Raw genomic sequence first — 57,671 nt, 5'->3', positions numbered from 1 at the left:
CATGGCGATCACCGGGGCGGCCGGTCTGCTGGCCACCTGGGAGGCGGGGCTCGTCGAGGCGTCCACCGGGCGTGCCCTGCTGCTGCACCGCACGGCGCGCCCGGACCTCGACGCCGCCGCGCTGCCGGCGGTGCCGGTGGGCGAGCGCGAGTCCGACCTGTTCGCCCTGCGCCGCGCCCTGTTCGGGGAGCGGATGCAGGTGCGGCTGGAGTGCCGCGCATGCGGCGCGGACATGGAGTTCGAGCTGGACGCCAAGGAGTTCGCCCGGTCCGTCGCCGGACCAGAGGAGAGGATCGTACGGCTGACGGAGGGCGGCTGGGACATCACGTTCCGGCTGCCCGCCGCCGTCGATCTGACGAGCGCGGCCCGGGCCGCAGACCCGCGCGCCGCGCTGCTCGCCCGCTGTCTGGTCTCCGCCGTGCACGACGGCACTCCCGGGACCGCCGACGCCCTTCCGGAACCGGTGCAGCGGCGGATCGCCGAGGCCGTCGAGGCCGCCGACCCGGGCGCCGACGTGACACTCAACGTCGGCTGTCCCGAGTGCGGTACGGCCACCCGCGCCGAACTCGACATCGCTTCCTACCTGTGGACCGAACTGGATGCCTGGGCCAGGGACCTGCTCCTCGACGTCCACCTGCTCGCCACCGCCTACGGCTGGAGCGAGCCGGAGATCCTGGCGCTCAGCCCGCTGCGGCGCCGCTACTACCTGGAGCTGTGTGCGGATGTCTGACTCCTCCTCCCGGGCGCCCGAGGCGGAGCCCGACTTCCTCGACCGGCTGATAGCCCGGCACGGCGCCGCGAGAGCGGACGGCGTCCGGGTACAGCCGCGGCTGCCCGGCCCGTTCGAACGCGTCGAGGCGGTACGCGCCCGCACCCCGGACCCGGACGCCGCCGACTCCGTGCTCCTGCCCTCCGCCACACCCTCGCCCGTCCCGGACCTGGACGTCCCGCGGCCGGCCGCCGAGGTCCGGCGGCACACGGAACGGGAGCGGACCGTCGTGCACACGGAACGCACCCCCGCAGAACTCGAGGCGCGCCCCGCCCCGACCGCCCCGCCCCGAGCACCGCTGCTGCGCCCCGCCGCGCCCCTGGCGCCCAGGCCGCTCCCGGTGCCCCAGACCGGTTCGCGCACCTCCGGGCGGGGAGGCCCGGAACCGGGCGCGGACCGTGCCGCGGCGTCCGTGCCCACCCCCCCGGGCGCGGACGCCGCTTCCCTCACCGTCGTGTCCGCCGCAATGCGCCCCAGCGCCGCGGACACGACGGCGGCCCGCGAGGCCGTACGGCAGGCCGCCGCACGCCGGCCGGGGAAGGCGCCCGAGCAGGTGGTGCAGGTGCAGATCGGCCGGCTCGAGGTGACGGCCGGACAGCCGCCGTCGAGGAACGGAACACGACAGCCGGCCCGGCCCGCCGAGCGGCCGGGGGCGACGCTCAGCCTGGCGGACTACCTGGCACGGGGGCGCGAGTGAGCCGCACGGCAGCGAGAGCGGCGGGAGAGGCAACACGAGAGGAACCGAGGAACTGACGCCATGAGCAACGCACTCGCCATCGCCCATGTCAGCCAGGCCCTCGCCCTGCTGATCGAGTCCCATCTGCAGCCGGAGATCGACATGGCCGTCAAGGTGGAGCCGCGCAAGCCGCCCACCGAGCCGCCGACGGACCCCACCATCTCCGTCTTCCTCTACCAGGTGACCCCCAACACCTCGCAGCGCAACAACGACCTGCCCACGCGCGCGCCCGACGGCACGCTGGTGCGCCGGGCCGCCGCCGCACTCGACCTGCAGTACGTGATCACCGCGTACGGCGACGAGACCGAGCTGGTCGGGCAGCGGCTCATCGGGTCGGTGGTGCGCACGCTGCACGAGACCCCGATCCTGCCCCGGGACATCATCGAACTCGCCGGTGAGAAGCCCTACTTGGCGGAGAGCAACCTCGCGGAAGCGGCCCAGCGGGTCCGGTTCACACCGACGGTCATGGACGTCGACGAGACGTCGAAGCTGTGGGGGATGCTCTACCAGACCCCGTACGCACTGTCGGTGGTCTACCAGGCCTCCCTTGTCTTCATCGACGGCCGCGAGACACCGGTACCGGCGAAGCCGGTCGAACGGCCCGAGGTGCGGGTGCTGCCGTTCGGGGCGCCGGGGGCACCGGTCCCGCCGGGAGGCGAGCCTCCATCCGATGACGCATCGACGGAGGTTCCTCCAAAGGAGGTTGAGGCCGCGAGTGAGGAGCCCACCCCGAAGAAGGCAGCCAAGGCCGTCGCGAAGCCCGTCGGCAGGACCGCGGCCAAGGCTCCGGCACGGACCCGCAGGAGCACGTCCCGCACCGCCAAGTCCGGGCAGCCCGCCGCCCGGAAGACGGACGGCCGGGACGGCGGAGAGAGCACGGAGAACTGAGCAGGCATGGGCGATCCGAGGGGGCAGGTGAACACATGAGTACGTACGAGCCGGGCGCTGCGGGCGCGGGCGACGACGGCGCTGCGCCGACCGCCGGGATCCGGCGCGTCCTGGCCCTCGTCGACGCCCACGCGGAACGCGCCACCGGGCACACCGGCGCCACCGGGCACGCCGGCGCCACCGGGCACACGACCGGCGCCACCGAGCAGCGGGCGGACGCCACCGACTCCGAAGACTCCACGGACACCGCCGTCGTGCCCGTACCCGAGACCACCACTCCCCTCGACGCGCTCGTCGCCTGCTTCGGTCTCACCCCCTTCGAACGCGACCTCGTCCTGCTCACCGCGGCCGACGAACTCGAGCCCACGACGGCCGCCCGGTGCGCGGCGGCCGCCGGCGACCCGCAGCGGGCCCACCCCACCTTCTCGCTCGCACTGGCCGCCCTGGACGGGCCGCACTGGAGCGCGCTCACCCCCGTGGCACCGCTCAGGCGCTGGCGGATCGTGGAGCTGGAGGACGAGACACGGCTGACCGTCTCCCGGCTCCGCCTCGACGAGCGGATCCTGCACTTCCTGCTGGGCTCGCCCTACCTGGACGCCCGTCTGCACGGCCGGCTTCGCCGCACCCCGGCACCGGACGCGCTGCCACCGTCGTACGACCTGGCCGCGAGCCGGCTCGCGGAGGGCTGGACGGAGGACGGCCGCAGCCCCGACGCGCCGCTGCTGGTCGAGGTGACCGGCGGCGATCTGCGCAGCCGGGCGGACATCGCCGCCGCCGCGGCCGCCCGCTGCGGACTCGGGCTGTACGCCATGAGCGCCGAGGACATGCCGACCGACCCCGTCGAACGCGACCGGCTGGCCCGGCTGTGGCAGCGCGAGGCGATCCTGCTGCCCGCCGCGCTGCTGGTCGAGGTCGGCGACCTGGACCGCGACCAGCGGGCGGCGACCGAGGCGTTCCTGGCCGGAGCCGCCGTACCCGTCGTCGTGTCCAGCGAGGACCCGCTGCGCACCGAGCGCCCGCACGGACTGCGGGTGCCCGTGCCACGCATGGACGACGACGAGCAGCACGCGCTCTGGTCCGAGGCGTTCGAGGAGGTCGCCGACCTGACCGACGGCGAACTCGGCTCCCTGGTGGCGCAGTTCCAGCTGCCGCCGCACGTCGTACGGTCCGTGGCCGCCGCGGTACGCCGCCGCCTGCCCCACGAGGACGAGGCGGACGCCGCCGAACTCGCCTGGCTGGCCGGGCTGGACGAGGCGCGGATCGGCATGGACGAACTCGGCCGCCGGATCGAGCCGGAGGCCGGCTGGGGCGACCTCGTGCTGCACGACCGGCAGACGGCCGTGCTGCGCGAGATCGTCGCGCACGTGCGGCAGCGGCCGACCGTCCACCAGGAGTGGGGCTTCGCCGCGACCCTGCGCCGCGGCCTCGGCGTCACCGCCCTGTTCGCGGGCGGCTCCGGCACCGGCAAGACGCTCGCCGCCGAGGTCATGGCGAAGGAGCTGGGCCTCGACCTGTTCGTCGTGGACCTCTCCCAGGTGGTCAGCAAGTACATCGGCGAGACCGAGAAGAATCTCCGCCGGGTCTTCGACGCCGCCGAACGCGGTGGCGCGCTGCTGCTGTTCGACGAGGCCGACGCCCTCTTCGGCAAGCGCAGCGAGGTCAAGGACAGCCACGACCGGTACGCCAACCTGGAGGTCAGCTACCTCCTCATGCGGATGGAGGCCTACCGGGGCCTCGCCATCCTCACCACCAACATGAAACAGGCCCTCGACACCGCCTTCCTGCGGCGCATCCGCTTCGTGGTCGACTTCCCCTTCCCGGCCGAGCACGAACGCGCCGAGATCTGGCGCCGGGTGCTGCCGTCGCAGGCCCCCGTCAAGGACATCGACCCCGCCCTCCTGGCCCGGCTCACCGTCGCCGGCGGCTCGATCCGCAACATCGCCCTGTCCGGGGCGTTCCTCGCCGCCGAGGAGGGCGACCGGCTGCAGATGCGGCACATGCTCGCGGCCGCCCGCACCGAGTACCTCAAGCTGGAGCGCTCGCTGACTCCGACGGAGGTCCGTGGATGGGTGTGAGCGGACGGCCCGCGGCGATCCGCGTGGAGATCGGCGAACTCGTACTCGACGGCTTCCGGGCCGACCCGGCCCGCGTCTCGGCGGCGTTCGAACGCGAACTGACCCGGCTGGTACGGCTGCACGGCGTGCCCGTGGCCGCGCACGGCGCCCTGACCGTCGATGCCCTGAGCGGCCTCGCGCCCCTGCCCGCAGGCGTGTCCGCGCGCCGGCTCGGCCAGGAGCTGGCCCGCGCGGTCCACGAGGGGCTCAGCGGTCATGGGGAGGTGACGCCGTGAGCTCCCAGGCAGAGCAGGCGAGTTCGGAGCAGAGCGCCGAACAGCGCCGGCGCAGGCGCAAGGAGCGGGCCGCCAAGTCCCGCGCCCCCGAACCGAAGAACGTCGTCAGCGGCGCCGGACAGCCCCTGGACCCCGGCGTCCGGCGCGAACTGGAGGAGCAGCTCGGCCACGACCTGAGCCGGGTACGCCTGCACACCGGCCGCGACGCCGGGCACCTCACGCAGCTGCTCGGCGCGGACGCCGTCGCCGTCGGCCAGGACATCCTCTTCCGCGAGGGCGCCTTCAAGCCCGGCACGGACGAGGGCCGCCGGCTCCTGGCCCACGAACTCCTGCACACCGTCCAGAACCCGCACGGCCTCGGTGCCCTGCGGGCCGGGCGGGAGATGGGCGCGGTGAGTCTGCCGCAGCAGTCGATCGAGCGGGAGGCCGAGTCGGCGGCCCAGAGTCTCGTACGACAGGACCAGGAGCAGTCCGCCCCCGAGGTGCAGGAGGGGCAGGCGACACCCGGCTGGCTGCGCTACGCCACCGTGGACGCGGATCGCAGGCGCGCGGAGGCGATGGACCCGGCGACCCTTGTCGACCGCCTCGCGAACTCCGTCGTCCGCTCCCTGCGCGGCGACCCCCAGGACCTGTCCCGGCGCACCCGCAAGCAACTCTCCGAACTGCCAGAGGAGTTGCTCGACCACGTCCTCGTCCGACTGGAGAACCGGCTGCTCGCCCCGGAGCACGACCGGGTGCTCGACCTTGTCGACGAGATCGACGCCTACGACGACCACGCCGAGGACCTGGAGCGCAACGCGCACGACGCCCCGGAGATCGAGCCGGACGCGGCGGACGAGTTGCGCACCGGGCGCGAGAATGCCCTGCGGACGGCCGAGGAACGGCGCACGGCGGAGGAGCGGCCGGGCCTGGCGCCCGGGCCGGAGAAGGAGCAGGCCGGAGAAGAGGGCGCGGCCGGCAGCACGCCGCAGAACGGCGGGACGCCTGAACGCGGGCCCACTTTGCAGGACGGGGGTGCGCCACGTGGGGCGGACCAGCAGCCGCTCGGGGCGCGGGGATCCGGCTCTCCGCAGGGCTCGGGGCAGGGATCGGCGTCGGGTGCGACGGCCTCCCGGTCCCGGCGGGAGCAGTCCTCGGCGTCCTCCGGCGGTGCGTCGGGCGGCGGGCAGCAGGGCCGGCGGACGTCCGCGGACTCCGCGGGCCAGGAAAAGGGCGCCGAGAAGGGCGAAGAGAAGGACAAACAGGCGGACAAGGGCGGTCAGGAGAAGACCGAGCGCGAGGAGACGCCTGCGTCGAGCAAGGAAGAGTCCGCGGCGAAGAACCGCCCGGGCGCGGCAGAGGCTGCCGTGGCCGGACGGCAGTTGAAGCAGCAGGACAAGCGGGGGCAGCAGCGGCCCACCGGCTCGACGACCGCCGCCGGCAAGGACACCCCGCTTCCGGGCGCGCTCAGCACCCTCGACGGCAAGCGCAACCAGGACCTCGACGGTCCGCAGGAGGAATCCGACGAGGATCCCTTCGGGTCCGGCAGCGAGTCGGAGGTCGACGTCCAAGGAGCGGAGCCGAGCGCCTGGGACGTCAAGCTCCAGCCGGACGACTTCGTCCCGCAGCAGGACCTCGACGTGTCCGCCGTAGCGACAGCGGACAAGCTCGACCCCTCGTCCGCCTCCAGCGCCGGGTCCGCCCCGTCCTTCCCGGCCCCTCCGCCCACCAGGGCGGAGCAGGTGCAGGCCGAGCGCGAGGCGGAGGACGCCGACGACGCGGCGACGGAGCCCGAGGAGGAAGCGGCCGAGCCCGACACGGAGCCGGGGCCGTCGGCGCAGGAGACCGAGGGCGGGTCGGCCGACGGCGCCGGGCCCGGCGGTCTCGCGGTGGAGCAGGCGGCCGCGGCGCCGAGCGGGGCGGGCACCCGGGACCCCAAGAGCGGCGACGACGCCAAGGCCGGTCCGGTCGTCGCGCAGACCACGGTGCAGGAGGCGCCGGGCAAGTCCGAGGGCGGCAGCGAAACCAAGGAGACGGCCGCCAAGGAGGAGAAGGGCACCGCGGCCGCGGGCGACAAGGGGGCCGGCGGCCAGGAGAAGGAGTCCCCGAAAGCGACGGGCGGTCGGGCGGCGCAGGCGGACGCCGGGGCGAAGGAATCGGGCGGGAGCGGCGCGGGTGCCGGGTCCGGGAATTCCGTGCAGGACGCGTCCACGGGCGGGGCCACGGCTCCGGGCACGTCGCCCGGCGCGACGGGAGCCGCTTCCGGAACGCCGGGCGCGTCGAGTGACGCGGGGACGAGTGAGGCACCGGCACCGGAGCCTCGTACGGAACCACATGCTCGGACAGAGTCACCGGCGCCTGCTCCCAGGTCCGTGCCCGCTGCCACGAAGTCGGAACAGGCGGCGCCGAAGGCAGCCCCGGAACCCGAGGCCGAGCCGGAGACGGCACCGGCGCCGAAGGCCGCGGCCGGCAGACCTTCGCGAGGCGGTGGCGGTGCTGCGGGGGGCGGCGGGGCCGGCGCTCCTGCTCGCCCCAAGGGCAAGAAGGACTCCGGCCCGGTGCCCAACCTCTCCGGGGTCTCCCCGGAAGCCGGCCTGGCGACGGCCTCGAAGCTCAAGCCGCACAAGGCGCTGCAGGCCATGGGTGGCGTCGGCGGCGCGGTGGACCGTTCCGTCGGCGACGAGCACAAGGCGCTGGCGTCCGCGCCACCCTCGATGCAGCGCCCCGCGGGCGCGCCGCAGACGCTGGAGGGCAAGCCGAAGACTGATGCCCCGGCGCAGTACTCGCAGGACACGCCGGCGGAAGCCCAGGCACCCGAGCAGGAGAACGCCGAGGTCGAGGGCGCCAAGCAGCCCGAGGGGCAGATCGAGGCGGAGCAGGCCGAGGAGCCGGGCGGCTGGGACACCTTCAAGATGGCCCTGGGCTTCATCGGCGGCAAGATCGTGAACGGGGTCGCGAGCCTCTTCGGCGCAGACAAGCCGGTGGTGGATCCGCAGGCGCTGGCCGCCAAGTTCGCGGGGCTGCCGACGAAGGACGAGGCCCTCAAGCAGGCCCAGGCGGGCAACGCGCCAGGTGTCGAGATGAAGGGCGCGGCGGAGCAGACGGCCGGTGAACAGGACGGCCATGTCGACGCCAAGGGCCAGGAGACCGTCCAGACGGCCCGTGACGACTCCGGCCGGGGAATGGGCGAGGACCAGGTCTACCCCGACGCCCCCAAGGAGGAGCTGGCTGCCCGGGTGCCGGGTGCCGGCGGCGGTGGCGAGGCGGTCCAGAGCGGCGGGGCGACCGGCGCGGTGCCGCCCGAGGCTGCCTCCGAGGTGGCGGAGCACGAGCAAGGTCCGCAGTTCCAGGCGGCGTTCAGTGACGGCCAGAAGGGCATGTCCGAAGGCCGGCAGGCCAAGGACCGTGACTTCCGTTCCTCGCAGGCCGAGCACAAGCAGAAGGTCGACGCCGAGATCGCGGCGAACACCAAGACGCAGGCCGGCGAGCGCGACAAGGCGATGGGCGAGGTCACCGCCCAGCGCGAGGGCTGGCGCAAGGACCAGGACGAGGAACTCAAGTCCCTCGGCGACAAGAAGACCGAGCGGCACGACAAGGTCCGCAAGGACGTCGCGGACGAGGAGAAGAAGACCGACGACAACGTCGACCAGGAGAAGCAGGGCAGCGACAAGAAGATCCAGGACGAGAGCGACAAGGCCGAACGCGACGCGGACAAGCAGCGCGACGGCGCTGTCCAGGACTCGGGCAACTGGGTCAGCAAGGCCTTCGACTGGCTCAAGCAGAAGGTCATCGAGATCAAGAACGCGATCGTCCGGGTCATCCGGGCGGCGCGCGACGCGGTCGTCGGCTTCATCAAGAACTTCAAGGAGACGGTCGAGCGCTGGATCAACGACGCCCGCAAGAACATCGTCGAGGCGATCAAGAACCTCATCAAGGATCTGATCGAGTTCGCGGTGGCGATGGTGCGGGCGGTGATCGAACTCGCGGCGAGGATCCGCACGTTCATCACGAACCTGATCGCGGCGGCGATCGCCCTCGTGAACCGTCTCGCCCAGGCGCTCAAACAGGCCGTCACGGATCTGCTCAATGCCATCGGCAAGCTCCTGAGCAGCATCCTGGACATGCTGAAGAAGGCGCTCCTCGCGACCATCAAGGCGATCGTCGACGCGGTGAAGGCGATTCTGGAGTTCGCCTCGAAACTCCTGGGCGCCCTGGGCGCCTGGATGATGATCGCGGTCGACTTCCTCTCCGACCCGGGCGGCTGGCTGAGCGGCGCGAAGAACTCGGCGGTGGACGGGGCGAAGAACCACCTGTTCCGCGAGGTCTCGTCGGCCGTCAAGGCCTGGTTCCAGGAGAAGATCCAGGAGATCATCGGCGTCCCGAAGGCGATCATCGACAAGCTCATCAAGGGCGGCTTCAGCCTGGACCAGATCGTCAAGGAGGCCTGGGACGCGGTGGTCCCGCAACTCCCGCTCATCATCGGCGAGTTGGTTCTCACGAAGGTCGTCGCGAAGCTGATTCCCGGCGCGGGCTGGGTCATGGCCGTCATCGACGCCCTCCGCACGGCGTGGGGCGCCCTGAGCGCGATCCTCCGCTCCCTGGGCGCGGTCCTGTCGTGGCTCAAGGCGGTCCGCATGGGCGGCGCCGGCATCCTCTTCGCCAAGGCGGTCGCGGCGGGTGTCGTCGCGCTGTTGGAGGTGCTGTACCAGGCCCTGCTCAATGGGATCGGCAAGTACGTCGCGAAGGTGGGACGGCGCCTGCGGGGTGTGGCGGCGAAGCTGGGCAAGGGCAAGGGTGGCAAGCCGGGCGGGGGCAAGGGGACCGGGGCCGAGGGCTCGGACGACAGGGGCGGAGCAGGCAAGACCCGGACCCACCCCGCGGAAAGGCCGGGCGCGGACGGCAGGACCCAGACGGCTACGACGCCGAAGCCGGGCCAGGGCAAGGAGGGCACCCCCGGGCAGCCCGGGACGCAGGGCGACGCCAGGACGCCTGCGAAGTCCAAGTCACCGGCCGGCAAGGACAAGAACGGCAGGCCGAAGGACGAGGACGAGGGGCCGGACACGCGGCCGACGCCGGCTGCGAAGCCCAAGCCCAAGCCCAAGCCGGAGCCTCGGCCGAAGACGGAGCCGGACGCGGGAACCAAGCCGAAGAGCACCGACGGCAAGGCTCCGGGCAAACCCAAGGATTCCGACGGCAGGTCACCGGACAAGCCGAAGGATCACGACCCGAGGAAGCCCGGGTCCGAGGACAAGGACACGCCGGGCAGGCGCAAGCCGGACGCGGATCAGGACAGGGGCAGGGACAAGACCAAGGAAAGGACCAAGGACAAGGACGGCGACGAGCCCGGCAGGCCGAAGAAGAAGGACGGGGACGGCAGGCGGCCGAAGGACAAGCACGAGTCCAAGGACCGGAAGAAGCCGAAGCGCGACAAGCACGAGAGCGGACGGCCGAAGGACAAGCACCCCGAGAAGGAGAAGCAGAACAAGAAGGACCAGCGCAAGAAGGACGAGGACTCGAAAGAGTCGAAGGACGAGCGTTTGCGCAAGATCGTCGCGAGGATCAGGCCGAAGGTGAGCGGCATGCTCGGCCGAGGCGCGCCCCGCCCCGCCCTGCGGGGGGCACTCGCGGCCATGCGTCTGTGGTATCGCCTCAGCAGTCTTGCCGCAGGGGGAGGGGACCGCTTCGAGATCGAGGCCGTCCTCAATCCGAAGGAGACCGTCCTCGAAGCGCTCGGGATCACGATTCCGCGCCGCGAACTTCTGGAATTCCTCCAGGACCTGGCGGCGCGGCTGGAGAACGACCTCAACATGGTGGGGCTCAGCGCGAACGTCCAGCTGGAACCGAAACAGCCGGGTGTCGTTCCGCGCCACACGGTGAACGCTCCCACGCCGACCCCGGCGATCACGCGCATCACACGCAACATGACGCCGTTGTCGCAGCAGGAGCAGGAGGTCATGAACGTCTTCGACGAAGGGCTCCCGCAGATCCCCGAGTCCTCGTCTCCCGAGATCGAGCCACCGGCCGTACGCCGCCAACAGACGGGGCAGAAGGCTGCCCACAAGATTGTCACCGGTGAGGGGATCACACAGGAGGAGCAGTCCGCGCACTCCTACCGGACGGCCACCAAGCGCGACCGGAAGACCGGGGAGCGGAAGAAGGTCCTGGGTATCGCCGACGAGTTCACCGCCAACGGGGAGTGGGACGAGGCGATCGAGTACCTCGACAACCACTTCCGGGGCAAGCCGCAGTCCAGCGACCTGGACAAGAGGCAGCGCGTTAATCTGCTCAAGGACGCCTGGATCGTCGGCGTCCAGGAATCGGAGCGCGATCCCATGGCGCTCGTGTCGAACGCATTGGTCGTGCAGCGCTTGACCGCGGCGCGACGGGGCGGCGCCACGCCCAAGCAACTCACCAAGATACTCCTGGAGACCCCGGCAGCCTTCAAGGGATCGGAAAGAGCGGGTGAGCTGCTCAACGAGGATGTCGCCGGGCAGCGTTCACTCGACGCTGATCGGGCGGCCATTGCACATACCGTTCCCGGGGAGTCGGCCGACGATGCCAGGCGGCGTAGAAACCGGGAGCGAAGGCCCCTGAACGCCGCGAACGCGCTCGCCAACCGGCATGTGGAAGCGGTGTCGCAGTGGATCAAGGAGTTCGATATCGAGAAGGAGGTGGAGGCATCAGTCAACGCGGCTGATCTGGTGGGCACGGAGGAGCGCGAAAGGGCCATCAAACAGCACCTGTTCAATCAGATTGAGGACGCACTTCGCGAGATGTACGGTGCCACAGCGCGGCAGGTTCCCTATCGCGGGCGAGGAGACAGATGATGATTGAACCCAAATATCGCACCCGTCGGTATGTGCTGCACCCCGACAAGCACTGGGGTGACGTGGCGAATCTTGCCGAAGGATTCGGCTGGCCGTTGGCGTATCAGCAGCAGAGGGAGCAGGGCCAGGGAATCGACGGTCAGATGATCTGGCAGTCCGAATCCGGGGTTTCCCTCCATTATGTTGTGGATGCCACAGCAGGCATCGGCTACATCACCCTGGCAGGTCCGGACGCGGAGACCGTGTCTCCCTTCGTCGCCCGGTCCGTCGCCGCTCTTTCTCCGTGGAAACTGGAGGAGCTTTATCAGGAGTTCGACGGGGAGAGCAACCCGGTCGAGCGGGGGCGACTGACTCTTCGAATCGGCCTGGCAGCGCCCACCGAGCCGGAAGACGGATGTGTTCGGCGGATCGCGGAATCTCTCGCCGATGAGGATCCGCGAATCCGCCTCGCTGGGCTCTGGGCAGTTACTTACACCGGATATGAAGTATTTGTGGATGCGGTTCAGCGTATGTCTCAGGAGGACATCGAGCCCTGGATCCGGGCACGGGCCGAGAGCATTGTCACTGCCTTTTCAGCGGCGGGAGAAGAAGAATGACCCGCTACCCCGACATCCCCAAACCCATCCGCTCCGGAATAGTGGTCGTCAGCCCAGACACCGGCACCCCCCAACGCATCATCGTCCTCCAGTTCAACCCCGACACCCTGGAGCGCAGCATCGCGCCCCAGTCCGCCGGTGACGGCGGCGACGCGGGCGGGGGCGGGACCGGTAGCGGCGACCGCAATGAGGCGCTGCGGCTCAAGGGACCCGCCCAGGAGAGCTGGAAGTTCACCGCAGAGATCGACGCCACCGACCAGCTGGAGATCGCCGCGCCCGACGGGATCCACCCGCAGCTCGCCACCCTCGAGATGCTCGTGCAGCCGACCACCGCGCAGCTGCGGGCCGCGAGCAAGCTGACCCAGAAGGGGAGCATCGAGATCAGTCCGATCGAGATGCCGTTGACGCTGTTCACCTGGGGCAGCAAGCGGGTCATGCCCGTCCGCCTCACCGAACTCTCCGTCAACGAGTCCGCCTTCGACGTCGACCTCAACCCGATCCGTGCCTCGCTGAGCATCGGGATGAAGATCCTGACGGTGAGCGACCTGCCCGCCGGGCATCGCGGCGCCGACCTGTACATGGCGCACCTGGCGCAGAAGGAACGGCTCGCGGCCGGGGCGCGCGGCGCCGGCCTGGGCGCCCTCGGGCTGGGCGGCGTCGGACTCGTGACCGGAAGGGGATGAGGAAAGAGACATGGCCGGCACCGAGCCCTACGAGAGCGCACTCGACTCCATACCCGGGGCGCACCCCTACCCGCGCACCAGCCGCTATCACGACGCCGAGATCGGCGTGCACCGGCGGGCCGACGGCACCGAAGTCCGCTACACCAAGCGGCGGTTGCTGCCTCCGCTGGAGGAGGAGACCGAGCCGCACACCGTCGGCGCCGGCGAGCGGCCCGACCTGCTCGGGCAGCGCTTCCTCGGCGACCCGGGACAGTGGTGGCGGATCGCCGACGCCAACCCGGTCCTCGATCCACGGGAGCTGACCGACGAGGCGGGGCACGTGATCGGCATTCCGCTCGCCGGCGGGTTCCCGCGCGGAGAGCGGCGTGTCTGAACAGCCCATGGGGCAGGGCCCCGTCCACCTCCAGCTCCTCATGGGACCCACGCTGGCCCGCCCGGTCCCGGCCGAGGTCGCCGAGGCGCTGCTGTCCGCCCAGATCACCGCCACCGCGGGGGAGCGCAGCGGCTTCCAGCTGGCCTTCGACCTCACCAAGAGCGGGCTGATCAACCAGCGGCTGCTGCCGGAGGGGTTCTTCGACCCGAAGACCCGGGTCATCGTCACCGTCAGCGTCCGCGGCACACCCGAGGTGCTGTTCGACGGGCTGGTCGTCCGGCAGGAGGTCGGCGCCAGCAACATTCCTGGCCACTCCACCCTGACCGTCACCGGCGAGGACCTGACGCTGCTGATGGACCTGGAGGAGCGCACCGCCCGGTACCCGAACCTCCCGCCCTCCGAGCGCGTCCTCGCCATTCTCCGCCGCTACTCCGACTACGGCATCCAGCCGGACGTCTACACGGAGAAGGTGTCCCAGCCTCCGCACCAGGACCTGCGGGTGCACTACCAGACCGGCACCGACCTCCAGTACGTCACCGAGCTGGCCCGTGCCAACGGCTACACCTTCTATCTGGAGCCGGGACCCAACCCCGGGCGCTCGTCCGCCCGTTGGGGACCGGAGGTCCGGCTCGGCCTGCGCCAGCACGCCCTCAACGTCAACATGGACGCCAACACCACGGTGGACCAGCTGACGTTCGCGTACGACGGCACGGCACGGGAGGAGCCGCAGGCCCGCTGGCAGGATCCGGGCACGCGCCAGGCCACCCTCCTGCCCCAACCGCCGATCAGCCCCCTGCGCCCGCCCCTCGGCAGGCGGCCCACCCCGGCCCTCAAACGCAAGACCCTGTCCGGCACCGCCAAGCAGCAGCGGGAACAGGCGGAGGCCGAACTCCTCGCCCGCGCCGCCGTCTCCGCCGACGTCGTCTCCGGCTCCGGCTCGCTCGACGTCAACCGCCACGGCTACATCCTCCAGCCCCGCCAGCTCGTCGGCGTACGCGGCTCGGGGCGGGCCTACGACGGCGACTACTACGTCAAGTCCGTCACCCACAGCCTGCGCCCGGGCTCCTTCCAGCAGAACTTCACCCTCTCCCGGGAGGGTCTGGAGGCGCGCAGCGACCGCGTCCGGCCATGAGGGCGGCACCCACCGCAGCAACAACCCATCGACCAGGAGCAGTTCAGCATGGCGGCACCCAGTAATCGCTACCTCGGCAAATTCCGCGGCCGGGTGGTGGACAACAACGACCCGCTGCACATCGGCCGGATCACGGCCGAGGTCCCGGACGTCCTCGGCGACGAGCCGTCGACCTGGGCGCTGCCCTGTCTGCCGTTCACCGGACCGGAGTCGGGCCAGTTCGTGGTGCCGCCGCCCGGCGCGGGCGTGTGGGTGGAGTTCGAGCAGGGGGATCCCAGCTTCCCGGTGTGGACCGGGTGCTGGTACGGCGACGCGGGCGAACTGCCGCCCGACGCGCGCCGCGAGCTCCAGGCGAACGCGGCGAACAAACCGGTCGTCGTGCAGACCCCGCAGGCCCACAAGATCGTGCTCAACGACACTCCCGGCGCCGAACAGGGGATCCTCCTCCAGGCCCAGGGCGGCGCCTTTGTCCGCATTACGAAGGAAGCCGTGGTCATCGCCACCGGCGCCGGCGCCGAGATCGTCCTGCGCGGTCGCGAAGTCACCATCAACGAGGGCCAGTTGACCGTCCTCTCCAAGCGATAGACAACGGGGGAAGAAGTTGTCCGGAAGTCTGTTGGACGCGGGCGCCGTCATCGGCTGCCCGCACGGCGGCCGTGTCACACCCGCCACCACGCCCTCCGGCGGTCTGCGGATCGCGGGTGCCGTCGTCGCCACGGGGGCCCATGCCTACGTCGTCACCGGGTGCCCGCACAGCGTCGCCGGCGTGCCGTCGCCGTGTGTCACGGTCCGCTGGACCGCCGACGGCAGCGGGGTCACGGCCGACGGCTCGCCCGTGCTGCTCGACACCTCCGCCGCCGAGTGCTTCAGCGCGGCCCTCGTCCCGCAGGGGCCGCCCGTCGTCCAGGCCGCGCAGCGAAAGGTCACCGTCCGATGAGGCCGACGAGTCAACGCACCCGCACCGACATCGCGTTCCCCTTCCACGCCGACCGCCGGGGACGCACCGCGCACGCCCGCCCCACCGAGCATGTCCACGACCTCATCGAGCAGCTGCTGTTCACCAGCCCCGGCGAGCGCGTGATGCGGCCCGACTTCGGCTGCGGACTGCTCGACCTGGTCTTCGCCCCGAGCAGCCCCGAACTGGTCAGCACCCTCGAACTCTCCGTCCAGGCAGCGCTGCAGCGCTGGCTCGGCGACCTGGTCGAGGTCGTGGCCCTCGACATCGAGAGCGGCGACGACGTCGTACGCGTGCACCTGTCGTACGTCGTACGCGCCACCGGCGCGGTCCGTGAGGACGTCTTCGAGGGGAGGACGGCATGAGCGCGGGAACCACCCGGCGGGCCAAGGTGCGCGCCGCGCAGCTCAACGGCGTCGACGCCGTCGAGGTGAGCGACGACGGGCTGCTGCTCACCGTCACCTTCCTCGGCAAGGCCCCGCACGGCCTCGGCCCCGAGAACGTCCGCATCGACGGCGGGCGGCGCGTCACCGGCATCATTGCCGTCGACGTCAGCGTCGAACGCGAGGAGGACCCCGAGCTGGACGACCGGCTCTACGTCACCCTCGACCGGGCCGGCGACACCTCCCGCTACCGGCTGTCGCTGGTGGAGGCAGACCCGTACGGACGGCCGGGCACCGAGCCGTACCGCGGCTTCGACCAGCGCTATCACAGCGCGTCCTTCGGCTTCCGGCCCGACTGCCCCACCCCCTTCGACTGCAAGGACGAAGCCGAGGAGCCCCCCGCCTTCCCGGCCGCCCCGGTCGTCGACTACACGGCCCGCGACTACGACACCATCCGCAGACTGCTGCTCGACCGGCTGGCGCTGACCACCCCCGACTGGGTGGAACGCAACCCGGCCGACCTCGGCACGACCCTCGTGGAACTGCTCGCGTACACCGGCGACCAGATCAGCTATCAGCAGGACGCGGTCGCCACCGAGGCCTACCTCGACACCGCCCGCCGCCGGGTCTCGGTACGCCGGCACGTCCGGCTCATCGACTACGCGATGCACGACGGCTGCAACGCCCGCGCGTACGTGACCGTGGCGACCGCCGCCGACCACACCCTGGCACCGGGCACGTATCGCTTCGCCTCCGTCGACGTCCGCACCCTCGACCCGCACGACCGGCCCGAGCCCGGCACCGTCATCGACGAGAACGACCTCGGCGACCTCGACGAACGCGGCTCCGTGGAGGTCTTCGAACCGGTCGTCACCGCCGACCCGCTGCGGCTGCGGGTCGCGCACAACGCGATCCGGCTGTGGACCTGGGGCGGCGAGGTGTGCGCCCTGCCCGCGGGGGCCACCGCTGCCACCCTGCGCGACGCATGGGCGGACCCCGAGACCTGCAGGGAACGCCGGCTGGACCTGAATCCGGGCGACGTCCTGGTCCTGGAGGAGGTCAAGGGCCCGCGCACCGGCACCCCGGGCGACGCCGACCCCGCCCACCGCCAGGCCGTACGCCTGACCTCCGTCACCCCAGGCCTGGACCGCATCGAGGACCAGCCCGTCCTGGAGGTCACCTGGGCCGCCGAGGACGCCCTGCGCTTCCCGCTCTGCCTCACCACCCGCGGCGGACGCGACTGCCTGCCCGTCGAGGACGTCACCCTCGCCCGCGGCAACGCCGTCCTCGTCGACCACGGCCGCTCCGGACTCCACGAGACGGTGACCGTGCCGCCGGTGCCGGCGGTCGTGGCGCCCTGCGACCCTCCCCCAGCCTCCGGCCGGGGGTACCCCCATCTCGCTCCGCCCGGCTTCGGCTGCTACGACCGTACGGAGGGCAACGCACCCGCCCGGCTCGTCGACTCCCTCACGGACAAGGCCGAGAGCGGCCAGGTCCTCACCCCCGACGACGTCCGCGAACTGTTCGAGGTCGTGGGCGAGCGGGCCACCGTACGCGCCGGCCTCGGCCTGGAACTCGTCGGGCAGCGGCACACGGGAGGCCGGGGGAGAGTGGTACCCGGCACGGCATACGCACAGGCCGCCGCCCTGCGGACCCTGCTCGCGCAGTCCGTCTACCCGGGCATCCGGCCCCGCTTCCGTCCCGTTCTCGGCCGGGCGCCGGTCACCCAGGCGGTGCCGTTCCCCGACCCGGGCACGGTCGCCGCAGGGCAGGCCGAGCGCATCGCCGCCATCCCGGGCCGGGTCCGGCAGCGGCTCGTGGAGCTGTGGCGCAGTGCCCGTGACCGCGACGGGCTCGGCGAGGAGGAGATCACCGAACTCGCCGTGATCCACGGCCTGAAGCTGCTGGAGCGACTGGAACTGCGCCGCCACCCGGTCCGCGCCCTGCGGGAACTGCTGCACCGCAGCGACGAGCTGCTCCACGCCAAGCTGCGCCGCATCGAGATCCTCACCGCGCGGGCCCGCGCCGGGACGGTCCTCGACGGCCACATCGCCTGGGAGATCGCGCACAGTTGGGGCCCGGCGTACGCGGCCGGACTCCACCCCGACGAGCCGGTCCTGCGAGGCCCGGCGACCGGGGCTCTCGCCCAGGACCCGCGCCGCGCCCTGCCCGCCGTACGGCTCCACGGCACCGACACGGAGTGGGAGCCGCGCCGCGACCTGCTCGACAGCGACCTGCGCGACCGGCACTTCGTCGGCGAGCCGGAGGACGACGGGCGCCTCGCCCTGCGCTTCGGCGACGGACGGCACGGTGCCCGGCCGACGCCCGGTGCACGCCTGACCGTGCGCTACCGGCTGGGCGGCGGCCGCGCGGGCAACGTCGGTGCGGAGGCCATCAACCACCTCGTCGTCGAGACGGGAGGGGAGGCACCGGCCGCCACGGTCCGCAACCCGCTGCCCGCCCGGGGCGGAACCGAGCCCGAACCCCTGGAACAGGTACGCCAGTTGGCCCCGCTCGACCTGCGCCGTACCCGGCTGCGCGCGGTCACCGCCGAGGACTACGCGGCACTCGCTTCCGCCCTGCCGGGCGTGCAGCGGGCCGCCGCCGACATCCGCTGGACCGGCAGCGTCCAGGAGGCGCACATCGCGATCGACGCGGTCGGCACCGGCAGCCCGTCGGACCAACTGCTCGCCTCGGCGGCCCAGGCCCTGGAGGCGTACCGGCGCATCGGGCACGACCTGGTGGTCGGCCCCGCCCGTCCGGTGCCGCTGGACATCGCGCTCCGCGTGTGCGCCCTGCCCGGCCACCAGCACGGACAGATCCTGGCCGGGCTGTACCGCGTGCTCGGCAGCGGCCGGCTGCCCGGCGGCCGGCTCGGCTTCTTCCACCCCGACGCGCTGACCTTCGGCGAGCCGGTCCGGCTCAGCCGCCTGGTCGCCGCCGCGGCGGCCGTCGCCGGGGTGGAGAGCGTCGAGGTCACCCGGCTGCGGCGGCTGTCCGAACAGGACCGGGGAGAGAGGCAGGACGGCGTGCTGCAGCTCGGCCCGCTGGAGATCGCCACCTGCGACAACGACCCGGACCGGCCCGAACAGGGCCGCCTGGCGATATCCATGGGAGGCACCCGATGAGCCAGGACTGCTCCTGCGGCGGCGCGTGCGGCGGCCACGACGAGCGCCTCGCCCCCGCCCCGCTCCACAACCCGCCCGGCCGCACCGCCCTCGACTACCGGGTCGGCGAGTACGGCTCCTTCCTCGCCGCCCTGCTGGACCGGCTCGCCTCGCCCGCGTACCCGGCCCTGGCCGGGCTGACCGTGCGCACCCCGGACGACCCGGCCATCGGTCTGCTCGACGCCACCGCCGTCCTCGGTGACCTCCTCACCTTCCACTCCGAGCGGATCGCCGACGAGGCCTACCTCCGCACCGCCGACGACCACCGCTCACTGGTGCTGCTCGGGCGGCTCGTCGGGCACCGGCCGCGCCCCGGAGTGGCGGCCGGCACGCACCTGGCGTACACCCTCGAACGCGATCCGCGCGCCGAGGCCCTGCCGGTGCTCATCCCGCGCGGGGCGCGCAGCCACAGCGTGCCCGCCTCCGCCGACGAGCAGTCGCTGACCTTCGAGACCTCCCGGGACCTGAGCGCCCGCTGGGACTGGAACGAGCTGAAGGTGCGGCGCCGCCGTCCCTCCCTCGTCACCCCCGAGGACCTCGACCGGCGCTCCGAACTGTTCGTGGAAGGCACCGCGAACTCCCTCCAGACCGGCGACCAGCTCCTCTTCGTATTCGGCGAACAGGCGGGCGGGGAACGGAAGCTGCTTCCCGTCGCCGGCGTCCGGATCGACCGCGAGGACGAGATCACCGCCGTCTCGCTGCCCAAGTCGGCACCGCCCACCCTCAAGGAGCTGGTGGACGAGGTACGGCGCTGGACCGCGGAGCCGGCCGCCCCCGGCGAACCCGGCGACGAACCCCCCACGCCCGAGGTGCCCGACCCGCGCCCGGTCAGCCGTCTGATCGAGGACTTCGACGACCAGGTCCTCGCCCCGCTGCGGACGGACCTGGACGGCATCAGGACTCCGGAACGCCTGGCGGCCCGCCTCGGGGAGCCCATCGCCCGGCTGCGCGAGGCCGAGGTGCTGGCCGAGCCGTACGAGGACGTGGCGGCGTGGTTCGAACAGCTGGCGGCGATCCTGGCGGAACTGGCCCAGCGGGCACTGGAGTTGGCCCCGGCGCAGCCGGCGGAGCCCGTCGCCGCCCAGCAGGCCGCCGTCCCCGACCCGCGCCGGGCCGCGCTCGAAGCGCTGAGCACCGTCCTCCCGGCCCTGCGTACCGCCGCGCCCACCCCCGGGGAAGGGACCCGCCCCCGGCGGCCCGGCACCGACACCGCCCGCCTCCTGTCCGCCCTCGACCCCGGACTCGGCAGCCTCTACCCGGCCTGGCGCACGGCCGCCGCACCCGGCACCACGCACCTTCTGCGCGAACTGCTCGCGATGCGCGTCACGGCGGCCCCCTTCGGTGCCACCGCCCCGCTCAAGCCCGTACAGGACGAGCGCGGCCGGGTCATCCGCACCGCCGACTGGCCGCTGACCGGTGCGGTGCTGGCGAGCCTGCGCGTAGTGCTCGACCCGGCGGGCAAGGTGCCGGTCCGGGCGGAGCTCCAGTACGTCGAGGGCAGCGGCAGCGACCAGCGCGCCGAGAACCTGCCCGTCGCCCAGCCGGTCACCTTCACCCTGGGCCCGGGCCAGGTCGACCTGTCGACCCGCGCCCCCGAGGACCGCGAGCTGAGCTGGCTCAACCGCCGCCCCGCCGCCGCCGAGGAACCGGGCGTCACCGCCCGCCTCCACTCCGGCCTGCCCGAACGCACCCTGTTCGTGTCCCGCCCGGACGACGACGGTGTGGTCCACGTCGGCATCCACAACGGCACGGCCCACGAGGTGCCGCTGCGGCCGGGCGCCGGCACGCAGTTCACCCACGGCGAGTACGAGGTGACCCTGAAGTACACGGTGGGCAGCACCGAGCCCAACGTCGAGATCGTCATCGCCAGCAAGCCGGAGCCCGTCAACCGCCGCGTGCTCCAGCTGGACAGCGTGCACGACAGCATCACCGTCGGCAGCTGGGTGGCCGTCCAGCGACCCGCGAAGGGCGCCGCGGTACCCGGCGACGCCCGGCTCGCATTCGTCACCACCCAGGTCGTGGCGGCCCGTACGGCGGCGTACTCCAACTACGGCATCACCGGCCGCGGCACCGAACTGACCCTCGCGGACCCCTGGCTGGACGAGTTCGACGTCCTGCTCTCCCACATCCGCGACACCACCGTGCACGCGGCCGGCGAGCCGCTGCGCCCGGCCGACGAACCGCTCGGCGAGGACGTCCACGGCAACGAGATCGAACTCGCCGAGCTGTACGACGGGTTGCGCCCGGGCCGCACCCTCATCGTGAGCGGCGAACGCACCGACGTCCCGGGCACGACCGGCGTCAGCGCCACCGAGGTGGTGGTCATCGCCGCCGCCGACGCGGCCGTCGACCCCCGCCTGCCCGGCGACCACGTCCACACCCGGCTCACGCTCACCACCGACCTGGTCCACCGCTACCACCGGGCGAGCGTCCGCATCCTCGGCAACGTCGTCGAGGCCACCCACGGCGAGAGTCGCGAGGAGGCCATCGGCAGCGGCGACTCCGACCGCGTCGACCAGACCTTCGCCCTCTGGCAGTCCCCGTTGACCTGGCTCGCCGCCGACAACCCCCTCGGCGCCACACCCGTGCTGGAGATCCGCGTCGACGGAGTGCTCTGGCACGAGGTCGACAGCCTCGCCGGGCGCGGCCCCACCGAGCGCGTGTACATCACCGGCACCGCCTCCGACGGCCGCACCACCGTGACCTTCGGCGACGGCATCCACGGCGCCCGCCTGCCCCGCGGCCACGAGAACGTCCGCGCCCGTTACCGCTTCGGCACCGGCAAGGCCGCCAACGTCCCCGCCGACCGGATCACCCAGCCCCTCACCCGCCCGCTCGGCGTCACCGCGGTCACCAACCCGCGCCCGGCGAGCGGCGGCGCGGACGCGGACGGGCCCGGCCTCACCCGCCGTACCGTCCCGCTCTCGGTCTCCGCCCTGGACCGGCTGGTCTCCCCGGCCGACTACGAGGACTTCGCCCGCTCCCGCGCCGGAATCGGCCGGGCGACGGCCCGCGAACTCTTCGACGGGCGGCGACGCGTGCTGCACGTGACGGTCGCCGGCACCGACGACGTGCCGCTCACCGAGGACAGCCTCCGGCCCCTGCGTGGCGCGCTGAGCGAGTACGGCGACCCGAACCTGCCGGTCCGGGTGGACGCGCGCGAACTCGTCCTGCTGCTGATCGCCGCCAAGGTGAAGCTCGCCCCGGACCACGCCTGGGAGATCGTCGAGCCCAGACTGCGCCAGGCCCTGCTGCTCCGGCTCGGCTACGAGGGACGGGAGCCGGCCCGGCCGGCCCGCCTCTCCGAGGTCCTCGCCACCGCGCACTCCGTGCCCGGCGTCGACTACGTGGACATCGACGTCTTCACCGGCGTGCCCGCCTCCGCCACCCCGGAACAGCTGACCGCACTGCTCGCGGGCCCCGGCACACCCAGGGCGTCCGTCCCCGCGCACCCGGCGGCGTACGAGGAGACGACCCACACGGTCCGCGACGCGAACGGCGAGACCCTGTCGTCCGTCTGCGCCCGCCACGGCGTCCCGCTCGCCGAACTCTTGCGCCTCAACCCCGACATCACCGACACCCGGCGCCTGGCGAAGGGCCGGACGGTGTTCGTCTTCCGCGGCATCCGCCCGGCCCAGCTCACCATGCTGTCGGCGCGGGCCGCGGACACCCTGATTCTGACGGAGGTCAAGTGATGTCCGCGAAGCCGACGGATGTCGAGTCGCAGACGCCTGCCCCGGTGCTGCCCCGGGAGCCCGACGGGCTCGCCGAGCTGCTGCCCCGCTGGCACCGGCTGCGCGACGCCGAGGAGGGCGAACCGCTGCGGGCCCTGCTCGCGGTGATCGCCGAGCAGCTCGACCGCGTCCGCGACGGTGTCCAGCAGGGCTACGAGGACCTGTTCGTGGAGACCGCCGCGCCCTGGGTGCTGCCGTACCTCGGCGACCTGGTCGGCTACCGCACCCTGCCGGGCTACGAGCGGGTCCTCACCACCGGCCTGCACACCGGCGGCCGGGACGCACTGGCCGAGGCCATCGCCCCCCGCCGCGACGTGGCCGCCACGGTCGCCAACCGGCGCCGCAAGGGCACCCTCCACCTCCTGGAGGAACTGGCCGAGCAGGTGGCCGACTGGCCCGCCCGCGCCGTCGAGCTGTCCCGGCAGGTGGCCCACACTCAGCCGGTCAGGCTGTACGGCACGGGCCGCCGCGGGGACCGCGGACGCCTGCTCGACCTGCGGGACGGCTCTGCGCTCGCCCTCGCGGGCGGCCCGTTCGAGGAGACGGCCCGCACGGTCGACGTGCGCCGCGCCGACTCCGCCCGAAAGCAGGGCGGTCGGACTCCGGCCGGAGTCGGCCTCTTCGTCTGGCGGCTGAAGGCGTACTCCGTGACCTCGTCCCCGGCCTACTGCATCGACCGCGCCCGCAACCTGTACACCTTCTCCATCCTGGGCAACGACACCCCCCTGGTCACCAAACCGGTCCCGGAGCCCTCGCCCGCGCACATCGCCGCCGTCGACAACGTCCCGGCGTTCATCACCCGCCGGCTGCTGCACGACCGGCTCGCCGACTACTACGGTCCCGGCAAGAGCCTCGTCATCCGGCGCGACGGCGAGGACCGGCCCGTACCGCCCGCCGACATCGTCGTCGCCGACCTGTCGGACTGGCGCTACCGGCCCCGGCGCGGGCAGGTCGCCGTCGACCCGGAGCTGGGCCGGATCGCGTTCGGCTCCCGCTCGGCGCCCCGGCAGGGCGTGTGGGTGGACTACCACCACGCGTCCGGTGCCGACATGGGCGGCGGCGAGTACCAGCGCCCCGACCGCGAGCCCCGCCCCGACGCCGACTTCTACCGCGTCGGCCCGGGACAGACCTACCAGCGGATCATGGACGCCTACCGGGCCTGGCAGGACGAGCGCAGCCCGGAGCGCACCGGCATCATCGAGATCACCCACAGCGGCGCCTACCAGGAACAGCTGGACTTCGACCTCGACCCCGGCGACCGCCTCGAACTGCGGGCCGCCGAGGGAGCCCGGCCGGTGATCCGGCTGCTCGACTGGTACAGCAACCGCCCCGACGCCCTCAACATCCGTGCGGTGCACGCCGACTGCGCCCCGCACGAGCGCCCGCGGATCGTCCTCGACGGACTCCTCGTCGCCGGACGCGGCATCAACGTCACCGGCCCCATGGGCGCCGTCGTCGTCCGCCACTCGACGCTGGTGCCCGGCTGGTCGCTGGAGCCCGAGTGCGAGCCCCACTCGCCGGAGGAGCCCAGTATCGTCCTGGACCGCACGACCGCCTGCCTCCAGATCGAGCACAGCGTCCTCGGCACCATCGAGGTCATCGGCGACGAAGTCTCGGAGGACCCCCTCGACATCCATCTGCGCGACAGTGTCCTGGACGCCACCGGCCACGACCGCGCGGCCCTCTCCGCCCCGGACTGCCGCCACGCCCACGCCCTCCTGCACCTGCACCGCACGACCGTCATCGGCGAGGTCCACACGCACGCCGTCCGGATCGCCGAGAACTCGGTCTTCACCGGGAAGCTCCACGTGGCCCGGCGCGGCATCGGCTGTCTGCGGTACTCCTACGTCCCGCCGGGCTCCCGTACCCCGCGCCGCCATCGCTGCCAACCCGACCTCGTCGGCCCCGAACAGGCGGGGCGGGTGCGGCCGTTGTTCGCCTCGGAGCGTTACGGGACGCCGTGGTACGGCCAGTTGGCGGACCGGTGTGCCGAGGAGATCCGGCGCGGCGCGGACGACGGAGCCGAACTCGGCGCCTTCCACGACCTGTACCGGCCGCAGCGGGAGGACGGCCTCAGGGCGCGCCTGGCGGAATACACGCCCGCGGGCGCGGACGCCGGGATCTTCTTCGTGACGTGAGCCGTGCCGCCGTACGACCCACCCGCAGACTTCCGAACCAGGGGGACACCCTTCATGCACGCTGATCTCTCGCGCTCCACCTTCCGCCCGGAGCGGCACTACTCCGCGGTCGTCGCCCAGCAGGGCCGTGTCCAGCTGGACGCGGACCTCAACGAGCAGGCCGCGATCCAGCTCCACCAGGCCCGCACGCTCGCCGCCGACCTGATCGGACGACACGGCGGGCCCAGCGGCGCCACCGGCTTCGGTATCCAGTACATCGGCGGCAAGCACGACATCGACACCCTCTACATCCACGGCGGCCGCTACTACGTCGACGGCATCCTGTGCAACGCGGACCGCCCCGCGCCCGGCACCCCCGTGCCCGACGAGGACGCCGAGGAGCAGCAGACCCCTGAGACGGACGGCTACTGGGACTACTGGAACCAGCCCGACGGCTTCCGCGACCCGGAGAAGCCCGGCGACCGGCTGCCCTCGCCCGCCCAGTCGCCGTTCGTCGTCCACCTGAAGGTGTGGGAGCGGGCGGTCTGCGCTGCCGAGGACCCGGCGCTGCGCGAGGTCGCCCTCGGCGCCGCGCTGCCCGACACCGCCGTCCGCACCAAGGTCGTCTGGCAGGTGCTGCCGCTGTCCCTGTCGGAGCTGGACATCGAGGAGGCCGAGCCGTCGCCGCAGGCCGTCCGCGAGGCGTTCGAGAAGTGGGCCAAGACCCAGGCGGCGCCCGCCGCGCGGCTCGCCGCCCGCAGCGAGCGGCCCGAACACGCCGACGAGGACCCCTGCCTGGTCCGGCCCGACGCCCGTTACCGGGGCCCGGAGAACCAGCTGTACCGGGTGGAGATCCACGCGGGCGGCGAGGCGCAGGACGCCACCTTCAAGTGGTCACGGGAGAACGGCTCCGTGGTCTTCCCGGTGGACGAACTGGACGGCACCTGGGTGCAGTTGGCGACGCTCGGCCTCGACGACAAGCTCGACCTGGACGTCGGCGACCACGTCGAGTTCACCGACACGGCCTACGCCTCCCGCCTCGAAGCCCTGCCCCTGCTGCGGGTCGAGGAACTGGACCTGCCCGGCCGGCGCGTCCGTCTCTCCGCCGAACCGGACCCGCGTGTCGGCCGCCTGCCGCATCTGCACCCGTTCCTGCGCCGCTGGGACCACCACGAGGGGTCCAGGCAGAAGGGCCGTACGACGGCGCTCAAGGGCGGAGCGGTCCCTCTCGCCGAAGGGGTGTGGCTGCCGCTGGAGGACGGCGTCGAGGTGTACTTCGCCAAGGGCGGCGGCTACCGCACGGGCGACCACTGGCTGATCCCCGCCCGTACCGCCACCGGCAGCGTCGAGTGGCCGGCCGATGCGGCGCGCCGTCCCCTGCTCCGGGCCCCGGCCGGCATCGTCCGGCACTTCGCGCCGCTCGCCCTGGTCAGGGGCGAGGGCAGCACCGTCGACCTGCGGCTCGCCTTCGGCCCGCTCGGCGGGGACATCCCGGCGGCGGACCGGGCTGCCCTGGACGCCGAGGCCCTGGCCGCGCGCGAGGAGCAGGCAGCCGAGGCCGATCCCTCCGGCGGCCGCTCACAGACCACAGCGGCGGCGGAGGCCGCCGTGGAAGGAGACGAGTGATGGCTCAGCCGATGAGCGGGTCGAAGCTGCTGGAGGTCCTGCGCGCCGAGGGCCTGACCGTCCACGAGGTGCGGGACTGGCGCCACCACAACCGCAACACCAAGGGCCCCTGGGGCCCGGTGAACGGCGTCATGATCCACCACACGGTCACCTCGGGCACCGAGAACTCCGTGAACATCTGCTACAACGGCTACTCCGGCCTGCCCGGCCCCCTGTGCCACGGCGTGATCGACAAGCAGGGCCACGTCCATCTCGTCGGCAACGGCCGCGCCAACCACGCGGGCCTCGGCGACAGCGACGTGCTGCGCGCGGTGGTCAACGAGACGAAGCTGCCGCACGACAACGAGGCCGACGTCGACGGCAACCGGCACTTCTACGGCTTCGAGTGCATCAACCTCGGCGACGGCAGGGACCCCTGGCCCGAGGCGCAGAAGGAGGCCATCGAGAAGGTCTCCGCCGCCATCTGCCGGCACCACGGCTGGTCGGAGCGCTCCGTCATCGGGCACAAGGAGTGGCAGCCGGGCAAGCAGGACCCGCGCGGATTCACCATGGACGGGATGCGGGGGCGCATAGCCGACCGGCTGGCCGGGAAGGGCGGCGGCAAGGACCCGGGGAAGCCGGACCCCAAGCCCGTGCCCAAGCCGAAGTACGCGCCGTTTCCGGGCAGCGGCTTCTTCCACATCGGGCAGAAGTCACCCGTCGTCACGGCCATGGGCCGCCGGCTGGTCGCCGAGGGCTGCGGGCACTACGAGGAGGGCCCGAGCCCGGAGTGGACCGAGGCCGACCGCAGGTCCTATGCCGCCTGGCAGCACAAGCTCGGCTTCAAGGGCAAGGACGCGGACGGCATTCCCGGCAAGGTCAGCTGGGACAAGCTGAAGGTGCCGTCCGACGGCTGAGCCGGGCGTCCGACGGCTGAACCGGGGAAGGGCGTCAGCCCCGCTCGGCGTCCTTCTCCTGCTTCTCCTGGTGCACCTTCTTGATCCGCGCCGTCTCCTTGCGGACCTCCGCCTGGGTGGCGCGCTCCTTGCCCAGCCATTCGGGCTGCTCCTGCTTGAGCGCCTCGATCTGCTCGGTGGTCAGCGGCTCGGTGACCCCGCCGCGCGCGAGACCCGCAATGGACACGCCGAGCTTCGCCGCGACCACCGGCCGCGGGTGCGGGCCGTTCTCCCGCAGCTCGCGCAGCCACTCGGGCGGGTTGGCCTGCAGCTCGTTCAGCTCGGCGCGCGAGACCACACCCTCCTGGAACTCGGCGGGGGTGGCGGGGAGGTACACACCCAGCTTCTTCGCCGCGGTGGCGGGCTTCATCGTCTGGGTGCTCTGCTGCGAACTCATGAGGTCAAGGGTATCGGCCGTGTGCCGGGGGGCCGACCACGGCCGGTAACCTGGCCTGGTGACAGGCTCGCAGGAAACACCGTCGTTCCGGCTCGCGTACGTCCCCGGAGCGACACCCGCCAAGTGGGTGCGGATCTGGAACGAGCGCCTGCCCGACATCCCGCTCAGCCTCGTCCAGGTCTCCGGCCCCGAGGCATCGGACGTCCTGCGCGCGGGTGAGGCCGACGCGGGCCTCGTACGCCTGCCGGTCGACCGTACGTTCTTCAGCGCGATCCCGCTGTACACCGAGACCACGGTGGTCATCGTCCCCAAGGACCACCTGATCACGGCGGTGGACGAGGTGACCATGGCCGACCTCGCCGAGGAGGTGCTCTTCCATCCCCTGGACGACGTCTTCGACTGGGACAGCCCGCCCGGCGAGCCCGCCTTCGAGCGTCCCGCGACGACACCGGACGCCATCGAGCTGGTGGCGGCGGGCGTCGGTCTGCTGATCGTCCCCCAGTCCCTGGCCCGCCTGTACCACCGCAGGGACCTCACCTACCGCCCGGTCGTCGACGCCCCGCAGTCCAGCGTCGCCCTGTCCTGGCCGGAGGAGGCCACCACCGACCTGGTGGAGGACTTCATCGGCATCGTCCGCGGCCGCACGGTCAACAGCACACGGGGCCGTACGGCGGCGAAGACCGAGACCGAGCAGAAGCGTCCGGAGCAGCGGGGCGCCCGGCAGAAGCAGGCGCCCGCGAAGTCGACGGGCGGGAAGCCCGCGGGCCGCACCGCACGGGGCCGCGCGGGCTCGGGCGGCGGCGGCAAGCCGGCCAAGCGGGGGAAGCCGCGCCGGAGGTCCTGACCCGCCGGGGCCGAGCCGGGCCGTCCTCGCCGGAACACGTCACGGGTCGCGCCGGACCGGCGCCGCCGGAAGCCCTCAGGCACCCGGCCGGACCGTCTCCTCCGCGCCGCCCTCCTCGGTACCCCGCGGGACGGGCTCAGCGGCCCGCTCCGGCTCGGGACGCACCTGGCGGTCACGCAGGTCCGCGACCGCCAGCAGCAGCGCGATCATGCTGATTCCCACGGCTGTGAGCAGCCCCAGCTGAATGGCCGTGACGGGGCGCCCCTGGTCTGCCTGGTGTGCGAAGTACACCGCGCCGACCACGGCGATCCCGGCCGCCGAGCCGACGCGCTGCCCCGTCTGGAGCACCCCGCCGGCCGCACCGGCACGGCCCACGGGGACCCGGGTGAGGGTGAGGGTCGTGTTGGGGGAGACGGTGAGGCCGGAGCCGAGCCCCCCGACGAGCATCGGCAGCGCCGTGGCCCACCCCACGCTCTGCAAGGGCACCAGTTGCACCGCCACGACCGTCCCGAGCAGCCCCACCACCACCCCGCTGAGACCGATGACGACCAGTTTGCGGCCGTGGCGCACCACCATCCGGCCTCCCAGGGCGGCGCCGATCGCCGAGCCGGCCGCGAAGGGCAGCACCGTGACACCGGCCGCCAGCGCGCTGTATCCGACCGTGTTCTGCAGGAACAGCGCGTAGACGAAGAAGACCGTGGTGAAGCCCGCGAAGTAGGTCAGGCTGATCAGGGCGCCGAGCGTGAAGGACCGCAGCGAGAACAGGTCCAGGTCGACCAGGGGCGCCCGCCCGCGCCGTCCCTGGTGCCGCTCCCACGCCCAGAACAAGGCCAGCAGCAGCGCGCCCACCGGCAGCAGCGCCCACTTCTGCTGCCCGGTCCACTGCTCCTTCTGTACCAGGGGCAGCATGAACGCGAGCACGCCGGACCCGAGGAGCAGCACCCCGAACAGGTCGAACTCCTCGCGCTTGCCCGGCGACGCGGGGAACCGGGGCAGCAGCCGTAGTCCCGCGGCGAGGGCGGCCACCCCGATGGGCAGATTGACGAAGAACACCCAGCGCCAGCCGTGGTCGAGACCGGCGGCGTTGATCAGCAGACCGCCCGCCAGTGGGCCGGTGGCCGTGGAGACCCCGATGACGGTGCCGAGCAGCCCGAAGGCCTTGGCCCGCTCGGCGCCCTGGAACATCTGCTGGATCAGTCCCGAGGTCTGCGGTGCGACCATGCCCGCCGCCATGCCCTGGATCAGCCGGAAGGCCACCAGCCAGGAGGCGCTCGGCGCGAGCCCGCAGGCTGCCGAGGCCACCGTGAACAGGGCGAGCCCGATCAGGAAGGCCTGCCGCCGTCCGCGCATGTCGCCGAGTCGGCCGGCCGGGACGAGCGCAAGCCCGAAGGTCAGGGCGTACCCGGAGACCACCCAGGACTCGGCGGCCTCCGAGGCGCCGAGCCCGTGCTCCATCGAGGGCAGCGCCACGTTCACGATCGAGGTGTCGAGCAGCGAGATGAAGCCCGCTGTCAGACAGACCGCGAGCGCCTTCCACCGCCGGTCGTCGGGGGCGGGTGGAGCCTGGACTGTGGTCATGGGGTCACGCTAAGCAGCCACCCCGCTCAACGCACGCAAGGAGCACTTCCGCGCGCGTCGAGCCGGCACGCCTCCGTGCGACCGGATGCCCGCCGGCCGGATCGGTCGGGCCGCGTAGGTGGCCTCGCGTGCGGTACGCACCGCCGCCGCACCCGTCGTCCTCCTGCCGGAACAGCCCGGCCGACGTCACACACCGCCACGACGTCCCGCACGCGCGACCGGCGCACCCCTGCCCAGGAACGGTGCCCCCGCCCAGATCTCGTCCAGGAGCTGGTCCCGTCGGGCCGAGCAGGGTTCACGGCGCCGGAGTCGAGGCCGCCGAAGACCCCGACTCAGGTGCCCGGTCACGGAGTTGTGGGCCACGAGGGCGACCGGGCCGTACAACAGGGTCTGCGGGGACGGCTCGTGCGGAGTCTGTGCCACGCGCCGCCGGAACGGCGGAGCAAATCGTCCGGAAGGCAGGAAAGAGGCGGAGGAGCGTCAACGGTACTGTCGGGTAAGGAGGGTGCTCAGGCTGATGTGGCCGCATCCGTCAGCCAGGCGTACGCCGACTGGGCCGTGAACTCCGCCTGCCCGCCCCGCAGCAGCAGTGCGGCCGTGGCGAACTCGGGGGCGTCGGCCTGCGCGGCCACGTACGGGATCGCGATGCAGCGCATCCCGGCGGCGTGCGCGGCCGCCGCACCCGGTGCCGCGTCCTCCAGGACCACACAGTGCGCCGGGTCCGCCCCGAGCCGCCGGGCGGCCTCCAGGAAGACGTCGGGGGCGGGCTTGCCGCGGGCCACCTCGTCGGCCGAGACCGCGGTCGGCAGGAAGGCGTCCAGGCCGGTCCCGGCGAGGATGGCCTCGATGGCGTCGAGGGAGGAGCCGGAGGCCACGGCGAGCGGAACGCCCTCGGCGGACAGCAGCTCCACGAACTTCCGCATCTCGGGGTATGCCGGTGTGCGGGCGCGGGCCAGCTCCAGGTAGCGCCGGTTCGTCGCGTCGAGCAGCTCTCTGGCCGGGGTGCCGAGACCGTAGCGCTCCCGCCAGATCGCGACCGACTCCAGGGTGCTGATGCCGACGTAGCTCTCGTGCTCCGCCCAGGTGAAGTCGGGGACGCCATGCTCGGCGAGGGTCTGCCGGCTCGCCTCGTAGTAGTTCGGCTCGCTGTCCACCAGCGTTCCGTCGAGATCGAAGATGACCGAAAGAGTGCCGAGCTTGCTCATGCGGTCCAGCATGCCAAGCGTCAGGCGCGGGCCGCTCGCCCGACCGATTCCACCAACGGCAGCAGCCGGAACGGCACACGCTCGCGCAGGGCCACTTCGGTACGGGTGCGCACCACGCCCGGCAGGCTGATCAGCTTCTGGATCACATCCTCCAGATGGGCGTTGTCCCGCCCCACCACCCGGGCCAGCAGATCCCCGCCGCCCGTGATCGAGAACGCCTCGACGATCTCGGGTACGGCGGCCAGCGCGTCCCCGACGTCGTCCAGGTGGCCCTGGGTGACCTCGATGTGCACGAACGCCAGCACCGGGTGGCCGAGCGCGGCGGGGGAGAGCGAGGGGCCCGTACCCGTGATCACGCCGTCCCGCTCCATGCGGTCCAGGCGCGCCTGAAGCGTGCCGCGGGCGACGCCGAGGATGCGGGCGTACTCACGCACACTGGTGCGCGGCTGCTCCAGCAGCAGCCGCAGGATGCGGGTGTCGAGTTCGTCCACGGTCATGATCTACGACTGTACCAATGGCTCAGGAAGCTGCCGAGTCGATGTGCCGCCCCACCTGGTCCGTTGGCCCTGAGTCGGACGAGCGAACCCCTTCCTCATCGGGCCAATGGTTCAGTGATTCAGTCGACACTTGAGCCATCGACCCATGTGATGCTCTTATGGGTACGTCGATGGCGCTGCGGATCCCCGCGGCGCCTTTTGTGTGCCGTGCTCCAAGGGGGACTCAGTGCTGAAGAGGGTGTTCGTGGCTCCGGACCCGGGGCGGACGCGGTTGCGTTTCGCCGCGCGGGCCGTCCTCGGCATCGGGCTCGCCGTCGTCGTGTGCGGGCTCGCGGGCCACTCCCTCCCCGGTGCGGTCACCGGCGGTCTCGCCGCGCTGCTCGCCCTGTTCACCGTCGCCGACACGACGGTGCGCGGGCAGGCGGTCACCACCGCTCTGCTGCCCGCCGTCGGGGTGCCCGTGCTCGCCGCCGCGGCCGAACTGCACGACCACCCCGTGGCCCGGGACCTGGTCTTCCTCGTGGTCGTCGGCGCCGGCGTGTACGCCCGCCGCTGGGGCCCGCGCGGGCACAGCCTCGGCGTGTTCGCCTTCATGACCTTCTTCGTGGCCCAGTTCCTGCACGCCACGCCCGGACAGCTGCCCGAGCTGTATGCCGCCGTCCTGCTGTCCGTGCTCAGCGCGGCCGCCGTGCGCTTCGGCCTGTGGTGCTACGAGCGCCGCCTGCCCCCGGCCGCCGCACCCGCACCGTCCGCGGGGACGGGGCTGGTCCGCGTGACCACCCGGCAGGCGGTCCAGGCGGTCGCCGGCGCCGGGTTCGCGCTGGTCGTGGGACAGCTGGTGTCCGGGCAGCGCTGGTACTGGGCGGTGGGCGCCACCTGGTGGGTCTTCGTCAACACCGCCTCGCGCGGCGAGACGCTGGTACGCGGCTTCCGGCGGGTCCTCGGCACCGTCATCGGCATCGGCCTCGGCCTGCTCGTCGCCGTCCCCGTGAACGGCGCGCCCGTCCCCACGGCCGTCCTCGTCGCGGTCGCCGTCTTCGGCATCTTCTACACGGCCGCCGTCTCCTACACCTGGATGATGCTCTGGGTGACCCTGCTCGCCGAGCTGCTCTACGGCCTGCTCGGCGTCCTCGACCCCGGCCTGCTCGCGCTCCGTCTCGCCGAGACCGGCGTCGGCGCCCTGGGTGCGGTGCTCGCCGTGCTGTTCGTGCTGCCCGTCACCACCCACGCCACCACCGACGCCTGGATCCAGCGTGCCCTGCGCTGCGTCCACGCCTGCACGGCCGAGGCCGCCGCCCGCCTCGCCGGCTCGGCCACCGCCGACCCGGCACCGCGCGTGGCCGAGCTGGAGCAGCTGCTGGGCCGGGTCCGGCTCTCGGTCGCCCCGCTGGTGCACCCGCTGAACCCGATGCTCGGCCGCAAGCGGCGGGCCCGCCGGGTCCTCGCGCTCCTCGACGACTGCGCCCGCGAGATCCGCGGTCTGGTCGCCGTCGCCGCTGACCCCGAGGCCTCCCACGACGCCCGCCTGGCGGCCGCCTGCTGGCGGGTGGAGGCCGCGGTCGAGGCGCTCACCGCCGGTGGCTCCGAGCATGTGCACCGGCCTGCCGCGGCCCCGGCCGAGCCGGCCCTGGCCCACCTCCACGGCCTGGAGCGCGCCCTCGCCGACCTGGCCGAGCCCCTGCGGGCCCCGTCGGGATCGCCGCTGGTCGGTGCCTGAGGGAAACCGGCGAACCGCCCCCCGTCACCCTTTTGGTCTAGACCTAGGGTGATCGACTGCTACCGTCGGCACTGGCTCCGACGGAGAGGGGACAGCGGTGACAGCAGACGGCCGGCGGCACAGGGCGTTCATCGGGTCGTTCACGGCGGCGGGCGGACCCGGACTGGTCGTCGCGGAGGTCCGCCCGGGCAGCGGCGCACTGACCCTGACCGGTGGCCTCGGCACCGTGCCCGACCCCTCCTACCTGGCCCTGTCGCCGGACGGGGACATGCTCTACGCGGTCAGCGAGACGGCCGAGGGCGCCGTCGCGGCGTTCCGGGTCGGCGGTGACAAGCCGGAACCCGCCGGGCCGCCCGTGCCGGTCGCCGGCAGCGGACCCACCCACCTCAGCCTGTACGCCGGGCACGTCCTGACCGCCAACTACGGCTCCGGCAGCGTCACCGCCGTGCCGGTGCGCCCGGACGGCACCCTCGCCGGCGCGCCCTCGGGAGTGCTCCGGCACACCGGCTCAGGCCCGCACGACCGGCGCCAGCGCGGCCCGCACGCCCACCAGGTGCAGCCCGACCCGAGCGGCCGGTGGGCGGTCAGCGTCGACCTCGGCACGGACTCGGTCCGGGTGTGCACCCTGGACCGCGGCACCCCCGCCCTGCACCGCGAGATCGCGCTGCGCCCCGGCTCGGGCCCCCGCCACCTGGCCTTCCACCCGGACGGCGAGCGCGCCTACGTGGTCAACGAACTCACCCCGACCGTCACGGTCTGCCTCTGGGACGCCGGCATCGGCTCCCTGAAGCCGCTGATCGAGGTTCCGGTCCTGCCGGGCGCCCCGGCCGGCGACGCCTACGCCTCGGGCATTGTGGTCTCGCCCGACGGCCGCTTCGTGTGGACCGCGACCCGCGGCGAGGACGTCCTGTCCGTGTTCGCGGTCCGGGCGGACGGACTGCGGCTGACCGGCACGGTGCCGTGCGGCGGGCACTGGCCACGCGCGCTCGCCGAGCACGACGGCTTCCTCTACGCGGCCAACGAACGCTCCGGCGACGTGACCTGGTTCGCTGTCGACGAGGCGACGGGGCTGCCCCGCTACGACGGGTCCGTCGAGGTCGCCGCGGCCTCCTGCATCGTCTTCGGCTGAGCGGCCGAGCGGAGGCTCCCCGCGGCGGCATGACAAGGCGAAGGGCCCGCTCCAGTGGCTGGAGCGGGCCCTGTGTCGTACGGGTGCCGTGCCGGGTCAGCGGACCGGCGTGCCCTGCGGCTGCTGCGGGGCGATGCCCAGTGCCGTCGTGTACTTGGCGAGGGCGAGCTTGCCGATCGCCGGGTAGGCGCCGAGCGCCTCCGCCGTGGCGCAGCCCGCCTCCTCGGCGGCCGCCGTGAGCAGCGCCGGGTCGATCTCCGGGCCGATCAGGTAGGGCGCGAGGGCCAGCTGCTGCGAGCCCGAGGCGCGCAGCTGCTCGGCGACGGAGGCGATCGAGCCCTCCTCGTCCAGGGCGGCCGCCATCACCGGCACGGCCAGGCGCGCGGCGAGCAGCATGCCGGTGATCCCGGCCGCCTGCACGGCCTCGTCACCGCCCACGGAGGCCAGGATGATGCCGTCGGCGGCGGTGGCCACGGTGAACAGACGGGCGCGGTCGGCACGGGCCAGGCCCGCCTCGGACAGGCGCACGTGCAGCGCCTCGGCGAGCAGCGGGTGCGGGCCGAGGGCATCGGTCAGATCGGCGGCGACCCGGCTGTCCATCACGGACTGGCGGACCTGGCGCAGCAGCGCGCTGTCGGGACCGGCCAGCAGCGGGACGACGACGGCGACCGGGCCGTCGGGCTCCTTGACGTCGACACCGGCGGCCCTGGCCTGCTCATAGCGGGCGCTGCGCTCCTCGGCGGCACGCGTCAGCAGGGACCGGAGGCTGGAGAACTCGACGTCGTCCCCGTCCAGGTACCCGATCCGGGCGTCCAGGCCGGGCAGCTCGGAGCGGGCGATGCTCACGACCTCCTCGGCGAGGCTGCGTGTGGCGGCGCTGGGCGCGCCGGGCACCGCGAGGACGAGCGCGGGCGCGTCCTCGGGAGCCACCAGCGGTTCCGGTCGGCGGTGCCGTCCGGGCTGGCGGGGTCGCGGCATTCGTACTGGCAGGCCGGACACGGGCCCAGTGGGGGAGCTCATGGCGCCGCATGTTACTGGCTTCTTGGGCTCCCCTGTTCGGGGAGGGTGCAGGTGAGCGGTTTCCGTCCCATTTTGTCTGATGAGTTACGCCCGCTTGGCACATGTTCCGGGCACTTGCCGGACACATGTGCCATGAAGCGGTCAATCCCCTTTTGTGGGGACCACGCAGAGCATGGACGGTTCACCCGGCAGGGTGAGCCGCCCGGCCGCCAGCTCGGTCGCGATCCGCACACAGCCGTGCAGCGGGTCCCCCTCGGCCGGAACCTGCCGGGCGTGCGGCAGCCGCCCCGCCAACTCCTCCCGCAGGGGTACGAGCAGCTGGTCGCCCATCTTGAAGAGGCCGCCGGTGAGCGCCACGTCGGGTGCACCGGACGCCGGGCACACCGCCGCGGCGGACTCGGCCATGTTCCGGGCCGCCGCGCGCAGGATCGCTGCGGCCACCGGGTCGCGCGGGGCGCAGGCGGCCACCCCGGGGGCGAAGGAGGCCAGCATCGCGGGGCGGTCGGTGCGCGGGTAGAGCAGGCCGGGCAGCCCCCGCACCGGGCCGAACCGTTCCTCGGCGCACGCAAGCAGCGCGGCGGAGCCGCCGTCGCGGCCGTCGTGGGCGCGCAGCGCCGCCTCCAGCCCGGCCCGCCCGATCCAGGCCCCGCCACCGCAGTCGCCGAGCAGATGGCCCCAGCCGTCCGCCCGCCGCCAGCCGGTCAGGTCGGTGCCGATCGCGATCAGCCCGGTGCCCGCGGCGACCACGGCACCCGGCCGCGTACCCAGGGCGCCCACATAGGCCGTGACGGCGTCGGCGGCCAGCGCCACGGTCGGTACGCCCAGTTCCCGCGCGAGCGCGCCCGGCAGTTCGGCGCGCAGGGCGTCGCCCAGGGTGGCGAACCCGGCGGCGCCCACAACGGCCGTGCCCAGCTCGCCCAGCCCGGCCTCGGCCGCCAGTGTGCGGGCCAGGGGCACGAGTTGTGCCATCAGGTGGACGGGATCGATCCCCCGCGCATCGGTACGGACCGGCTCCCCGGTCTCCCCCTGGGCCGAGGGCGCCTGTCCCGGAACACCGACGGCGATCCGGAGACCCGAGCCGCCGGAGTCCACGGCCAGATATCCGGGGACGGTCACGGCAGACGCCAGTCCACCGGCTGTCCGCCCTGCTGGATCAGCAGGTCGTTGGCCCGGCTGAACGGGCGTGAGCCGAAGAACCCGCGATCGGCCGACATCGGTGAGGGATGCGCGGACTCCACGGCCGGCAGGCTGCCGAGCAGCGGACGCAGGTTACGGGCGTCGCGCCCCCACAGGATGGACACCAGCGGCTTGCCGCGGCCGGCCAGGGCCCGAATGGCCTGCTCGGTGACCTCTTCCCAGCCTTTGCCGCGGTGGGCGGCCGGACTTCGCGGTGCCGTGGTCAGCGCCCTGTTGAGCAGCAGCACGCCCTGCTGCGTCCACGGTGTGAGGTCGCCGGTCGACGGCTGGGGCAGCCCCAGGTCGGTGTTCAGCTCGCGGAAGATGTTGATCAGGCTCGGCGGCAGCGGGCGCACCTCGGGCGCGACCGAGAACGACAGGCCGACCGCGTGCCCCGGGGTCGGGTACGGGTCCTGACCGACGATCAGGACGCGTACCTCGTCGAAGGGTTGCTGGAAGGCGCGCAGGACGTTCGCCCCGGCCGGCAGATAGGTGCGTCCCGCGGCGATCTCCGTGCGCAGGAAGTCGCCCATCGCGGCGATCCGTCCGGCGACGGGTTCCAGGGCCTTCGCCCAGCCCGGTTCGACGATTTCATGCAAGGGTCGTGGTGCCACGGGCGTCACCCTACTGCCGTACACCGGTCGGCGATCAAGCTGCGACCGGAGGCCGACCGCGGATGACCGGACTGTCGGCTCGGATGACCGTTGCCGTTTCCTCACCCCACCGTCCGCGGGGACCGGCCGGGTCAGTCGATCACCGCGGCCCGCACGCACAGCACGTCCGGCAGATGGGAGCCCAGTTGCTGCCAGCTGTCGCCGTCGTCGGCCGAGGCGAACACCTCGCCGTTGCGGTTGCCGAAGTAGACCCCGGCCGGGTCCGCGTCGTCCGTACGGAGCGCGTCGCGCAGCACGGTGCCGTAGTGGTCCTCCTCCGGCAGTCCCTTCGACAGCGGCTCCCAGCTCCGGCCCGCGTCAGCGGTGCGGAAGACCCGGCAGCGGTGCTCGGCGGGCACCCGGTCGGCGTCGGCGTTGATCGGGAAGACGTACGCGGTGTCGCCGCGGTGCGGATGGGCGGCCACCGCGAAGCCGAACGTCGACGGCAGGCCCGCGCCGATGTCGGTCCAGTGCGCGCCCGCGTCGTCGCTGCGGTACACGCCCCAGTGGTTCTGCAGGTACAGCCGGTCCGGGTCGACCGCGTCCCGGGCGACCTTGTGCACGCACTGGCCGAACTCGGGGTTCGGATCCGGCAGGAACACCGCGGAGACACCGGAGTTGGACGGCTTCCAGCTCGCCCCGCCGTCCGTCGTGCGGAACACCCCGGCGGTGGAGACGGCCACGGTCACCGCCTGCGGGTCGCGCGCGTCGGTGAGCACCGTGTGCAGGCCCTCACCGCCGCCGCCCGGCACCCACTGGGAGCGGGTCGGGTGCTCCCACAGGGGACGCACCAGCTCGAAGCTCTCCCCGCGGTCCTCCGAGCGGTACAGGGCCGCCGGTTCCGTGCCCGCGTACACCACGTCCGGCTCGGCGGCGGCCGGGTGCAGCTGCCAGACCCGCTCCAGCGAAGCGCCGGTCTCCTTGGGGAACTTGACGGCGGCCCGGGCCGGTTCGGTCCACGTGCGGCCGAGGTCGTCGGAGTGGAACACCGACGGGCCCCAGTGCGCGCTGTCGCCGCCCGCGAGCAGCCGCGGGGAGCCGCCGCGGGTGTCGATGGCGACCGAGTAGACGGCCTGGGCGTTGAAGTAGGGACTGTCGTCGAACTCCCATGTGCCACCTCGCCGCCGACCGATGAAGAGGCCCTTGCGGGTGCCCACGGCGAGCAGAACCTCGGTCATGCCGATCACCTCCGGGACGTCTTTGTCCAGGTAGTCGTCAGATACCGGTCAGTCTGCACCCCGGCACCGACACTCGGCCCCGGTAGCCGCGTCGTCGCAGGTCAAGGCAGTGTCGTCGGCCTGTCGCAGAGTTCGGCGGGATCCGTTGCGGCATGCGCCTGCGCGAAGGGGGTGTCTCGTGCGACCGTCGAGGAGACGGCTCGTCGTGAGCAACGGGGCGGCCCTACCCGTATGGGAGGTCGGTCCGGCCTGTCGGTGCGCTCGTGAGGAGAATGCCTTTGATGGCGTTCCGTGGTCCCAAAGTGTGGCTGTGGCGCTGGCGGCGCAATCCGCTCAGACGCCGGGCCGACGTGGTGGAGGCCTGGGTGGTGCTCGGTGCCTGGCTGCTGACCGTCCTGGCCGGAGTGCTGGCCGGCCTCGCGGCGGCCCGGTCGGTGGAGCACGGACTGGCCCGGGAACGCGCCGCCTGGCATCCCGCCGTCGCCCGCGTCGTCGGGCAGGCACCCGGAAGGCCCACCTCCCCGGGCGTGGGCGGCGAGCGGGTCTGGGCCGAGGTCCGCTGGACCGTCGCCGACGGCTCGGCCCACACCGGCCAGGCCCGGGTCGCACCGGGCAGCAAGGCCGGTACCCCCGTCACCGTCTGGACCGACCCGGAGGGGCACCTCGTCACCCGCCCCACCACCGTCTCGGAGGCCGCCTTCCGCGCCACCCTGATAGGCGGCCTCGTGGGAGCGAGCGCCGCCGCCGTGCCCTTCGTCGGCGGCTTCGTCCTCCGCAGCCGCCTGGAACGCCGCCGCATGGACCGCTGGGACGCGGAGTGGGCCCGACTCGGACCCCAGTGGGGGCGGATGACGGGATGACGGGCCCTGCCGCCCGTCGCGCGCCTACAGCACCGCCATCACCTCCACGCAGCTCCTGAGCAACGCTTCGTCCTTGGCGATGTCATGGCTGCCGTACCCGCCCTCTCGGGCCGTGTGGCGCCTGGGGGCGGCCAGTTCCGCCGTCACCAGGTCCCGCAGCGGTGCGGCGGCCGGGCCCATGGCGGTGAGGCACTGTGCGATCGGGCCGCGGGTGTGGGGGTTCTGCGACCAGGCGGCCCGGAACACGGGCAGGACGGGTTCCGGGTCCCGGCCGATGTGCCACAGCGCGCATGCGGCCGACGTCCGCTGCCAGATCTGCCCCGAGCGGGCCGTCCGGCGCAGCTCCGGCAGGGCCGTGCGGGCGGCCGGACCGAGCCTGCCCAGATACCGGGCGGCCAGCCGGCGGCTTCCCGGCTCGCTCCGCGTCAACTCCCGCAGCAGGACGGGCAGTACGGCCGAAGCCCCGTCGCCCGCCGACCACAGGGCGCCCGCCGCCGCGGCCGCGTGCCGGGTGTGCAGGAGCTGCCGCAGAACCGGTGCCGCCTGCGCGGTGGCCCCGAGGGCGTCCAGTGTCTCGGCCACCTGCGCGATCAGTCTCTCCCGTGTCCCCAGGCCGTCCGGTGCGCCGGACAGCAGCCGCAGCACCTCCGGTACCGCGTCCCGGTCGCCGATGGCTCCGAGCGCGGACAGGAGAGGGGCGGCCAGTGTGTCGGCGGCGGGGGAGTCGAGGGGGATCCGGCCCAGCCGGTGCCGCAGCGCGGGGGCGAGGGGAGCCGCGGCCGGGCCGAGGTGGGTGACCTCGTGCCCCAGGCCGCCGGGCGCGGCCGGGCTCGCCAGGATCTGGGCCAGGACCGGTACCGACCGTGGATCGCCGCACCTGACCAGGGCCTTGAGCGGGCCGCCGACAGAGGGCGATCCGCGCTCCCAGCGGTGCGTCCACAGGTCGGGCCGGGCCGTCACCAGTCCGTGGAGGTCGTCCGCCGCGGGCGCGGCCAGGCCGAACAGCTCTGCCAGGACCGAGACCGCCGCGTCCCGCAACCGGTCCTGCTCCGTGTCCAGTTGGGCGCCGATCAGCGCCACCGGCCCGGCGCAGTCGGCGCGCCAGCCGCGGAACAGCGCTGCTGACATGCACACGGCATTGCAGCGGTCCATCGGGTCCGGGCTGGTCAACTGCCCGGTGAGCAGGGCGATCCGGTCACCGGTCCGGTCTCCGAGCGCGGTGTGCAGCGTGCGCAGCAGCTGGGCGCCCTCCTCGTCCGAGGGGCGCAGTCGTCGCAACCGCCCCACGAGGGAGTCGTGCCCGGACCGGTCCGGGACCCGGGCGCGGCGCGCGGACCTGTCCCGCAGCAGCCGGACGGCCGTCGGCACCAGGTCCGCCGGCGGCCGGCCGGGGGCGGCGAGCGCGAGCTGGCCGAGCGCGGCCAGCCGCAGACCCGGGTCGAAGGGCGGGGCGCTCTGTGCGGTCAGGAGCTCCACCGCGTCGGGCGCGTGCGCCGGATGCCGGTGCACGAACAGGCCGAGGGCCTCGGTCAGGGCCAGCAGGACCCGGCCGTCACGCTCGACCGGGATCCGCTGCCGTAACAGGTCCAGCACGCGGGCCGGGTCGTCGAGGAACCGCACGACGGCCCCCGCGGTCACCCGGCGCACTCCCGCGTCCGGATCCCCGAGGAGGGACACGAACACCTCGGAGCCCGTGCGCACCGCCTCACGCGCGCGGGCATCCCCGCTCTCCGCCCCTATGCTGACGAGCAGTTCGACTATGCAGCCCCGGTCCGGCACCGCCTCGCGTCCCGCGAGCGAGCACAGGAAGGGGACGCAGGCCAGCGTCGAGTCGTACACGTTCCCCTGGTGGTGCACCGTGCCGTACATGCCGTCGAGCGCGGTCTGCCGCTCGGCGGCGTCCACGGAGGCCAGTCCCCGTAACCATCCGGGCACGTCCTCCGCACTGCCGTACGCGTGTTGCAGCGAGGCCCAGTCGACCTCGTCGATCCCCGTGAACACTGTGTCCTCCCCGGGCGAGTGTCACCTGATCGCGAGTCTGCACCACGGCACTGACAACCGAGCGCGATCGCGCACTGACTGTGTGCGATCCGTCGGCTGTCACCGGCCACGGTGCGCCGTCCGGTCCGCCCGCCCGGGGAAGGGGTCAGTTCCGGTCGGGCAGGGCCCGCTCCAGGATCGCGTCCAGGCCGGTCCCGGCGGGCAGGGTGCCGAACGCGTGCCCCCAGTCGCCGCCCAGCCGGGTCGCGCAGAAGGCGTCCGCGACCGGGTGCGGGGCGTGCCGGACCAGCAGTGATGCCTGGAGGGCGAGGGCCATGCGCTCGACCAGCCGACGCGCGCCCACCTGATCGGTTTCGGCCAGCTGCGCCTTCAGCCCGGACACGGCCGCGTCGAGCCTGGCGTCCGCACCGCGCGCCAGGGCGAGTTCGGTGAACAGGGCCTCGGCAGTGTCCGGTTCACGGCCCAGGGCGCGCAGCACGTCGAGCGCGTTCACGTTCCCCGAACCCTCCCAGATGGACAGCAGGGGAGCCTCCCGGTAATGGCGGGGCATGCCGGACTCCTCGACATAGCCGTTGCCGCCCAGGCACTCCAGGGCCTCCGCCGTGAACGCCGGACCCCGCTTGGTGACCCAGTACTTGCCCACGGCGGTGGCGATCCGACGGAAGGCCCGCTCGCCGGCGTCCCCGCGGACCGCCCGGTCCGCCGCCCCGGCCAGCCGCAGTGTGAGCGTGGTCGCCGCCTCCGACTCCAGCGCCAGATCGGCCAGGACGTTGCGCATCAGCGGCTGGTCGAACAGCCGGGCGCCGAACGCGCTGCGGTGGCGCGCGTGGTGGCCCGCCTCGACGAGCGTCTTGCGCATCAGGGTCGCCGAGGACATCACGCAGTCCAGGCGGGTGCAGTTGACCATCTCGATGATGGTCTTCACACCCCGCCCCTCCGGTCCGACCAGCCAGGCCACCGTCCGGTCGAACTCCGGCTCGGAGGAGGCGTTGGACCGGTTGCCGAGCTTGTCCTTCAGCCGCTGGATGCGGAAGGTGTTGCGGCTGCCGTCGGGCAGGATGCGGGGCACCAGGAAGCAGGACAGGCCGCCCGGCGCCTGCGCCAGGACCAGGAACACGTCGCACATCGGCGCCGACGTGAACCACTTGTGGCCCCGCAGTGTGTACACGCCCGGCTCCCCGGTGGGCGTGGCCGTGGTGGTGTTGGTACGCACGTCCGAGCCGCCCTGCTTCTCGGTCATCCCCATGCCGGCCAGCAGTCCGGGCTTCTCGGCCGGGACGCGCAGCTCCGGGTCGTACGCGCGACCGGTGAGCAGCGGCTCATAGACCTTGGCCAGGTCCGGCTGGGAGCGCAGGGCGGGGACGGCGGCATACGTCATCGACGTCGGACAGCCGTGCCCGGCCTCTGTGTGCCCCCACACCAGTCCGCCCGCGCTGCGGGCCACATGGGCGCCGGGCCGGTCGTCCGCCCACGGGGCGCCGGCCAGGCCCTCGGCGACCGCGGTCCGCATCAGATGGTGCCAGCTGGGGTGGAAGTCGACCTCGTCGATCCGGTGGCCGTAGCGGTCGTGGGTGCGCAGCTCCGGTTCGTGCCGGTTCGCCTGCTCGCCCCACTCCTGGGCCTCCTCGCTGCCGGCCCGGAGGCCCAGCCGGCGAATGCCGTCCTCGGCCCACTCGGCACCCTCCCGGCGCAGCCCCTCCAGCAGGGCCGGGTCGTCGGAAGCGTCGTAGGGGGCCAGAGGTGCGGCCTGGTTGGTGACGTCGTGGGTGGCGTACTGCTGCTGCGTCGCCGGCGCGGGTATCGAGACCATACGGCCATGTTGCACTCTTCGTGCGACTGTAGCAATGATGCAACAAGAAGACGCACGTACAGTACGTGTCCATGCGCATGAACGTGTCGGCCGAGCCGGGTGAGGCCGGCCTGCGGCCGCTGTCCGCACGGTCGGTGGTGCTGAGCCTGCTCCTGGGCGCGCATCCGCCCGAGCTGCCGGTGAAGGACCTGGTCCGCCTGGTGGAGCCGTTCGGTGTCGGCGGCTCCACGCTCCGGGCCGCGCTGAGCCGGATGGTGGCCGCCGGGGACCTGCGCCGCACGGACGCCGTCTACGGGCTCAGTGACCGGCTGCTGGCCCGCCAGAACCGTCAGGACGAGGCGCTGCACCCGATCACGCGCGCGTGGGACGGCGCCTGGGAGATGGTCGTGATCACGGCGACCGGCCGCGGCCCCGCCGAACGCGCCGACCTGCGCACCCGGTTGGCCGCCCTGCGCCTGGCCGAGCTCCGCGAGGGAGTGTGGCTGCGGCCGGCCAACCTGGACCGGGCCCTGCCCGCCGAGCTCGCGCGCGTGGCGCAGTCGTACACGGCCCGCCCCGACGGCTCCCCGCACGACCTGGTCGCCCGTCTGTGGCCGCTGGACGCCTGGGCCGCCACCGCGCGGACCCTGCTCGCCCACGCGACCGACGCCCGTCTTCCGGCCGACCGCCTCACCGCCTTCGCCGCGGCCGTACGCCACCTGCTCGCCGACCCGGTCCTGCCCTCCGGGCTGCTGCCCGCCGACTGGCCCGGTGACCTGCTGCGCACCGCGTACGCGGACTATCAGGCGCAGTTCACCGGGGAGCCGGGGCCGGCAGGCTGACCGAGGTCACGTCATCCTTGCGTAGCCTTCACACTACTTTCACATTCACTCGTCCGGGCGCTACCGTCACTCCGCCAGAAACACCTTGGGGGGTGGCAGATGAACCAGCCGTCGACGATGCGTCCCGGACCGGGACAGTCCGACAACCGTCCGCTGCACAGACGCAAGAGAATATGGTTCGGCGGCTTCACGCTCTTCACGTTGGGCGCGGTGATCGCCACGACGGGCACCGGCGGGGCCTCGGCCGATGCCGGGGCGGCTCCGCGGGCGACGGTCACGGCCACGGCCATGGCCACCGCGACCGTGACCGCCGTTCCGAAGGCGGCGCCCGCGCCCACCGTCACGAAGACCAGGACGGTGAAGAAGCCCGGACCGACCGTCACGGTCAGAGTCACCGAAGCCGCGCAGGCGGCCGCCGGTCCGGACGACAGCGGGAGTTCCGACACCGGCACATGCTCGATCGTCTCCAACGCCGGCAACTGCTACGAGGCAGGCCAGTTCTGCCGCAACGGCGACCACGGAGCCGTCACCACCGACGCCGGCGGCGATCGCATCAAGTGCGTCTACAAGTCGAACGCGTGGCGCTGGAGCTATGCGTGACCGACGCTCGCCGGTGGGGCCGCCGCCGCATTCCTCCGCCGCGGCCGGCGGCCCCACCGCCCGGGCTCGCTTGTAGGTGATGTCCGGACTCGCGTACTTGCGGTGGGTCCCGTCAGTCAGGGTGTCGGAGACCCGACGGCGTCGCCGCCATCGGCCGACAGGCCGTCCGGCTCGGCGGAACCCGCCTTCGTGGGAAGGTGGTTGAACAGCAGGTTCAGGGCGATCGCCGTCAGGCAGCCCGCGCTGATGCCGCTGTTCATCACCGTCTGGAACCAGTCCGGGAACTTCGCGTAGATCGTCGGCACGCCCACCGGCAGCATGCCGATCGCCACCGAAACGGCCACCACCGTCAGATTGTTGTTGCCTTTGAAGTCGACGCGGGCCAGCGTCCGCAGCCCGCTCGCCGCTACCGTTCCGAACATCACCAGGCCCGCACCGCCGAGCACCGGCGCGGGGATCGCCGCCACCACCGCGCCCAGCTTGGGCAGCAGGCCGAGCAGTACGAGGATGCCGCCGGCGGCCGCGACCACCCAGCGGCTGCGCACCCGGGTCATCCCGACCAGGCCCACGTTCTGGGCGTACGCCGTGTACGGGAAGGTGTTGAACACCCCGCCGAGGACGGTCGACAGGCCGTCCGCGCGCAGACCGTCGGCCAGCGGGCGCGGCTCGACCCGACGCCCGGTCATCTCGCCGACCGCGATCAGGTCACCGGTCGTCTCCGTCATCGTCACCAGCGCCACCACCAGCATGGACACGATCGCGGACGCCCTGAACTCCGGTGCGCCGAAGTGGAACGGCGTGCTGATCCCCACCCAGTCCGCGTCCCCGACCCCGCCGAAGTCGGTGAACCCGAACGGCACGGCGACCGCCAGACCCACCGCGATGCCGACCAGTACGGCGATCCGGCCGAGGAAGGCCGGCGCGAACCGCTGCACGCCGAGCACCACCGCCAGCACGAAGCCCGCCAGCGCCAGGTTCTTCGGCTCCCCGAAGTCCTTGGCGCCGACGCCGCCCGCGGCCCAGTTGCCCGCGACCGGCAGCAACGAGACACCGATGATCAGGATCACCGTGCCGGTGACCAGGGGCGGGAAGAAGCGCAGCAGGCGGCCGAACACCGGCGCGAGCAGCATGATCGCGAGCCCCGCCACGATCACCGAGCCGTAGATCGCGGGCAGACCCCCGCCCGTCGTCCCGATGAGCACCATCGGCGTCACGGCCGCGAACGTGCAGCCCTGCATGATCGGCAGGCGCACGCCGAACCGCCAGAACCCGACGCACTGGATCAGCGTGGCGATGCCGCACACCAGCAGATCGGCGGTGATCAGATATGCCAGGTCGGCGGGCGACAGTTTCAACGCGCCGCCCACGATCAGCGGCACCGCGACGGCTCCCGCGTACATCGCGAGCACATGCTGCAGACCGAAGGCCGCCAGGTGCCGAACCGGTGGCATCTCGTCGACGGGGTGCACATCTGCGGTCGTGGCCATGGGGGCTCCAGAGCGGCGGGGCGGGGGTGATGTCCGAACAGCACGAGACCGTAAGGCCCTTGAACAGTTTGTTGATTTCGATGTTGTCGCCGGTGTGTGTCATGCCCACCGGGAAGCCGCCCACTCCGCAAGCCGCTCACTCCGGAAGCCGTCGGCTCCGCTGCCCGAACCCGAGGCCGCTATGTGGAGTGCGCCGCCCCCAGCAGAGCGTCCCAGTCGGCCAGCTTCACCACGCTCCGTCCGAGCCGCGCGCCCAGCTCGGCCTCGGCGCGCTCGATCGCCAGCCAGCCCGTCCACGGCACCGGTTCGATACCCGCGGCCCGCAGCGCCACGAGCGGGTCCCGCGGCACCTCCTGGCGTACGAGCGCGGGCGCGTCCGCGAGCAGGGAGGTCGCGGTCTCCTTGGCGCACGGCCGGTTGGTGCCGATGACACCCGTCGGGCCGCGTTTGATCCACCCTGCGACGTACTCGCCCGATGAGGTGACGCCGTCGCGCAGGACGCGCCCCTCCCGATGCGGCACGGTGCCGCTCGTCGTGTCGAACGGCAGCCCCTCCAGCGGTACCCCGCGATAGCCCACCGAGCGAAGCACCAACTGTGCCGCCACGTCCTCGTACCGGCCGGTGCCCCTCACACCGCCCCGCCCGTCCGGCTCCGTCCGCTCGAAGCGCACAGCGCCCACCCGGCCGCCGTCCGCGAGCAGTTCCACGGGCCGCAGGAAGAACCGCAGCCGGATCCGCCGCTCGGCCTGCCCGGGCGGAGCGGCGGCCCAGCCGCGCAACGCCTCCACGTTCCGGCGCTGCACGGCGGGCAGCGCGGAAGGATCGGCATAGGCGGGATCGAGCGCCAACTCGCCCGGATCCACGGCCACTTCGGTGTCGGGCAGGCCGCCCAGCTCGCGCAGTTCCTTGGTGGTGAAACGAGCCTGCGAGGGCCCGCGCCGGCCGACCATGTCGACTTCGGTGACCCCGCTCGTCGCCAGCGTGTCCAGCGCCGCTTGCGGCATGTCCGTCGGCCGCAGCTCGCCGGCGCCCCGCACCAGCATCCGCGTGACGTCCACGGCCACATTGCCCACGCCGATGACCACCGCCGACCTGACGTCGCGCACGAACCCCGCGTCGGCCGCGTCCGGGTGCGCGCTGTACCAGGACACGAACTCGGTCGCGGACCAGCTGCCCGGCAACTCCTCGCCGGGGATCCCGAGCCGGCGGTCGGTGGCGGCGCCCACGCAGTACACGACCGCGTGGTACAGCGTCCGCAGCCGCTCCACGGGCAGTCCGCCGGGTCCGCCTATCCGGACCCCGCCGAGGAAGCGCACGCGGTCGTGCTCCAGCACCGTCCGCAGATTGCCCTGCAGGGATTTGATCTTCTCGTGGTCCGGGGCGACGCCGTAGCGCACCAGGCCGTAGGGGCACGGCAGCCGGTCCAGCACGTCCACGCGCACCTCGGGGTCCAGCTGGACCAGGTTCTGGGCGGTGTAGCACCCGCTCGGCCCGGATCCGACGACGGCGACACGCAGCACGGCGGTACTCCTTGCTCGAAGGAGGGGGAAGGGTGTGCGGACGGCTCCAGCATGGCACCGCCTGGCCCACAACGGCAGGGGCCGCCGGGGTGACCTGGACGCGTGTCCGGTCGTATCGAGTGTGATCATTTGGTTACGTTGCGTGTGTGCTAGACGCATCCTTTCTTAATCTTTCTGATCGGCCCGCGGAGGACGGCACGGTCTCCGTGTGGCCCGCGTGGCAGGTGCAGGAGTCCGGGAGAGCCACGTCCTGGTACCACCTCCTGCTGGCCTTCCCCGACGGTGCGCGGGTCGACGCCCTGGCCGTGGTGACCCAGGGATGTGTGTCCATCGAGGACGTCAAGGCGCAGCCCGCCCTGTCGCTGGCCGACCTGACCGTGCTCGCCGACTGGATCGAGGGACCGCTGTTCGAGGCGTGCGCGGCGGCGGACGGGGCGTACGCGGACTGCGGCAAAGGCGTCGCGGACCGCGGAGCCGTGCGGGGCGAGGCGGCTGTCGCCTACCCGGGGCCCCGGCGCGCCCGCCCGGCCTGGCCGCCGGGCATCGAGGGGTGCTGGCTGGTCGCCCAGGAATACCGGGCGGCCCAGGGCCGGGGCCTCGACCCGGTTCTCGCGGTGATGTGCGCGACCGGGCACAGCCGCAGGCGCTCCCTCGGGCTCATCGCCCAGGCACGGGACGCCGGTTTCCTGGCACCTCGTCATGCGAGGCGCTGAAGGGGCCGGTTGGGCCACGGCCGCCCCGGTGCCCGCCGCATCGGCCGCTCCTCGCGCCGCTCGTTCGGCCGTTACTCCGGCCGTTCCTCGGCCCGCTCCTCCGTGGCGAAGAACCGCGACAGATCCTGGTCCCGCCCCGTGCCGGCGTCCGTGCCGCTCCCCGGCGGCATGCCCTGCTCCCAGTCGAGCCCGTACCGCTTGAACAGCTCGGCCCGCAGTGCGGGGACGGGCATCGGCACCCCTGGCACCAGTGCCGCGTACACGGCCCCCATCAGTACGGCCCGCAGCAGCGGGTAGTCGGCCGTCACGTCCGGGGAGCCGTACCGGGTGACCGTGTCGCTCAGCAGCTCCGAGAGGCGCCGCTGCTCCGGGCACTGCACGAAACCCTCGGCCTGGAGCAGCCCCGCCATGTGCTGCCGCATCAGCACCGGCCGGTCGTGGGCGAGGCCCAGGATCGCGTCGATGGCCCGGGCCAGCCGTTCGCGGCCGTCCTCGGTGCGCGGCTCCCGCTCCAGCGCCTCCTCCAGCGTGCGGTGCATCAGCCGGTGCACGGCCGACTGCACCAGCTGGCGCTTGCCGGGGAAGTAGTACGACACCAGTCCGCGCGCCGAACCCGCACGGTCCGCGATGTCGGCCAGCGTGGTGGCCTCGAACCCGTGCTCGTCCACCAGCTCCACCGCGGCCTGGAGCAGCCGCTCCCTGGAACGACGGCGCAACTCTTCATTGACCGAGGCGCTGCGCGGGGACATCCTGTAACTCCTGCGTTGACTGGCTGCCAGCCAACTATACTCAACGCAGTGGCACCGCGGTTCGCGGAGTCAGTTCAGGGCTGCCGTCCGTCTGGGGCGACGCGGGGGATCGTCTCAGGCGGGCGGCGCGGGGCCCTGCCCGTCGCTGGCGCACGCAGGCCGCCGCGTCCGGCGAGATCGACGTGAGCGGAAGCTCGGTGCGCCGACGCGGGCCGGCGGCCCGGCGCATCGACGGGGCGGGAGGCCGGTGCCCCCGGAGCCCCGTACGTTCAGCCCACCAGGTCCAGCACGGGCAGCAGCGCGTCGGGCCGCTGTGCCACGGGCAGATGGTCGACGAAGTGCACCCGGCAGCCCAGGACGGCCGCGCCGCCGTCCGCCGCCCTGCTGTCGCCGACCATCAGCGCCTGCCGCGGCTCGACAGCCAGTTCGGTGCAGGCGGCGGAGAACAGCCGCGGGTCCGGCTTCTGCACACCGTGTTCGTACGACAGCGCATAGGCGTCCACATACGCGTCGAGGCCGTGCTCACGGAAGACCGGGCGCAGGTCCCAGCCGATGTTGCTGACCACGCCGACGCCGATCCCGCGCTCGCGCAGCGTGCGCAGCACCTCGGCGGTGTCCGGGTACGGCGACCAGGCGGCGGGGGACTTGTGCCGCTCGTAGAGCGCCTCGTGCAGGCCCGGGTCGGGCAGCGGCACGCGCCGGGACAGTCCGGTGTAGGCGGCCCGGTGCAGTGCGGCGCTCTCGTCCCGTACCGCCCACAGGCCGGCGAGTTCCTCGGGCAGCTCGACCGGGTCCGCCCCGCCCGGCAGCGCACCGGCCGCCTCCAAAGCCCTCGCGGTGCCGACGAGTTCCGGCTCGGCCAGCGTCTGCCCGGTCTCCTTCAGCGTGGCTCGCAGCCAGGACTCGGTGGACTCGATGCGGAAGAGGGTTCCCGAGAAATCGAACAGCACGGCAGCCATGCGCCGGACTCTACCCGGCCGGTGGTCGCGCCCGGCCGCCCCGCGGCCACTCGTGCACCAGCACGGCCACCGCCACCACCAGCGCCCCGAACAGCCAGCCGCCGACGACGTCCGAGGGCCAGTGGACACCCAGCCACACCCGGGTCAGGCCCACGCCGACCACCGAGACGGCGGCCAGGGAGACGGCCGTGCGCCACAGTGCGCGGCCCGCGCCGTGGCGGTGCAGCACCCACAGCAACAGCCCGCACACCACGGTCGCCGTCATGGCGTGGCCGGAGGGAAAGGCGGCGTAGTGCGCGCTGTCGACGGGATCCGGCCAGACCGGGCGGGGCCGGTCGACAGCGGCCTTCACCGACTGCTGCACGATCGTGGCCACGGCACAGGTCACCGCCAGCCACAGCGCCGTCCACCAGGCCGCGTGGCGCCACACCAGCCAGACGGCGGCCGCCGCGCAGACCAGGCGCATGGTCAGCGGGTCCCACACCCAGTCCGTCAGGATGCGGAAGGCGTGCGTGAGGCCTGTTTCGCGGACCGCCCAGCAATGGGTGGTGCGGGCGACGTCGCCGTCCAGTCCGAGCAGGGGATGCCACCGGGTCGCGACGAGTATCAGCAGCAGCGCGGAAGAGGCGGCGAGTACGGCGGCCGCGACGGCCGCGGTGCGGTGGGCGGACGGGCGGGGTCGGGCGTCGACGGGCTTGCGGTGCATGCGGCGATCTTCGTCGACGGGACGACCCGAGAGCCACCATCCCAGGCGGCGGGGCCGCCGGCCGTCGGCCGTCTGCCGCGCGACGCCCCGCATGCTCCCCACCGGAGTCCGGCTGCAGGCCCTAGCCCAAGGCCCGAAGCCCCGGTACGAGCGCCACGAGCAGCGGGACGAACGGCACCAGCGCGGCCGCCGCCGTCAGCCGCAGCCGGTGCAGCGCCGGGAGGCGGTCCGGGGGAGTCAGCAGCCGGTGCACGCGCTGCCGGACAGCCGCCTGTGGGGTCGGACCGGGCCCGAACACGCCCCGGTCCTCGTTGAGTTCGACGAGCGCCAGCGCGGTCGTCAGCCGGCCGAAGCGCCGGGAGGCCATGTCGTCGGCGGCCAGCTCGACCAGCCGGTGCATCTCGTCGCGGAAGGCGGCGAACACCGGCACCTGCGGGAAGCCGCCCGCGAGCGCGGCCGAGCAGTGCAGCAGCCAGTCGTGCCGCGCCCGGTCGTGCCCCTGCTCATGGGCGAGCAGGGCGTCCAGTTGACGCCCTTTCAGGCGGCGCAGGGCGGCCGTCGTGAGGACGAGCCGGGGTGCCGCACCGGGCAGCCACCAGGCGTCGGGGCGCTCGCCCTCCAGCACCACCAGCCGGCCGCCGGCCGCCTCCTCGCCCGGCAACAGCGGGGCCCGCACCAGGAGTTCGGTCCGCTGCAGGCGCCGTCGCCCCCGGGCCCCTACGACCTCGCGCACCAGCATCGCAAGGCTCCACAGTCCGGCGCAGGCGAGCGCCACCGCGATCGTCGCCGCCCATGGTCCGGTCGCGCCGAGGGCGTAGGCGTCCACCACCGCGCGCGGAGCCGCGCCGAAGACATGCCCGCGCACCGCCTGCCAGGCCGCCGCCCCGCTGAGCGTCATCGACAGTGCGCAGCACAGCAGTACGGCCGCCACCACGCACTGCCAGACCCACAGGGCGACCACCGGCTCGCGGTCCCGCCAGTCGGCCCGGGCGAGCAGCCGCGGGGCGACGACGGCGGTCACGGCGCCGAGCAGCAACAGTGCCACGGGGACCATCATGGACAGCACCCTATGAGCGCGGGGCTGCTCACGGGTACGGTCCATGGTGCCGAAGTGACGCAGGCAACGCCTGCGCTTGCTGGGAGGCCCGGCCGTTCACAGCGTCAGCAGCATGGCCACCATGCCGATCCCCATCGACAGCCGGCACGCCCGTGCCAGCTCCGGACGGTCACCCCAGCGCACGGGCACCGTCCGGCCCGCCGTGGCGGCGGCGGGCACGAGACGGGCGCCGGACAGCAGCACATAGCCGGTGAAGTAGAGCAGGAGCGTGCCCGTCACCAGCGGCACTCCGGCGCCGGAGTGCCCGTGGTGGTGGGCCGCGGGGGAGGCCGTCATGGCGAGGGACATGTAGATCATCGCCGCCGTCCCCACGAGATGGTGCAGATGGTGCGGGCCGCTGCGCGCGGACCACAGGGCGCGCAGCGCCGCCGCGCCGAACACGGCCGCGTACAGCGGCCACGCCCACCCCGGAGGCGTGAACACCGCCGCGGGCACGGCCATCGCGGCCATGCCGAATCCCATGAGCGCCTCGCCGCCCGCGGCACGGCGCTGCTCCTCGACTGCGCTGCGCATCCGCAGCAGGCAGTAGGACCCGGTCGCCGCGCACAGGGCGACCAGCAGCCAGGCGGCCGACACCGGTCCGTGCACGCGCACCTCCACGCTCGACGGTCCGTCGAGGGATGCGATGCCCACGGCACGTGGGGCGCACGCGAGCGCAAGGATGTACACGGGGAGCATTCACCGGAGCGCAGCAGGTGAGGGGTGAGATTCCAGATGTGATTTACGAGTAAAACACATGCTAAATTGATGGTATGAGCAGTGCGACCCGTCTCCGTCTCCGTCTCCCCCTCGCCGGCACCCTGCGCCTCGGACGGCCCTCCGACATCTGGTTCAAGCCCGCGCTGAGCTCGGTCGCCGCGGTCGCCCCGCCCAACCTGACCCTCCTGGCACTGGGGCGCCTCGACCTCGCCATGTACACGATGGCGGGATCCCTGTGCGCGCTCTACGGCCACAGCCGGCCCTACGCCGCCCGGGCCCGGGCCCTTGCCGGGGTGGTGCTCGGCATGGTCGGCGGGCTCGCCGCGGCCCTCGTCGCGGCCGCGCTCACCACCGACCCCGTCGTGCTGGTCACCATCGGCGCCCTCATGGCGGCCGTGCAGAAGACGGTGTGCGACGCCACCCACATCGGTCCGCCCGGCAATGTGGTCCTCACCTTCATCAGCTCCGCCTCACTGTTCGCGCCGCAGAGCCTCGGCCAGGTCCCCGGCCACCTCGGCCTCGCCCTCGCGGCCGGTGCCTGGGCCTGGCTGGTCGGTATGGCACCCGGGCTGCTGCGCCCGCACGGCCCCGAGCGCCGCGCCACGGCGCACGCCCTGAACGCGGCTGCCGCGTACGCCGCCACGCGCGGCACCGCCGAGGGCCACACCAAGGCCCGGGCCACATGCGCCGCCGCCGTCCACGCGGCCCGGCAGTCCCTGCCGGCCGCCGGCGCCCGCACCGACCGCACCCGGCGCGCCCTCGAACGGCTCCTGGTCCGTGCCGAGGTCGCCCTCGCCGCTCCCGCCGACACCGACCCGGCGCGGCTGCGTGCCTGGGCCGGGGATCTGCGTGGCACCGGCCGGATCCCGCGGGCCGGGATCCCGCGCGAGCCGGCCGCCGAACTGCTCGGCGTGGAGCCCGGACCGGCCCTCTCGCGCAGCCCGTTGCGACACCGGCTCGCCCCGCTCGCGCCCCTGGCCGCCCGCACCGCGATCGGCTGCGCCCTCGCCGGATACGCCTCCCTCGCCCTCGGTGTCGGCCGCCCCTACTGGGCGCTGGTCACCGCGGCCTCCCTCTACCAGGCCAACGTCACCCTCACCTGGAGCCGGGGCATCCAGCGCGTCGTCGGCAACCTCGTCGGCGTCCTCGTCTTCGCCGTCGTCACCCCGCTCGCCCATCTCCACCCGGCGGCCCTGGTGCTGTGCTGCCTCGCCCTCACCTTCGGTGCCGAGGCGCTGATGGGCCGCAACTACTGGCTCGGCAGCGTGTGCGTCACCCCGATGGCCCTGCTCATCACCGAGTTCGCCCGCACCCAGGACCCCGGCCGGCTGATCACCGAGCGAGTCGCGGACACCCTCGTCGGCGCCCTCGTCGGCTTCGTCGCGGCCGTGGCCGTCACCAACCGGCGCGCGGGCGAACGGATCGAGCACGCACTGACCGTGGCCGAACGCGCCCGCGAGCACGCCGCCCGCCTGCTCGCCGAGCCGCACCCGGAACCCCGCGCCCTGGAGGCGGCCCGGCGCACCCTCGCCGCCTCCCTGGTGGACGTGCGCGCCACGGCTGACGCCGCCTCCGGCGAATGGTGGCAGCGCGCCCTGCCCGAGGAGCGGGTCGTGCTCGCCGAGCAGTCCGGACACCGTACGCTCGCCGCGACGGTACGACGCCAGGGCCTCGCACCCCTGGAGCAGGACACAGGCTGAACGACGGAGGACGCACGGCCATGACGCCGACGAAGGGACGACCGATGGCCGGGGATGTCGGGGCCGGTGGGCAGACATCGGCTGAAGGTACTTCGGCGGCCGGGCGGGTGACGGCCGGGAGTGCTGCTATGGCTGGGCGGCCGGATGCCGACGGCACCGGGGCGGCTGGGCAGCCGACGGCCGGGGAAGCTGCGGCCGGGCGGGCGGCGGCCGGGGGTTCTGCGTCGGGCGGGCGAGCGATGGCTGGGTACGTTGGCGTCGGCGGGCAGCCGGAGGCCGAAACCACTGCGGCGGCCGGGCCGTCGACGGCCCAGGAAGCTGCGGCCGGTGGGCAGGCGTCGGCCGGGGCTGCCATGGCCGGCCGGCCGGAGGCCGAGGGGGGCGGGGCCGGGCGGCCGTCGGCGGCACGAGGTGGCGAGGCCGGCGGGCCGGGAACCGCGAGCGAGGCCGGGCACGGCCTTCCGGATGCCGGGAGCAGTACGGCTCACGGCGCTGGGAATCGCGAGGGGCAGGGCCCAGGGATCGGCGCGGCGCAGGGTGCTGGGGGCGGCGCGGGGCAGAGTGCTGAGGGCGTCGCGGCGCACGGCCCAGGGCAGGGCGCGGCGCAGGCTGCGGGGAGCGACGCCGCGCAGGGCCGAGAGCATGGCGCGGCACAGGGCACCGGGAACGGTGTGGAGCGCGGTGCCGGCAATGGCGCGGCACAGGGCGACACCGTCGCCGCCGTCGTCCGGCAGTGGCGTGCCGTGCACCCCGGGTTGGACACCGGGCCCATGGAGGTCATCGGCAGGATCAACCGCTGTGCCGCCCTCCTCCAGCAGGCGGAGGACGCCCCGCTGCGCAGGGCCGGGCTCAGCCGCCCGGAGTTCGACCTGCTGGGCGCGCTGCGCCGTACCGGCCACGAGCTGACGCCGGGGGAGTTGGCACGGGAGACCTTCTCCTCCGGAGCCGCCGTCACCAAGCGGCTCAAGCAGCTGACCGAACGCGGTTTGGTCGAACGGCGCGGCGACACCCGTGACCGCCGGGTCGCACACCTCCGTCTCACCGACACCGGCCGCGACCTGGTCGACGGCATCCTCCCCGAACAACTCGCCTACGAGACCGCCGTGTTGTCCGTCCTCGCTCCCGAGGGCCAGGGCGACCTGGCCGCACTGCTGGCCGACCTGCTCAGCGGCCTGGAGGGACGGATGGGCGCGCTGCGCGCGTGAACACCGGCGTGGGTATGTGGCCGTGGCGCACGTCGTACGGCGGACGCCGCGGGGCGAGCACTCCGGGCGGACGGCGGGAGTGTGACAACGGAACCCCGGGCACGCCGGCCGCTCAGCCCTCCTCGCCGGCCTTGTGCACACCGAACGCCGCCCCCTGCGGATCCCGCAGCATCGCGATGCGCGGGCCGTCCGGGACGGATGTGGGCGGCAGCACGACCGCCCCGCCCGCCTGCGCGGCGACCTGGGCCGTCGCGTCCACGTCGTCCACCGCGAAGTACGGCAGCCAGTGCGGCGGTACCTCCGGCGGGAACCGGTCGCCCATCTCGGCCATGCCGCCGAAGTCCTCCCCGCCGATGCCCCACTGCGTGTACCACTGCGAGGCGTTGACACTCCAGCCGAAGACCGTGGTGTAGAAGTCACGGGCCCGGTCGGTCTCCCGGGTCGCCAGCTCCACCCAGCCGAGCGTGCCGGGGGCGTTGAACAGACCGGCGCCCGGAAAGGCCCGCGCCTGCCACAGCTGGAAGGCCGCGCCCGTCGGGTCGAGGGCCACCGCGAAGCGGCCCACGTCGAACACGTCCATCGGGCCGAGGACCACCGTCCCGCCGGCCTCCTCCACACGCCGTACCGCCTCGTCCGCGTCCGCCACCGCGAACGACACGTTCCAGGCGACGGGTTGGGACTCCTGGTACAGCGGGGTGAGCGCCGCGACCGCCGCGTCCCCCAGGTGCGCCACCGTGTATCCGCCCGCCTCCTGCCGGGGATCCGTCTCCGGCCGCCAGCCGAACAGGTCCGCGTAGAAGCGCTTGGCCCCCTCCAGATCGCTGGTCCCCAGTTCGGTCCAGCAGGGTCCGCCGATCACCGGCTTGTCGAACATCATGACTGCTCCTTCCGGCCGCGCCGGCCTGCTGAGCGAAAGAGAAAGAGACCGAGGAAACCACCCCTCGCACGCTAGCCCCGGCCGCGGAGGCCGGCCATCCGGAGACCGCTTCCCGACGATGACCGGAGCCCAGAACTTCCTCGACGTCCCGTTCCCGTTCCCGGGCGCTGAGCGCCGAGGGCTCAGCGCCGAGACCCGGACAAGGGCCACCGGACACCGCACGCCCCAGCCGCGGCACGGAATTCGCTTGTCCGAGTCGGGCGCGGGAGGCGAGGCTGCGGGGATGGACACGGATCGCACGGCGGGAGCCGGAGCTCCCGCGCTCGACGAGGAGATCGCGGAGTACTACGGGCGGGACAGGGAGGACGGCCGGCTGCGCTCGGGCACCGGGCGCCTGGAGCTGTGGCGTACCCAGGACGTCCTGCGCCGTCTCCTGCCGCCCGCTCCGGCGCGGGTCCTGGACGTCGGAGGCGGAAGCGGTGTCCACGCCCAGTGGGTCGCCGCCGACGGATACGCGGTGGAACTCGTGGACCCGGTGCCGCTGCACGTCGAGCGCGCGGCCCGGCTGCCCGGCGTGACGGCCCGCCAGGGCGACGCCCGTGCCCTGGCGGCGCCGGACGCGTCCGTGGACGTGGTCCTGCTGCTCGGCCCGCTGTACCACCTGCCCGAGCGACAGGACCGGGTCCGGACGCTCGCCGAGGCCCGCCGGGTACTGCGGCCCGGAGGGCTGGTGGTGGCCGCCACGATCAACCGGTACGCGGCCCTGCACGACAACCTCAGCACGGGGCTGTACTTCGACGCCGAGCGCCGCCCGCAGATCGAGGCGGCGGTGGGCGACGGCCGGATGCGTCCGACCGGCGGGTCGAAGTCCCTGTTCACGACGGCCTACTTCCACGAGCCCGCCGAGGTCCTGGCCGAGTTCTCCGACGCCGGCCTGACACCCCACGGTCAGTACGGCCTGGAAGGCGCCGCCTGGCTGATGGGCGAGGTGTCCGACCGGCTGGACGATCCGGACCGCCGGGAGCTGGTCCTGCGCGCACTGCGGAAGACCGAGTCGGTGCCGTCGCTGCTCGGCGTCAGCGGCCATCTGCTCACCGCGGGCAGCAGGCCCTAGGGGCAATGCCGTTGTTTTAGGTCTCGGGCGTGGGTTCCTGGGTAGGGGTCCCAGGGGGTGGGTTGGGTGTCTTCGCGCGTGTCTGAGTT

At 73.2% G+C, this 57,671-nt stretch carries 46 protein-coding genes; 28 read left to right on the top strand and 18 right to left on the bottom strand.

Features of this window, described 5'->3' with window-relative positions; genetic code table 11:
* The first annotated feature begins 1 nt into the window (after position 1).
* From ACIRU3_RS37305 to ACIRU3_RS37220, 18 genes are read left to right on the top strand one after another with little or no spacing between them, the layout of a single operon-like run.
* Positions 2 to 730 carry a hypothetical protein gene (locus ACIRU3_RS37305; RefSeq protein WP_404066322.1) on the top strand — a complete coding sequence of 243 codons (729 nt, stop codon included), beginning with the start codon at positions 2 to 4 and terminating at the stop codon, positions 728 to 730.
* Entirely contained in the window at positions 723 to 1,466 is a 744-nt protein-coding gene (locus tag ACIRU3_RS37300; RefSeq protein WP_404066319.1) for a hypothetical protein, read from the top strand. Before ACIRU3_RS37305 ends, ACIRU3_RS37300 begins: the two co-directional genes overlap by 8 nt.
* Before the next feature lie 60 nt (positions 1,467 to 1,526).
* Complete coding sequence (locus tag ACIRU3_RS37295) at positions 1,527 to 2,393, top strand: Pvc16 family protein (RefSeq protein ID WP_404066316.1); 867 nt, start codon at positions 1,527 to 1,529, stop codon at positions 2,391 to 2,393.
* Positions 2,394 to 2,428: 35 nt separating this feature from the next.
* Positions 2,429 to 4,468, top strand: coding sequence for an ATP-binding protein (locus ACIRU3_RS37290; RefSeq protein WP_404066313.1), 2,040 nt, complete (start codon positions 2,429 to 2,431; stop codon positions 4,466 to 4,468).
* Positions 4,459 to 4,743: a hypothetical protein gene (locus ACIRU3_RS37285; protein WP_404066310.1), complete on the top strand. Its 285-nt coding sequence runs from the start codon at positions 4,459 to 4,461 to the stop codon at positions 4,741 to 4,743. The genes ACIRU3_RS37290 and ACIRU3_RS37285 overlap by 10 nt, the downstream gene beginning before the upstream one ends.
* Positions 4,740 to 11,549 (top strand): DUF4157 domain-containing protein, encoded by a 6,810-nt coding sequence (locus ACIRU3_RS37280; protein WP_404066307.1) that lies wholly within the window; start codon positions 4,740 to 4,742, stop codon positions 11,547 to 11,549. The genes ACIRU3_RS37285 and ACIRU3_RS37280 overlap by 4 nt, the downstream gene beginning before the upstream one ends.
* Positions 11,546 to 12,145, top strand: a complete 600-nt coding sequence (locus tag ACIRU3_RS37275; RefSeq protein WP_404066304.1) for a HEAT repeat domain-containing protein — start codon at positions 11,546 to 11,548, stop codon at positions 12,143 to 12,145. Before ACIRU3_RS37280 ends, ACIRU3_RS37275 begins: the two co-directional genes overlap by 4 nt.
* Entirely contained in the window at positions 12,142 to 12,828 is a 687-nt protein-coding gene (locus ACIRU3_RS37270) for a hypothetical protein (protein WP_404066301.1), read from the top strand. Before ACIRU3_RS37275 ends, ACIRU3_RS37270 begins: the two co-directional genes overlap by 4 nt.
* 10 nt (positions 12,829 to 12,838) lie before the next feature.
* Entirely contained in the window at positions 12,839 to 13,201 is a 363-nt protein-coding gene (locus ACIRU3_RS37265) for a hypothetical protein (RefSeq protein ID WP_404066298.1), read from the top strand.
* Complete coding sequence (locus ACIRU3_RS37260) at positions 13,194 to 14,333, top strand: hypothetical protein (RefSeq protein ID WP_404066295.1); 1,140 nt, start codon at positions 13,194 to 13,196, stop codon at positions 14,331 to 14,333. Before ACIRU3_RS37265 ends, ACIRU3_RS37260 begins: the two co-directional genes overlap by 8 nt.
* 48 nt (positions 14,334 to 14,381) lie before the next feature.
* Complete coding sequence (locus ACIRU3_RS37255) at positions 14,382 to 14,918, top strand: phage baseplate assembly protein V (protein ID WP_404066292.1); 537 nt, start codon at positions 14,382 to 14,384, stop codon at positions 14,916 to 14,918.
* Between the two features lie 16 nt (positions 14,919 to 14,934).
* Positions 14,935 to 15,270: a hypothetical protein gene (locus ACIRU3_RS37250; protein ID WP_404066289.1), complete on the top strand. Its 336-nt coding sequence runs from the start codon at positions 14,935 to 14,937 to the stop codon at positions 15,268 to 15,270.
* Complete coding sequence (locus ACIRU3_RS37245) at positions 15,267 to 15,653, top strand: GPW/gp25 family protein (protein ID WP_404066286.1); 387 nt, start codon at positions 15,267 to 15,269, stop codon at positions 15,651 to 15,653. Before ACIRU3_RS37250 ends, ACIRU3_RS37245 begins: the two co-directional genes overlap by 4 nt.
* Positions 15,650 to 18,799, top strand: coding sequence for a putative baseplate assembly protein (locus ACIRU3_RS37240; RefSeq protein WP_404066284.1), 3,150 nt, complete (start codon positions 15,650 to 15,652; stop codon positions 18,797 to 18,799). The genes ACIRU3_RS37245 and ACIRU3_RS37240 overlap by 4 nt, the downstream gene beginning before the upstream one ends.
* Entirely contained in the window at positions 18,796 to 22,533 is a 3,738-nt protein-coding gene (locus ACIRU3_RS37235) for a putative baseplate assembly protein (RefSeq protein ID WP_404066282.1), read from the top strand. The genes ACIRU3_RS37240 and ACIRU3_RS37235 overlap by 4 nt, the downstream gene beginning before the upstream one ends.
* Positions 22,533 to 24,710: a hypothetical protein gene (locus tag ACIRU3_RS37230; RefSeq protein ID WP_404066279.1), complete on the top strand. Its 2,178-nt coding sequence runs from the start codon at positions 22,533 to 22,535 to the stop codon at positions 24,708 to 24,710. Before ACIRU3_RS37235 ends, ACIRU3_RS37230 begins: the two co-directional genes overlap by 1 nt.
* Positions 24,711 to 24,764: 54 nt before the next feature.
* The gene (locus ACIRU3_RS37225) at positions 24,765 to 26,315 is read left to right on the top strand and encodes a DUF6519 domain-containing protein (protein WP_404066277.1); all 1,551 of its coding nucleotides are present in this window, start codon (positions 24,765 to 24,767) and stop codon (positions 26,313 to 26,315) included.
* On the top strand, positions 26,315 to 27,211 hold the full coding sequence (locus ACIRU3_RS37220) for a peptidoglycan-binding protein (protein WP_404066274.1): 897 nt from the start codon (positions 26,315 to 26,317) through the stop codon (positions 27,209 to 27,211). The genes ACIRU3_RS37225 and ACIRU3_RS37220 overlap by 1 nt, the downstream gene beginning before the upstream one ends.
* Before the next feature lie 34 nt (positions 27,212 to 27,245).
* Here ACIRU3_RS37220 and ACIRU3_RS37215 read toward each other — a convergent pair whose 3' ends face one another.
* A complete protein-coding gene (locus tag ACIRU3_RS37215) occupies positions 27,246 to 27,647 on the bottom strand; it encodes a DUF5997 family protein (RefSeq protein WP_404066272.1) in 402 nt (133 codons plus the stop codon).
* A 58-nt stretch (positions 27,648 to 27,705) separates the two neighbouring features.
* Here ACIRU3_RS37215 and ACIRU3_RS37210 point away from each other — a divergent pair, with 58 nt between their 5' ends.
* A complete protein-coding gene (locus tag ACIRU3_RS37210; RefSeq protein ID WP_404066269.1) occupies positions 27,706 to 28,491 on the top strand; it encodes a LysR family substrate-binding domain-containing protein in 786 nt (261 codons plus the stop codon).
* Between the two features lie 75 nt (positions 28,492 to 28,566).
* Here the strand turns inward: ACIRU3_RS37210 and ACIRU3_RS37205 are convergent, their stop codons facing one another.
* From ACIRU3_RS37205 to ACIRU3_RS37195, 3 genes are all read right to left on the bottom strand, one after another.
* Positions 28,567 to 30,069 (bottom strand): MFS transporter, encoded by a 1,503-nt coding sequence (locus tag ACIRU3_RS37205; RefSeq protein WP_404066267.1) that lies wholly within the window; start codon positions 30,067 to 30,069, stop codon positions 28,567 to 28,569.
* A gap of 509 nt (positions 30,070 to 30,578) precedes the next feature.
* Complete coding sequence (locus tag ACIRU3_RS37200; RefSeq protein ID WP_404066264.1) at positions 30,579 to 31,274, bottom strand: HAD family hydrolase; 696 nt, start codon at positions 31,272 to 31,274, stop codon at positions 30,579 to 30,581.
* 20 nt (positions 31,275 to 31,294) lie between these two features.
* A complete protein-coding gene (locus ACIRU3_RS37195; protein ID WP_404066261.1) occupies positions 31,295 to 31,771 on the bottom strand; it encodes an Lrp/AsnC family transcriptional regulator in 477 nt (158 codons plus the stop codon).
* A 226-nt stretch (positions 31,772 to 31,997) separates the two neighbouring features.
* Between ACIRU3_RS37195 and ACIRU3_RS37190 the strand changes: the two genes are divergently transcribed.
* Complete coding sequence (locus ACIRU3_RS37190; protein ID WP_404066258.1) at positions 31,998 to 33,488, top strand: FUSC family protein; 1,491 nt, start codon at positions 31,998 to 32,000, stop codon at positions 33,486 to 33,488.
* A 97-nt stretch (positions 33,489 to 33,585) separates the two neighbouring features.
* Positions 33,586 to 34,617 carry a lactonase family protein gene (locus ACIRU3_RS37185; protein WP_404066256.1) on the top strand — a complete coding sequence of 344 codons (1,032 nt, stop codon included), beginning with the start codon at positions 33,586 to 33,588 and terminating at the stop codon, positions 34,615 to 34,617.
* Between the two features lie 96 nt (positions 34,618 to 34,713).
* Here ACIRU3_RS37185 and ACIRU3_RS37180 read toward each other — a convergent pair whose 3' ends face one another.
* The 4 genes from ACIRU3_RS37180 to ACIRU3_RS37165 all read right to left on the bottom strand — a co-directional run bounded on the left by ACIRU3_RS37180 (position 34,714) and on the right by ACIRU3_RS37165 (position 38,644).
* The gene (locus ACIRU3_RS37180; protein ID WP_404066253.1) at positions 34,714 to 35,637 is read right to left on the bottom strand and encodes a sirohydrochlorin chelatase; all 924 of its coding nucleotides are present in this window, start codon (positions 35,635 to 35,637) and stop codon (positions 34,714 to 34,716) included.
* Between the two features lie 141 nt (positions 35,638 to 35,778).
* On the bottom strand, positions 35,779 to 36,753 hold the full coding sequence (locus tag ACIRU3_RS37175; protein WP_404066250.1) for an N-acetylglucosamine kinase: 975 nt from the start codon (positions 36,751 to 36,753) through the stop codon (positions 35,779 to 35,781).
* Entirely contained in the window at positions 36,750 to 37,427 is a 678-nt protein-coding gene (locus ACIRU3_RS37170; protein ID WP_404066247.1) for a uracil-DNA glycosylase, read from the bottom strand. The genes ACIRU3_RS37175 and ACIRU3_RS37170 overlap by 4 nt, the downstream gene beginning before the upstream one ends.
* A gap of 131 nt (positions 37,428 to 37,558) precedes the next feature.
* Positions 37,559 to 38,644: a WD40/YVTN/BNR-like repeat-containing protein gene (locus ACIRU3_RS37165; RefSeq protein WP_404066244.1), complete on the bottom strand. Its 1,086-nt coding sequence runs from the start codon at positions 38,642 to 38,644 to the stop codon at positions 37,559 to 37,561.
* Positions 38,645 to 38,925: 281 nt separating this feature from the next.
* On the opposite strand from ACIRU3_RS37165, the gene ACIRU3_RS37160 reads away from it, so the two are divergent.
* Positions 38,926 to 39,504 carry a hypothetical protein gene (locus ACIRU3_RS37160; RefSeq protein WP_404066242.1) on the top strand — a complete coding sequence of 193 codons (579 nt, stop codon included), beginning with the start codon at positions 38,926 to 38,928 and terminating at the stop codon, positions 39,502 to 39,504.
* A gap of 24 nt (positions 39,505 to 39,528) precedes the next feature.
* On the opposite strand, the gene ACIRU3_RS37155 is transcribed toward ACIRU3_RS37160, so the two are convergent.
* Both ACIRU3_RS37155 and ACIRU3_RS37150 read right to left on the bottom strand, forming a co-directional pair.
* Entirely contained in the window at positions 39,529 to 41,505 is a 1,977-nt protein-coding gene (locus tag ACIRU3_RS37155; RefSeq protein WP_404066239.1) for a HEAT repeat domain-containing protein, read from the bottom strand.
* Between the two features lie 145 nt (positions 41,506 to 41,650).
* Positions 41,651 to 43,315, bottom strand: coding sequence for an acyl-CoA dehydrogenase family protein (locus ACIRU3_RS37150; RefSeq protein ID WP_404066236.1), 1,665 nt, complete (start codon positions 43,313 to 43,315; stop codon positions 41,651 to 41,653).
* A gap of 71 nt (positions 43,316 to 43,386) precedes the next feature.
* Here ACIRU3_RS37150 and ACIRU3_RS37145 point away from each other — a divergent pair, with 71 nt between their 5' ends.
* Both ACIRU3_RS37145 and ACIRU3_RS37140 read left to right on the top strand, forming a co-directional pair.
* Entirely contained in the window at positions 43,387 to 44,136 is a 750-nt protein-coding gene (locus tag ACIRU3_RS37145; protein WP_404066234.1) for a PaaX family transcriptional regulator C-terminal domain-containing protein, read from the top strand.
* A 99-nt stretch (positions 44,137 to 44,235) separates the two neighbouring features.
* Positions 44,236 to 44,736 carry a hypothetical protein gene (locus tag ACIRU3_RS37140; RefSeq protein ID WP_404066231.1) on the top strand — a complete coding sequence of 167 codons (501 nt, stop codon included), beginning with the start codon at positions 44,236 to 44,238 and terminating at the stop codon, positions 44,734 to 44,736.
* Between the two features lie 116 nt (positions 44,737 to 44,852).
* On the opposite strand, the gene ACIRU3_RS37135 is transcribed toward ACIRU3_RS37140, so the two are convergent.
* Together ACIRU3_RS37135 and ACIRU3_RS37130 are read right to left on the bottom strand one after the other, a co-directional pair.
* On the bottom strand, positions 44,853 to 46,223 hold the full coding sequence (locus ACIRU3_RS37135) for a nucleobase:cation symporter-2 family protein (RefSeq protein WP_404066228.1): 1,371 nt from the start codon (positions 46,221 to 46,223) through the stop codon (positions 44,853 to 44,855).
* A gap of 179 nt (positions 46,224 to 46,402) precedes the next feature.
* Positions 46,403 to 47,743: an FAD-dependent oxidoreductase gene (locus ACIRU3_RS37130; RefSeq protein WP_404066226.1), complete on the bottom strand. Its 1,341-nt coding sequence runs from the start codon at positions 47,741 to 47,743 to the stop codon at positions 46,403 to 46,405.
* A gap of 206 nt (positions 47,744 to 47,949) precedes the next feature.
* Here ACIRU3_RS37130 and ACIRU3_RS37125 point away from each other — a divergent pair, with 206 nt between their 5' ends.
* On the top strand, positions 47,950 to 48,456 hold the full coding sequence (locus ACIRU3_RS37125; RefSeq protein ID WP_404066224.1) for a DUF6214 family protein: 507 nt from the start codon (positions 47,950 to 47,952) through the stop codon (positions 48,454 to 48,456).
* A 71-nt stretch (positions 48,457 to 48,527) separates the two neighbouring features.
* On the opposite strand, the gene ACIRU3_RS37120 is transcribed toward ACIRU3_RS37125, so the two are convergent.
* The 5 genes from ACIRU3_RS37120 to ACIRU3_RS37100 form a co-directional block, all read right to left on the bottom strand.
* Complete coding sequence (locus tag ACIRU3_RS37120; protein WP_404066221.1) at positions 48,528 to 49,205, bottom strand: TetR/AcrR family transcriptional regulator; 678 nt, start codon at positions 49,203 to 49,205, stop codon at positions 48,528 to 48,530.
* 269 nt (positions 49,206 to 49,474) lie between these two features.
* Entirely contained in the window at positions 49,475 to 50,164 is a 690-nt protein-coding gene (locus ACIRU3_RS37115; RefSeq protein ID WP_404066219.1) for an HAD family hydrolase, read from the bottom strand.
* A 10-nt stretch (positions 50,165 to 50,174) separates the two neighbouring features.
* Positions 50,175 to 50,870 carry a phosphatase PAP2 family protein gene (locus ACIRU3_RS37110; RefSeq protein WP_404066216.1) on the bottom strand — a complete coding sequence of 232 codons (696 nt, stop codon included), beginning with the start codon at positions 50,868 to 50,870 and terminating at the stop codon, positions 50,175 to 50,177.
* Between the two features lie 121 nt (positions 50,871 to 50,991).
* On the bottom strand, positions 50,992 to 51,927 hold the full coding sequence (locus ACIRU3_RS37105; RefSeq protein ID WP_404066380.1) for a M56 family metallopeptidase: 936 nt from the start codon (positions 51,925 to 51,927) through the stop codon (positions 50,992 to 50,994).
* Between the two features lie 96 nt (positions 51,928 to 52,023).
* Entirely contained in the window at positions 52,024 to 52,575 is a 552-nt protein-coding gene (locus ACIRU3_RS37100) for a DUF5134 domain-containing protein (RefSeq protein WP_404066377.1), read from the bottom strand.
* Between the two features lie 164 nt (positions 52,576 to 52,739).
* On the opposite strand from ACIRU3_RS37100, the gene ACIRU3_RS37095 reads away from it, so the two are divergent.
* The gene (locus ACIRU3_RS37095; RefSeq protein WP_404066213.1) at positions 52,740 to 54,386 is read left to right on the top strand and encodes an FUSC family protein; all 1,647 of its coding nucleotides are present in this window, start codon (positions 52,740 to 52,742) and stop codon (positions 54,384 to 54,386) included.
* Between the two features lie 671 nt (positions 54,387 to 55,057).
* Positions 55,058 to 55,591 carry a MarR family winged helix-turn-helix transcriptional regulator gene (locus ACIRU3_RS37090; protein ID WP_404066210.1) on the top strand — a complete coding sequence of 178 codons (534 nt, stop codon included), beginning with the start codon at positions 55,058 to 55,060 and terminating at the stop codon, positions 55,589 to 55,591.
* 112 nt (positions 55,592 to 55,703) lie between these two features.
* On the opposite strand, the gene ACIRU3_RS37085 is transcribed toward ACIRU3_RS37090, so the two are convergent.
* Positions 55,704 to 56,468: a VOC family protein gene (locus ACIRU3_RS37085; protein WP_404066207.1), complete on the bottom strand. Its 765-nt coding sequence runs from the start codon at positions 56,466 to 56,468 to the stop codon at positions 55,704 to 55,706.
* Positions 56,469 to 56,751: 283 nt separating this feature from the next.
* Here ACIRU3_RS37085 and ACIRU3_RS37080 point away from each other — a divergent pair, with 283 nt between their 5' ends.
* Positions 56,752 to 57,582 carry a class I SAM-dependent methyltransferase gene (locus ACIRU3_RS37080; RefSeq protein ID WP_404066204.1) on the top strand — a complete coding sequence of 277 codons (831 nt, stop codon included), beginning with the start codon at positions 56,752 to 56,754 and terminating at the stop codon, positions 57,580 to 57,582.
* The last annotated feature ends 89 nt before the right edge of the window (positions 57,583 to 57,671 follow it).

It is taken from the genome of Streptomyces sp. NPDC101151 (assembly GCF_044768335.1).
Classification (GTDB): Bacteria; Actinomycetota; Actinomycetes; order Streptomycetales; family Streptomycetaceae; genus Streptomyces.
This window is presented reverse-complemented; position numbering and strand designations above follow the sequence as displayed.

Bases quoted from the DNA above. Each gene is read 5' to 3' on its own strand.
- ACIRU3_RS37230 (WP_404066279.1), top strand. From the start codon at position 22,533: ATGTCCGCGAAGCCGACGGATGTCGAGTCGCAGACGCCTGCCCCGGTG.
- ACIRU3_RS37120 (WP_404066221.1), bottom strand. From the start codon at position 49,205: ATGTCCCCGCGCAGCGCCTCGGTCAATGAAGAGTTGCGCCGTCGTTCC.
- ACIRU3_RS37110 (WP_404066216.1), bottom strand. From the start codon at position 50,870: ATGCACCGCAAGCCCGTCGACGCCCGACCCCGCCCGTCCGCCCACCGC.
- ACIRU3_RS37295 (WP_404066316.1), top strand. From the start codon at position 1,527: ATGAGCAACGCACTCGCCATCGCCCATGTCAGCCAGGCCCTCGCCCTG.
- ACIRU3_RS37135 (WP_404066228.1), bottom strand. From the start codon at position 46,223: ATGGCCACGACCGCAGATGTGCACCCCGTCGACGAGATGCCACCGGTT.
- ACIRU3_RS37305 (WP_404066322.1), top strand. From the start codon at position 2: ATGGCGATCACCGGGGCGGCCGGTCTGCTGGCCACCTGGGAGGCGGGG.
- ACIRU3_RS37220 (WP_404066274.1), top strand. From the start codon at position 26,315: ATGGCTCAGCCGATGAGCGGGTCGAAGCTGCTGGAGGTCCTGCGCGCC.
- ACIRU3_RS37205 (WP_404066267.1), bottom strand. From the start codon at position 30,069: ATGACCACAGTCCAGGCTCCACCCGCCCCCGACGACCGGCGGTGGAAG.
- ACIRU3_RS37270 (WP_404066301.1), top strand. From the start codon at position 12,142: ATGACCCGCTACCCCGACATCCCCAAACCCATCCGCTCCGGAATAGTG.
- ACIRU3_RS37150 (WP_404066236.1), bottom strand. From the start codon at position 43,315: ATGGTCTCGATACCCGCGCCGGCGACGCAGCAGCAGTACGCCACCCAC.
- ACIRU3_RS37245 (WP_404066286.1), top strand. From the start codon at position 15,267: ATGAGGCCGACGAGTCAACGCACCCGCACCGACATCGCGTTCCCCTTC.
- ACIRU3_RS37115 (WP_404066219.1), bottom strand. From the start codon at position 50,164: ATGGCTGCCGTGCTGTTCGATTTCTCGGGAACCCTCTTCCGCATCGAG.
- ACIRU3_RS37235 (WP_404066282.1), top strand. From the start codon at position 18,796: ATGAGCCAGGACTGCTCCTGCGGCGGCGCGTGCGGCGGCCACGACGAG.
- ACIRU3_RS37265 (WP_404066298.1), top strand. From the start codon at position 12,839: ATGGCCGGCACCGAGCCCTACGAGAGCGCACTCGACTCCATACCCGGG.
- ACIRU3_RS37215 (WP_404066272.1), bottom strand. From the start codon at position 27,647: ATGAGTTCGCAGCAGAGCACCCAGACGATGAAGCCCGCCACCGCGGCG.
- ACIRU3_RS37255 (WP_404066292.1), top strand. From the start codon at position 14,382: ATGGCGGCACCCAGTAATCGCTACCTCGGCAAATTCCGCGGCCGGGTG.
- ACIRU3_RS37085 (WP_404066207.1), bottom strand. From the start codon at position 56,468: ATGATGTTCGACAAGCCGGTGATCGGCGGACCCTGCTGGACCGAACTG.
- ACIRU3_RS37200 (WP_404066264.1), bottom strand. From the start codon at position 31,274: ATGAGCAAGCTCGGCACTCTTTCGGTCATCTTCGATCTCGACGGAACG.
- ACIRU3_RS37285 (WP_404066310.1), top strand. From the start codon at position 4,459: ATGGGTGTGAGCGGACGGCCCGCGGCGATCCGCGTGGAGATCGGCGAA.
- ACIRU3_RS37095 (WP_404066213.1), top strand. From the start codon at position 52,740: ATGAGCAGTGCGACCCGTCTCCGTCTCCGTCTCCCCCTCGCCGGCACC.
- ACIRU3_RS37165 (WP_404066244.1), bottom strand. From the start codon at position 38,644: ATGACCGAGGTTCTGCTCGCCGTGGGCACCCGCAAGGGCCTCTTCATC.
- ACIRU3_RS37160 (WP_404066242.1), top strand. From the start codon at position 38,926: ATGGCGTTCCGTGGTCCCAAAGTGTGGCTGTGGCGCTGGCGGCGCAAT.
- ACIRU3_RS37195 (WP_404066261.1), bottom strand. From the start codon at position 31,771: ATGACCGTGGACGAACTCGACACCCGCATCCTGCGGCTGCTGCTGGAG.
- ACIRU3_RS37140 (WP_404066231.1), top strand. From the start codon at position 44,236: ATGAACCAGCCGTCGACGATGCGTCCCGGACCGGGACAGTCCGACAAC.
- ACIRU3_RS37180 (WP_404066253.1), bottom strand. From the start codon at position 35,637: ATGAGCTCCCCCACTGGGCCCGTGTCCGGCCTGCCAGTACGAATGCCG.
- ACIRU3_RS37275 (WP_404066304.1), top strand. From the start codon at position 11,546: ATGATGATTGAACCCAAATATCGCACCCGTCGGTATGTGCTGCACCCC.
- ACIRU3_RS37240 (WP_404066284.1), top strand. From the start codon at position 15,650: ATGAGCGCGGGAACCACCCGGCGGGCCAAGGTGCGCGCCGCGCAGCTC.
- ACIRU3_RS37080 (WP_404066204.1), top strand. From the start codon at position 56,752: ATGGACACGGATCGCACGGCGGGAGCCGGAGCTCCCGCGCTCGACGAG.
- ACIRU3_RS37300 (WP_404066319.1), top strand. From the start codon at position 723: ATGTCTGACTCCTCCTCCCGGGCGCCCGAGGCGGAGCCCGACTTCCTC.
- ACIRU3_RS37145 (WP_404066234.1), top strand. From the start codon at position 43,387: ATGCGCATGAACGTGTCGGCCGAGCCGGGTGAGGCCGGCCTGCGGCCG.
- ACIRU3_RS37105 (WP_404066380.1), bottom strand. From the start codon at position 51,927: ATGATGGTCCCCGTGGCACTGTTGCTGCTCGGCGCCGTGACCGCCGTC.
- ACIRU3_RS37225 (WP_404066277.1), top strand. From the start codon at position 24,765: ATGCACGCTGATCTCTCGCGCTCCACCTTCCGCCCGGAGCGGCACTAC.
- ACIRU3_RS37290 (WP_404066313.1), top strand. From the start codon at position 2,429: ATGAGTACGTACGAGCCGGGCGCTGCGGGCGCGGGCGACGACGGCGCT.